The organism is Enterococcus sp. DIV0187, from assembly GCF_051713785.1.
Classification (GTDB): Bacteria; Bacillota; Bacilli; order Lactobacillales; family Enterococcaceae; genus Enterococcus_A; species Enterococcus_A avium.
Genome location: NZ_JBIOQO010000001.1, coordinates 922,444 through 980,114 on the forward strand (window position 1 = coordinate 922,444; position 57,671 = coordinate 980,114).

General features: G+C 38.1%; 50 protein-coding genes and 1 pseudogene (2 of these 51 only partly in view). 8 read left to right on the plus strand and 43 right to left on the minus strand.

What is annotated here, in order from left to right:
• The 22 genes from polA to pcrA all read right to left on the minus strand — a co-directional run.
• Window positions 1–1,217 carry the 5' portion of a DNA polymerase I gene (polA, locus tag IGI52_RS04525; protein WP_438780592.1) on the minus strand. The gene continues 1,423 nt to the left of window position 1, outside the view, so the window shows 1,217 of its 2,640 coding nt (coding positions 1–1,217); it begins with the start codon at window positions 1,215–1,217; its stop codon lies beyond the left edge, outside the window.
• Window positions 1,218–1,395: 178 nt separating this feature from the next.
• Window positions 1,396–2,079, minus strand: a complete 684-nt coding sequence (locus IGI52_RS04530; protein ID WP_438780593.1) for a Bax inhibitor-1/YccA family protein — start codon at window positions 2,077–2,079, stop codon at window positions 1,396–1,398.
• Window positions 2,072–2,551 carry a MaoC family dehydratase gene (locus IGI52_RS04535; protein ID WP_438780594.1) on the minus strand — a complete coding sequence of 160 codons (480 nt, stop codon included), beginning with the start codon at window positions 2,549–2,551 and terminating at the stop codon, window positions 2,072–2,074. The genes IGI52_RS04530 and IGI52_RS04535 overlap by 8 nt, the downstream gene beginning before the upstream one ends.
• A 165-nt stretch (window positions 2,552–2,716) precedes the next feature.
• Entirely contained in the window at window positions 2,717–4,051 is a 1,335-nt protein-coding gene (gene murC, locus IGI52_RS04540) for a UDP-N-acetylmuramate--L-alanine ligase (RefSeq protein ID WP_102871170.1), read from the minus strand.
• Window positions 4,052–4,153: 102 nt separating this feature from the next.
• A complete protein-coding gene (locus IGI52_RS04545; RefSeq protein WP_438780595.1) occupies window positions 4,154–4,603 on the minus strand; it encodes a SprT family protein in 450 nt (149 codons plus the stop codon).
• The gene (locus tag IGI52_RS04550) at window positions 4,596–6,776 is read right to left on the minus strand and encodes a Tex family protein (RefSeq protein WP_438780596.1); all 2,181 of its coding nucleotides are present in this window, start codon (window positions 6,774–6,776) and stop codon (window positions 4,596–4,598) included. The genes IGI52_RS04545 and IGI52_RS04550 overlap by 8 nt, the downstream gene beginning before the upstream one ends.
• Before the next feature lie 239 nt (window positions 6,777–7,015).
• Window positions 7,016–7,912, minus strand: a complete 897-nt coding sequence (locus tag IGI52_RS04555) for a DMT family transporter (RefSeq protein ID WP_438780597.1) — start codon at window positions 7,910–7,912, stop codon at window positions 7,016–7,018.
• Between the two features lie 321 nt (window positions 7,913–8,233).
• The gene (locus tag IGI52_RS04560) at window positions 8,234–8,962 is read right to left on the minus strand and encodes a metallophosphoesterase family protein (protein WP_161169433.1); all 729 of its coding nucleotides are present in this window, start codon (window positions 8,960–8,962) and stop codon (window positions 8,234–8,236) included.
• A 29-nt stretch (window positions 8,963–8,991) separates the two neighbouring features.
• The gene (locus tag IGI52_RS04565; RefSeq protein WP_438780598.1) at window positions 8,992–9,363 is read right to left on the minus strand and encodes a VOC family protein; all 372 of its coding nucleotides are present in this window, start codon (window positions 9,361–9,363) and stop codon (window positions 8,992–8,994) included.
• A gap of 199 nt (window positions 9,364–9,562) precedes the next feature.
• Window positions 9,563–10,954 (minus strand): L-cystine transporter, encoded by a 1,392-nt coding sequence (locus tag IGI52_RS04570; protein WP_438780599.1) that lies wholly within the window; start codon window positions 10,952–10,954, stop codon window positions 9,563–9,565.
• A 269-nt stretch (window positions 10,955–11,223) separates the two neighbouring features.
• Window positions 11,224–11,607: a DUF1149 family protein gene (locus tag IGI52_RS04575; protein ID WP_016179153.1), complete on the minus strand. Its 384-nt coding sequence runs from the start codon at window positions 11,605–11,607 to the stop codon at window positions 11,224–11,226.
• A 66-nt stretch (window positions 11,608–11,673) separates the two neighbouring features.
• Window positions 11,674–12,297 carry an HAD-IA family hydrolase gene (locus IGI52_RS04580; protein WP_127979014.1) on the minus strand — a complete coding sequence of 208 codons (624 nt, stop codon included), beginning with the start codon at window positions 12,295–12,297 and terminating at the stop codon, window positions 11,674–11,676.
• Between the two features lie 30 nt (window positions 12,298–12,327).
• Entirely contained in the window at window positions 12,328–12,996 is a 669-nt protein-coding gene (locus IGI52_RS04585; protein ID WP_016179155.1) for a 2,3-bisphosphoglycerate-dependent phosphoglycerate mutase, read from the minus strand.
• Window positions 12,997–13,046: 50 nt separating this feature from the next.
• A complete protein-coding gene (locus IGI52_RS04590) occupies window positions 13,047–13,460 on the minus strand; it encodes a hypothetical protein (protein ID WP_240128541.1) in 414 nt (137 codons plus the stop codon).
• 23 nt (window positions 13,461–13,483) lie between these two features.
• Window positions 13,484–13,612, minus strand: coding sequence for a hypothetical protein (locus tag IGI52_RS04595; RefSeq protein ID WP_016179157.1), 129 nt, complete (start codon window positions 13,610–13,612; stop codon window positions 13,484–13,486).
• A 3-nt stretch (window positions 13,613–13,615) separates the two neighbouring features.
• Window positions 13,616–14,980, minus strand: coding sequence for a 23S rRNA (uracil(1939)-C(5))-methyltransferase RlmD (gene rlmD, locus IGI52_RS04600; RefSeq protein ID WP_438780600.1), 1,365 nt, complete (start codon window positions 14,978–14,980; stop codon window positions 13,616–13,618).
• A gap of 160 nt (window positions 14,981–15,140) precedes the next feature.
• Window positions 15,141–16,151, minus strand: a complete 1,011-nt coding sequence (locus IGI52_RS04605) for a diacylglycerol kinase (RefSeq protein ID WP_102871160.1) — start codon at window positions 16,149–16,151, stop codon at window positions 15,141–15,143.
• Window positions 16,152–16,164: 13 nt separating this feature from the next.
• Window positions 16,165–17,595, minus strand: coding sequence for an Asp-tRNA(Asn)/Glu-tRNA(Gln) amidotransferase subunit GatB (gene gatB, locus IGI52_RS04610; protein ID WP_438780601.1), 1,431 nt, complete (start codon window positions 17,593–17,595; stop codon window positions 16,165–16,167).
• Window positions 17,595–19,064: an Asp-tRNA(Asn)/Glu-tRNA(Gln) amidotransferase subunit GatA gene (gene gatA / locus IGI52_RS04615; protein ID WP_172702145.1), complete on the minus strand. Its 1,470-nt coding sequence runs from the start codon at window positions 19,062–19,064 to the stop codon at window positions 17,595–17,597. The genes gatB and gatA overlap by 1 nt, the downstream gene beginning before the upstream one ends.
• Window positions 19,064–19,369 carry an Asp-tRNA(Asn)/Glu-tRNA(Gln) amidotransferase subunit GatC gene (gene gatC / locus IGI52_RS04620; RefSeq protein ID WP_010744987.1) on the minus strand — a complete coding sequence of 102 codons (306 nt, stop codon included), beginning with the start codon at window positions 19,367–19,369 and terminating at the stop codon, window positions 19,064–19,066. Before gatC ends, gatA begins: the two co-directional genes overlap by 1 nt.
• A gap of 195 nt (window positions 19,370–19,564) precedes the next feature.
• Window positions 19,565–21,583, minus strand: coding sequence for an NAD-dependent DNA ligase LigA (ligA, locus tag IGI52_RS04625; protein WP_438782226.1), 2,019 nt, complete (start codon window positions 21,581–21,583; stop codon window positions 19,565–19,567).
• 31 nt (window positions 21,584–21,614) lie between these two features.
• Entirely contained in the window at window positions 21,615–23,864 is a 2,250-nt protein-coding gene (gene pcrA / locus IGI52_RS04630; protein WP_438780602.1) for a DNA helicase PcrA, read from the minus strand.
• A gap of 152 nt (window positions 23,865–24,016) precedes the next feature.
• On the opposite strand from pcrA, the gene IGI52_RS04635 reads away from it, so the two are divergent.
• Window positions 24,017–25,591 carry a ClC family H(+)/Cl(-) exchange transporter gene (locus IGI52_RS04635; protein WP_438780603.1) on the plus strand — a complete coding sequence of 525 codons (1,575 nt, stop codon included), beginning with the start codon at window positions 24,017–24,019 and terminating at the stop codon, window positions 25,589–25,591.
• Between the two features lie 140 nt (window positions 25,592–25,731).
• Here IGI52_RS04635 and IGI52_RS04640 read toward each other — a convergent pair whose 3' ends face one another.
• Window positions 25,732–27,192, minus strand: a complete 1,461-nt coding sequence (locus tag IGI52_RS04640; protein WP_438780604.1) for an alpha-amylase — start codon at window positions 27,190–27,192, stop codon at window positions 25,732–25,734.
• A 158-nt stretch (window positions 27,193–27,350) separates the two neighbouring features.
• Between IGI52_RS04640 and IGI52_RS04645 the strand changes: the two genes are divergently transcribed.
• From IGI52_RS04645 to IGI52_RS04655, 3 genes are read left to right on the plus strand one after another with little or no spacing between them, the layout of a single operon-like run.
• Entirely contained in the window at window positions 27,351–28,103 is a 753-nt protein-coding gene (locus tag IGI52_RS04645; RefSeq protein WP_016179166.1) for a DeoR/GlpR family DNA-binding transcription regulator, read from the plus strand.
• Window positions 28,100–29,014: a 1-phosphofructokinase gene (pfkB, locus tag IGI52_RS04650; RefSeq protein WP_016179167.1), complete on the plus strand. Its 915-nt coding sequence runs from the start codon at window positions 28,100–28,102 to the stop codon at window positions 29,012–29,014. Before IGI52_RS04645 ends, pfkB begins: the two co-directional genes overlap by 4 nt.
• Before the next feature lie 53 nt (window positions 29,015–29,067).
• Window positions 29,068–30,993 carry a PTS fructose transporter subunit IIABC gene (locus IGI52_RS04655; RefSeq protein WP_172702150.1) on the plus strand — a complete coding sequence of 642 codons (1,926 nt, stop codon included), beginning with the start codon at window positions 29,068–29,070 and terminating at the stop codon, window positions 30,991–30,993.
• A gap of 42 nt (window positions 30,994–31,035) precedes the next feature.
• Here the strand turns inward: IGI52_RS04655 and IGI52_RS04660 are convergent, their stop codons facing one another.
• Window positions 31,036–31,221 carry a hypothetical protein gene (locus IGI52_RS04660; protein WP_016179169.1) on the minus strand — a complete coding sequence of 62 codons (186 nt, stop codon included), beginning with the start codon at window positions 31,219–31,221 and terminating at the stop codon, window positions 31,036–31,038.
• Window positions 31,222–31,309: 88 nt separating this feature from the next.
• Entirely contained in the window at window positions 31,310–32,638 is a 1,329-nt protein-coding gene (locus IGI52_RS04665; protein ID WP_016179170.1) for a hypothetical protein, read from the minus strand.
• A gap of 133 nt (window positions 32,639–32,771) precedes the next feature.
• Here IGI52_RS04665 and IGI52_RS04670 point away from each other — a divergent pair, with 133 nt between their 5' ends.
• Complete coding sequence (locus IGI52_RS04670; protein WP_016179171.1) at window positions 32,772–32,918, plus strand: SPJ_0845 family protein; 147 nt, start codon at window positions 32,772–32,774, stop codon at window positions 32,916–32,918.
• A gap of 11 nt (window positions 32,919–32,929) precedes the next feature.
• Here the strand turns inward: IGI52_RS04670 and yihA are convergent, their stop codons facing one another.
• Entirely contained in the window at window positions 32,930–33,520 is a 591-nt protein-coding gene (gene yihA, locus IGI52_RS04675) for a ribosome biogenesis GTP-binding protein YihA/YsxC (RefSeq protein WP_181236053.1), read from the minus strand.
• A gap of 187 nt (window positions 33,521–33,707) precedes the next feature.
• The gene (clpX, locus tag IGI52_RS04680; protein ID WP_016179173.1) at window positions 33,708–34,955 is read right to left on the minus strand and encodes an ATP-dependent Clp protease ATP-binding subunit ClpX; all 1,248 of its coding nucleotides are present in this window, start codon (window positions 34,953–34,955) and stop codon (window positions 33,708–33,710) included.
• Window positions 34,956–35,246: 291 nt separating this feature from the next.
• Between clpX and IGI52_RS04685 the strand changes: the two are divergent.
• Window positions 35,247–35,613, plus strand: a pseudogene (locus tag IGI52_RS04685) (ISL3 family transposase); the annotation flags it as partial.
• Window positions 35,614–35,741: 128 nt separating this feature from the next.
• On the opposite strand, the gene IGI52_RS04690 reads toward IGI52_RS04685, so the two are convergent.
• From IGI52_RS04690 to IGI52_RS04715, 6 genes are all read right to left on the minus strand, one after another.
• Window positions 35,742–37,115: a GH25 family lysozyme gene (locus IGI52_RS04690; RefSeq protein WP_438780605.1), complete on the minus strand. Its 1,374-nt coding sequence runs from the start codon at window positions 37,113–37,115 to the stop codon at window positions 35,742–35,744.
• Window positions 37,116–37,376: 261 nt separating this feature from the next.
• Window positions 37,377–38,660 (minus strand): trigger factor, encoded by a 1,284-nt coding sequence (gene tig / locus IGI52_RS04695; RefSeq protein WP_438780606.1) that lies wholly within the window; start codon window positions 38,658–38,660, stop codon window positions 37,377–37,379.
• A gap of 103 nt (window positions 38,661–38,763) precedes the next feature.
• A complete protein-coding gene (locus IGI52_RS04700; protein ID WP_438780607.1) occupies window positions 38,764–39,699 on the minus strand; it encodes a tetratricopeptide repeat protein in 936 nt (311 codons plus the stop codon).
• A complete protein-coding gene (locus IGI52_RS04705) occupies window positions 39,696–40,244 on the minus strand; it encodes an RDD family protein (protein WP_016179177.1) in 549 nt (182 codons plus the stop codon). The genes IGI52_RS04700 and IGI52_RS04705 overlap by 4 nt, the downstream gene beginning before the upstream one ends.
• A 2-nt stretch (window positions 40,245–40,246) precedes the next feature.
• Window positions 40,247–41,275 (minus strand): signal peptide peptidase SppA, encoded by a 1,029-nt coding sequence (sppA, locus tag IGI52_RS04710; RefSeq protein WP_181236057.1) that lies wholly within the window; start codon window positions 41,273–41,275, stop codon window positions 40,247–40,249.
• A 185-nt stretch (window positions 41,276–41,460) separates the two neighbouring features.
• Complete coding sequence (locus IGI52_RS04715; protein WP_016179179.1) at window positions 41,461–41,748, minus strand: hypothetical protein; 288 nt, start codon at window positions 41,746–41,748, stop codon at window positions 41,461–41,463.
• 481 nt (window positions 41,749–42,229) lie between these two features.
• On the opposite strand from IGI52_RS04715, the gene glmS reads away from it, so the two are divergent.
• A complete protein-coding gene (gene glmS / locus IGI52_RS04720; RefSeq protein ID WP_438780608.1) occupies window positions 42,230–44,038 on the plus strand; it encodes a glutamine--fructose-6-phosphate transaminase (isomerizing) in 1,809 nt (602 codons plus the stop codon).
• 88 nt (window positions 44,039–44,126) lie between these two features.
• Here glmS and glmM read toward each other — a convergent pair whose 3' ends face one another.
• The 4 genes from glmM to nifJ form a co-directional block, all read right to left on the minus strand.
• Window positions 44,127–45,482, minus strand: a complete 1,356-nt coding sequence (gene glmM / locus IGI52_RS04725) for a phosphoglucosamine mutase (protein ID WP_016179181.1) — start codon at window positions 45,480–45,482, stop codon at window positions 44,127–44,129.
• A gap of 23 nt (window positions 45,483–45,505) precedes the next feature.
• Window positions 45,506–46,612, minus strand: coding sequence for a CdaR family protein (locus tag IGI52_RS04730; protein ID WP_438780609.1), 1,107 nt, complete (start codon window positions 46,610–46,612; stop codon window positions 45,506–45,508).
• Window positions 46,609–47,493, minus strand: coding sequence for a diadenylate cyclase CdaA (cdaA, locus tag IGI52_RS04735; RefSeq protein WP_016179183.1), 885 nt, complete (start codon window positions 47,491–47,493; stop codon window positions 46,609–46,611). The genes IGI52_RS04730 and cdaA overlap by 4 nt, the downstream gene beginning before the upstream one ends.
• Window positions 47,494–47,601: 108 nt before the next feature.
• Window positions 47,602–51,273, minus strand: coding sequence for a pyruvate:ferredoxin (flavodoxin) oxidoreductase (gene nifJ / locus IGI52_RS04740; RefSeq protein WP_311855196.1), 3,672 nt, complete (start codon window positions 51,271–51,273; stop codon window positions 47,602–47,604).
• 253 nt (window positions 51,274–51,526) lie between these two features.
• Here nifJ and IGI52_RS04745 point away from each other — a divergent pair, with 253 nt between their 5' ends.
• On the plus strand, window positions 51,527–52,042 hold the full coding sequence (locus IGI52_RS04745) for a thioredoxin domain-containing protein (RefSeq protein WP_016179185.1): 516 nt from the start codon (window positions 51,527–51,529) through the stop codon (window positions 52,040–52,042).
• Window positions 52,043–52,122: 80 nt separating this feature from the next.
• Here IGI52_RS04745 and whiA read toward each other — a convergent pair whose 3' ends face one another.
• The 6 genes from whiA to uvrA form a co-directional block, all read right to left on the minus strand.
• Window positions 52,123–53,058 (minus strand): DNA-binding protein WhiA, encoded by a 936-nt coding sequence (whiA, locus tag IGI52_RS04750; RefSeq protein WP_438780610.1) that lies wholly within the window; start codon window positions 53,056–53,058, stop codon window positions 52,123–52,125.
• 28 nt (window positions 53,059–53,086) lie between these two features.
• Window positions 53,087–54,085 (minus strand): gluconeogenesis factor YvcK family protein, encoded by a 999-nt coding sequence (locus IGI52_RS04755; protein WP_016179187.1) that lies wholly within the window; start codon window positions 54,083–54,085, stop codon window positions 53,087–53,089.
• Complete coding sequence (gene rapZ / locus IGI52_RS04760) at window positions 54,082–54,969, minus strand: RNase adapter RapZ (RefSeq protein ID WP_016179188.1); 888 nt, start codon at window positions 54,967–54,969, stop codon at window positions 54,082–54,084. Before rapZ ends, IGI52_RS04755 begins: the two co-directional genes overlap by 4 nt.
• Window positions 54,970–55,190: 221 nt before the next feature.
• Window positions 55,191–55,904, minus strand: a complete 714-nt coding sequence (locus tag IGI52_RS04765) for an amino acid racemase (RefSeq protein ID WP_271819657.1) — start codon at window positions 55,902–55,904, stop codon at window positions 55,191–55,193.
• Between the two features lie 2 nt (window positions 55,905–55,906).
• On the minus strand, window positions 55,907–57,163 hold the full coding sequence (locus IGI52_RS04770) for a carboxylate--amine ligase (protein WP_438780611.1): 1,257 nt from the start codon (window positions 57,161–57,163) through the stop codon (window positions 55,907–55,909).
• Window positions 57,164–57,264: 101 nt separating this feature from the next.
• Window positions 57,265–57,671, minus strand: partial view of an excinuclease ABC subunit UvrA gene (gene uvrA / locus IGI52_RS04775; RefSeq protein WP_438780612.1) — the 3' portion only. 2,416 nt of this gene lie beyond the right edge of the window; 407 of the gene's 2,823 nt are visible here — the last part of the coding sequence; its start codon lies beyond the right edge, outside the window — the gene reads right to left on this strand; it ends in the stop codon at window positions 57,265–57,267.

A 57,671-nucleotide genomic window follows, 5' to 3' on the forward strand; every position in this document is an offset into this window, starting at 1 on the left:
GTATCTAATAAATACGCAGCTAATAAAACATCAAAGTTGATTCCCTCGGTTTTTGTAATATAGCGATTCAATGCCACATAAGTACGCTTAGCGTCATAAACCTTCTTACCATTTGCTGTTTCAAGCCATTTCTTAAATGCCTCATTTTCAAACAAAGCCAACTCATTTGTTACATAAATTCTATCTCCAGTGCCCCAAGCGACACCCACGATATCTGATAAATGATAATTGTCCTCTAGCATTTCAACATATAAGGCGGCATCGGCATCAAACATCTTTTCGTTAAACTCCGTGACAACTTCGAATTTGATGTCCTCTAACTCAACCTCCTCTTCCTCCACGTTCAATTTATTTAAAAAGCCTTTGAAATCCATCTCCTTAAAGAAAGGAATAAGCTTATCCAAATCTTTTCCGTTATAAACTAATTCATCAATGGAAATTTCAACTGGTGCATCTAACTTGATCGTAGCTAACTCCTTAGATAAAAATGCTTGATCCTTATCATTAATCAAATTTTCTTTCATTTTACTTTTCTTTAGTTCATCAATATTTTCGTAAACACCTTCAACACTGCCAAACTGCTTCAATAATTTGATTGCCGTTTTTTCTCCGATTTTTGTTACGCCTGGGTAATTATCCGAGGTATCTCCGGCAAGTCCCTTCATGTCGATGATTTGATTTGGCGTTAACCCGTCATATTTTTCGGCAACATGTTCCGGAGTGTAAGTTTCGATTTCACTAACACCTTTAACTGTAATATCCACTTTAATCTTATCTGTCGCTAATTGCGTTAAATCGCGGTCTCCAGATAAAACAACGACATCATAGCCTTCATCCGCTGCTTGATGGGCCAAAGTTCCAATAATGTCATCCGCTTCGTAATTGTCCAACTCATAATGTTTCACACCGAGACCAACTAATAATTCACGTAAGTAAGGCATTTGCTCGCGAAATTCACCAGGAGTCTTTGAACGACCACCCTTATATTCAGAATACATAGCTGTCCGAAATGTCGTGTTGCCGGCATCAAAAGCAACTAATACATGGGTAGGTTTTTCACGCTCCATCACGTTTTCAAACATATTGTTGAATGCATAGATCGCATTCGTATGTAGGCCATTTTTATTTTTAAAGCGCTCCAACGAATTATGCAAGGCAAAAAAAGCACGGAACGCTACACTGTTTCCGTCAACTAATAATAATTTCTTTTCACTCATCTCTTCGACTCCTATTTCCTATTCAGGGATTTTTTTAGAAATGTTCTATAAAAATTAATGAACGAGACTTTCAATCCTTCACGATTCATTTTAACAAAGTATTCGTTGAAAAGAAAAGAATGAAGCTAATTTGTTTTCAATATTCACTAGTCCAAAAAAAAGAGACGATTGCTCGCCTCTATTTACTACTTCCAAAAATTCGTAAGAATGAAATAAACAGATTAATGAAATCTAGATACAACTGCAAGGCCATAAAGACCGCAACGCCATTTCCAACTTCACCATTTGTTCCAAGATAGATTTTACGAATCATTTGATTATCATAAGCTGTAATCCCGGACATTATTACCACCATTAAAATAGAAATAAAGAAATCTACAGCACCGCTGTGTAAAACAAAAACATTTAACAGCATCGCAATGATAATCCCCAACAAGCAACTCAAAGCTGCTCGACCAATTCCTGATAAATCACGTTTAGTAAAAGAACCAACGAGTGACATTACTAGAAACGTCGCCGAGGCTGTAACAAATGCTTGTGTCACAGTCCCTAAATCATACATTGCTAAAGTGACAGCCAGTGTTAACCCATTCAACGCAGAGTATACAATAAATCCACCAATTGCTAATGTAGGATTTTTTTGTGCTTTAACTCCAAGAAAGACAACCAGTGCAATTTCAGCGATCCAGATTCCCCAAAAGCCCAGTGGGAAATTCTGAATAAAACTACCCATTTGATACGCCCACGGCCCTAAAGTCATATAGGAAATCACCGCACTGATTCCAATGCCCAATGCCAAGAATGCATAGATTTTTCCATAGAACCGATTTAAACCATAAACGCGTGCTTCTTGATTATTCATTTGTCTCATCTCCTAATTGTGCTTGTGGTGGTTTCACCATTACCACAGCATCTAAAATGCGTTTTTCTTCATTGTCCGTCGCTTCTACTGCTTCAACGGAAATAGTAACGACATCTTTCATTTTGTCTACTTTGATTACTTCAAACTCAAAGGTTAATGTTTCATAGTGAAAAACTGGATCAATAAAATTAATTGAAAAGTTCACTACGTGAGAACCCGGTCCTGGTAGATGTTTTGAAATCGCACTCGTAATGATTCCCATCAACATAATCGATGGTACAAGCGGCTGTTCATACTCAGTATCTTTTACATAGTCATGTTGGATGTACAAAGGATTTGCATCATTTGTCAATCCTAAATATAAAAGAATCTGATTATCTTCAATCGATTCCGTTAACGATAACGAGTCACCTTCCTCAATTTCGTCAATCGTTTTGCCTATTTTCCGAGCCTTCATATTATACAAATTCATTCCCTCCGTCATTTGTTCTATTCATTATTTTATCAGAAAGCAAGCAAAACACAAGTTTGTACATATTCAAGTATAAAGTTTTATGTAATAAATAAACCCGTGAATTTCGCCAGATTTGTTAAAAGAAGGGTTCTGACAAAAAACTGTCTGAACCCTTCTTTTATATTATAATACGTTGCGTGTTGTATTACTTAGTAAGTCTTCGTATGCACGTTCAAACTTTTGAACATCTCCAGCGCCCATAAAAATTACAACGGCATTTTCATGATCCAATAAAGGCGACATGTTTTCTTCTTTGATTACTTGTCCGCCCTTTTGAATCTTTTCACCTAAATCTTCTATTTTTACATCCCCTGCTGTTTCACGAGCAGATGAAAAAATATCGCATAGATAAACGCGATCGGCTTTGTCCAATGCTTCAGCAAACTCGTCCATCAAAGCAATTGTCCGAGTAAACGTATGTGGTTGGAAAACAGCAACCAATTCTTTTTCCGGATATTTTTGACGAGCAGCATCAATCGTTGCTTTGATCTCAGCTGGATGGTGCGCATAATCATCAACGATAATCATATCAGCAACCTTTTTCTCAGTAAAACGACGTTTAACGCCAGAAAAAGTCAGCATTTCTTCTTTAACTTTGTCCATATCTAAATCTTCAAAATAGGCAACCGCAATAACAGACAAGGCATTAAGAATATTGTGCTTACCAAATGATGGAACTGAAAAACGACCAATAAATTTTTCTTTATGGTAAACATCAAAGGCCGATCCATTTGTTGTCCGAACAATATTGCGTGCCTGAATATCATCGTTTTCAGATAATCCATAATAATAAATCGGTACATCTGCTTTTAGTTTACGTAAATATTCGTCGTCCCCATAAGCAAAAATTCCTTTTTTAACTTGAGAAGCCAAGGTTTGAAAGGCTTCAAAAACATCCTCGATACTCTTGAAATAATCTGGATGATCAAAGTCAATATTGGTCATGATTGAATAATCAGGCGCGTATGCTAAGAAATGACGTTGATATTCGCATGCTTCAAAGGCGAAGAAAGTCGCATCTGGAACACCATGTCCAGTACCATCACCAATTAAGTAACTCGTTGGCGCTAATCCGTTTAAGACATGCGCCAGCAAACCAGTCGTGCTTGTTTTACCATGCGAACCTGTTACTGCAATACTAGTATAGGGTTGAATAAATTCTCCGATAAAATCATGGTACCGAACAATTTCTAATCCTAATTCTTTCGCCCGAGCGATTTCTTCATGGGTATCTGGAAAGGCATTTCCTTGAATGATCTTCATGCCTTCCTTAATATTGTCTTTACTAAATGGCAAGATCGTAATGCCGGCTTTTTCTAGATCACGTTGCGTGAAAAAATATTTTTCAACGTCAGAGCCTTGTACATGGTAGCCCTTTTCATGCAGGACCAAAGCCAATGAACTCATGCCTGATCCTTTGATTCCAACAAAATGATAAAGTATCTCTTTATTATTCATTTAATCCTCTTCCTTATATGTACAAAATTGTTTGCGGTTCACATTATCATATAAATCCGTAAAAATAGCAATCTTTTATTCTTCAGATTACCTTGCCACTTCCTATGATTCAATTGTCTTCAAAAATTCTAGCTGTCCATGACAACTTCCACAAACGTATCGTTTTGTATCAATTTTTCGACGGCGCTTAATTTCTTGATGGCATTTTTGACACTGATATACTTGAAATGTGACTGCCACAAGTTTTGGAGCAAATCGTGATCCGCCAGTTTTTTCCAACAGCTGTTTAAACTCCAGGTCCTTGTGCTGATAACCTCTTCCTGCCAGATGAAGATGATAATGACAAAGCTCGTGCTTAATTACTTTGATTAGTTCCACTTCACCATATTTTTCAAAAAGAATCGGGTTAAAATCTAAATCATGGCTTTTCAAATGATAGCGTCCACCTGTTGTTTTAAGTCGCCGATTAAAGCGGGCATTATGACGGAAGGGTTGTCGAAAAGAATCATGAGAGATCTTTTCGACGAGAGCCTGTAATTCCTGATTAGACATTTTTATCACTTTGAACCATTGTCAAACTGATACGTCCTTTTTTGATATCGACCGCTTCGACCCAAACAGTCACCACGTCACCAACCGAAACTACGTCAGTTGGATGTTTTACATACTTTTTACTCAATTTAGAAATGTGGACCAATCCGTCCTGTTTCACTCCAATATCAACAAAGGCTCCGAAATCAATCACATTTCGAACAGTTCCTTGAAGCTCCATTCCCGCTTTTAAATCTTCCATCGTCAATACGTCTTGACGTAATAAAGGAGCGGGCATTTCATCACGCATATCTCGCCCTGGTTGGAGCAAGGCTTGCAAGATATCCTTAATCGTTTCCTTACCAATTTCAAGCTTTTGCTGCAATTGACTTAACTGTAATGCTTTGATTTTTTCTGTGGCTTCCACAGAACCTAATAATTTTAGGTCAACCTCAGCAAGATCCAAAATCTCTTTTGCACTATTGTAGCTTTCTGGGTGAATGGCAGTTGTATCTAACACATTCTTTGCTCCAGGAATTCGCAAAAAACCGATAGCTTGTTCGTAAGCTTTTGGTCCTAAGCGAGGAACTTTTTTCAATTGCGGACGCGAGGTAAATGCACCGTTTTCTTCACGATAATTAACAATATTTTGCGCTGTTGTTTTGTTTAAACCAGAAGCATACTGCAGTAACTGTGGACTAGCTGTATTGACGTTTACGCCTACTTGGTTAACCGCGGTCTCTACTACAAAATCTAAACGCTCAGAAAGACGTTTTTGAGAAACATCATGCTGATATTGACCAACACCAACAGCTTTTGGATCGATTTTTACTAATTCTGACAGCGGATCTTGCAATCGACGCGCGATGCTGACTGCACTTCGTTCTTCAACCTGCAGCTCAGGAAATTCTGTCCGGGCAATGTCACTGGCTGAGTAAACGGAAGCTCCCGCTTCATTAACGATCACATAAAAGACTTCTTGTTGAACTTGTTTTAGTTGTTCAGCTACGAATAATTCAGATTCACGACTTGCAGTACCATTGCCGATCGCAACCATCTCAACGTTATACTTTTTAATTAACGCTTGAAATGCAGGTCCAGCAGCTTGTCGTTTTGCCTGAGGAGCCGGCTTGTGAGGATAAATCACTTCAATCGCTAAAACTTTTCCGGTTTCATCTACCACAGCTAGTTTACAGCCAGTTCGATACGCTGGGTCAAATCCCAGCACGACTTTTCCTTTTAAAGGTGGTTGCAATAGTAAATTGCGTAAATTTTCACCGAAAATATTGATCGCTTGTTCATCTGCCTCTTCCGTCAATTCATTTCGAATCTCCCGTTCAATCGCAGGTCCGATGAATCGTTTATAGCTATCTTTGTAAGCTTCACGAACAAACTCCGCAGTGACAGCTCGAGTATTCTGCACTAATTGACGTTCAAGATAATCATAAATTTTTTCTTCTTCGACCACGATTGAAACTTTTAAAATCTCTTCTTTTTCACCACGATTGGAGGCTAACACACGATGAGAAACCATTTTGTTGATCGGTTCAGCAAAATCATAATACATTTCATAGACACCTTTTTCATCTTTATCGGCATCCTTGACCTTGCTCTGATACACACCTTTATTTTTCGTATACGAACGAATCCACGTGCGAAAATCAGGATTATCGCTAATTTGTTCGGCTACAATCTCATGTGCTCCTTGCAAAGCTTCCTCAGCATTGGCGATGTTTTCATTTATAAACTCGCCAGCTTTAGCATAGACATCACCAGATTGCGGAAAGCTCATCAAATAATTGGCTAAAGGCTCTAACCCGTTTTCTTTAGCGATTGTTGCTTTTGTTCGGCGTTTTTGCTTATATGGACGATATAAATCTTCAACCTTTTGAACTTTAACTGCTTGTTGAATTTTCTTAGCTAACTCGTCTGTTAATTTTCCTTGCTCGTCAATTAGTCGTAAAACTTCTTGTTTACGCTTTTCTAAGTTTTCCAAATAATTGTAACGTTCTTCGATTTCACGAATCTGTACCTCATCTAAACTGCCTGTCATTTCTTTACGATAACGAGCAATGAAAGGTACCGTATTTCCGTCTGTAAGTAATGTCAAAACGACATTGATCTGCTGCGGACGATAATCCGTTAATTCTTTATTCAGTAGTTGAATGATTTCCTGGTTTAAATTCTCTGCCATTTCAATTCCTCATTTCATCCAAAATCTTATCTATTTTATCATATTTCAAGAAAGATTGCTTATTGATCTCAAGCAAAAAATGGACGTCCCCATATGCGTTCAGCGTCAAGAAATATGAAGGGTTTTCTGAAAGTACTCCTCAAAATTCCGATTTATTTCTACAGACACTGCTTATACGTCGCCGTTTATTCGTAAATAGGAGCTGACCAAAATATCTAAAAAATTATGGATCAGCACTTTTAACTCTTTTTTTTTCTTTGCTGTATAAAATTGGGCAGCTCTGATAAAAGCAAACCTGTCAAAGTCAATAAAATTCCAATGAACGTTTTAAGCGTCAACCTCTCACCCAAAATCAAAACAGAAGCTATCGTAGTCAGCATTGGAATGGTGTAAATGTACACTGCTGCTCTTACTGCTCCAAGATTTTTGACCGAAAAATTCCAAGTTACAAAGCACAGAGCGGAAGCACCAATGCCTAAGAAAAGAAGATTACCCAAACTTTCCACTTGCAAAAAACGAGAAAAATCGAACTTATCCAGCGTAATAACTAGAACTGGCAGCATAAACAATAGACCATAGGAAAAAATCCGCTGTGTTGTAGCAATAGTTCCATAACCAAACTCGCTAATTTTTTTCACTATTAAAGAGTAGGAAGCCCAGCAAATTGTTGCCACCAAAGCCAAGCCATCACCAATCGGATTAACATTCAGTGTTCCTGAAAGACTGATCAATGAAATTCCAATCATTGAACAAATAAAGCCTAAAATAAAAACACGCGGGATCATTCCTTGCTTCAAAACAAAGCGGCTGATCAAGGCAGTCATAAAAGGACTAACCGAACCAATGATCCCGACATTCATTGCTAAAGTATAGGTCAGTGCGACGTTTTCTAAATAATAATATAAAAAAACACCAAATAAACCAGCAACTATGTAATACCGTTCCTCTCGCCAGCTCTTAAAGGGCAAAAATTTACGTGAGACTATTGTTAAAACAAGAAAACCAATAAGAAATCGCACGAAAAGAATTTCGATTGGTAAAAACAACTCAAGTAGCACCTTAGTAGAAATAAATGTCAACGCCCATATGACAACGGTAAAACTCGCGGATAAATGACCTTTTACAATATCTGACATAGTATAAAAGAATTTCCTTTCTCAATTTTTAACAATTATAAATAACAGAACCCTACAGCATAATCCTGCTTAGAACGATAGTAATCCTAAACTAATTAAGACTCTACTAAATCACTATGCCATTTTGTAAAGAATTGCGCAATGCAATTAACAAAAAAATGATACTGAGACCAGAAGGGGTTTTGAAATCAAAAAAAGCGAACGCTTCAAAACTTTTAAATTAGAAAGTTTTGAAGCGTTCAGCTTAAATAGTGAGATCTTCACTTTATTCTTCAATGATACAAAATAGTGACTTCAATAATTGTTGAATCTTTTTGAACGTTAAAAATCTGGTTGCCATGGTCCGTCCGTATTAGGGATTTCGTAATCATGAACAATGCCATTTTTATCAAAAACCACCCCGTGCAGAGTTCCGCCAAAGACTGCTCCACCATCAACTCCGATTTTTCCATCAGATTGCCAAAGGGCTGTCGTTTGCATATCTCCATATAGCATCGGTGTAATAGTATGACCAAATACAATTGTTTTTCCTGTATTGTTTTTACCTTCATGAAACGGTTCGCGAATCCACAAGAAATCTTGCAGGGAAGTTTCCTTCCAATCCTTTGTCAAGTCAACTCCAGCATGAACAAAGACATAATCGCCCCACTCATAATAGAATGGACGTTCCGCTAAAAAATTCAACATATCTTTGTACCGACTACGGATCATCATAGCAATCTCAGTCGGTGAATATTCATCTGTCGCGCCTTTATGTAACAAACTTTCAATCGTTTCTTTTCCACCATTATAAAGATAACTTGGAAACCAATCCTCTGGACTGTTCATAAACTCCAGAAAATATTGCTCATGGTTTCCCCTTAAATAGATTGCTTGGTATTTTTTTACAAGTTCCATTCCTAAAAGCCAACAGTCTTTACTTTTGGGACCTCGATCATTCAGATCTCCAATCAGGATCAACTGCTGTTCGTCCGGCTGAAAATTTTTTAAGATTGATCTGAACATATCGTATTCCCCGTGAACATCACCAATTACAAAAACCTGCTCCATCTTTGTTCGCCCCCTAACTGAAGAACGCTTTAATTACCTGATACTACAAAATAATTTCCATCCGCATCAACAAAATTGAATACAAACTCTTCGCCAATTTGGGCCAACTCTCCTAATTGAACATCCACCTTCTGCAATTTTTTGTACAATGCCATAACATCATCACTTCCAAAAATTAAAGCGGGAGATGGCTCAGCTGCTTCATCATCATTTTTTTCAATAAATTCTCGATCGTAGATTACCAGACGTGTCGTACTATTTTGACTCATCGCTACTTCTGCCACTTGAGAACCATCCAATTCTTCAAAACTAATCTCGACAAATCCTAAACTTTGCCAAAAATTACTAGCTTTACGTACATCATTTGCATATAAAATTACTTTTACCTGTTCGTTAAACAAAATATTCACTCCAAAAAATACGTATTCTAAATCTACATACACTCAATATATCAAAGAGTGGCCTCTAACGCTAATCCAATAAAAAAATATCTCTTGGTAGCCAATGTTCTGGTTTCATTGAAGCACTACGGTCATTTAGCTAGACTAACAAGTTGAGTGTAGCAAAAAAGACTTGGTCGCGCCAGCCAAGCCTTTCATATTAAGAATTTACTTCAATCGAAGCATTTTCATCATGTAGAATTTCACGGTCTAATTCATGGATGCGTTCACTAGTTACGACGCCAGCAACCATACTGCCACTAACATTAACCGCGGTACGAGCCATATCAATCATCGGCTCCACAGAGATTACTAAACCAACGATCGCCACTGGTAAGTTCATCGCACCTAAAACGATTAATGAAGCGAAAGTTGCTCCGCCTCCGACACCAGCTACGCCAAATGAACTAATAGTTACGATAGCAATTAGCATCACAATAAATTTCAAATCAAAAACATTTACACCAACTGTAGGTGCTACGATTGTCGCAAGCATTGCTGGATACACACCCGCACAGCCATTTTGACCAATCGAAATACCAAAGCTTCCAGCAAAATTAGCAGTAGCTTCATCTACACCTAATGCTTTGGTTTGTGTTTCAATATTCATCGGCAACGTTCCCGCACTTGAACGTGAAGTAAACGCGAAGCTCAATGCTGGGAAAGCCTTCTTAAAGAAGTTGATTGGGTTCACTTTTACACCTAACAGAATAATAGAATGAACCAATAAAACAACGATCAATGCACTATAAGAGGCTAAAATGAACTTACCTAAGTTAACAATTGCTTCAAAATCACTGGTTGCTAATACATTTGTCATCAAAGCAAAGACACCATATGGCGTTAAACGTAACACTAGCGTCACGATACGCATAACAACCTTATATAAGCTTTCAATCAAATTCGCAAAGAATTCCGCTTCTTTTGGTGCTTTTCGTCGAACACCTAAAAAGGCGATCCCTACAAAAGCCGCAAAAATTACCACACCAATTGTACTTGTTGGTCGTGTTCCCGCAAAATCAGCAAAGACATTGGTTGGGATGAAGGATAAAATCTGTTGCGGAATTGAAAAGTTTTGAACCATTGATTGACGATCCGCCAACTCTTTGATTCGAGCAGTTTCAGCCGCTCCCTTAGTAAACGTCGCACCATCTAAACCAAAGACCATGACAGCTAAAATCCCAATCAAAGCAGCGATTGCTGTCGTAGCTAACAATGTGACTAAAACATTGGCACTGATTTTTCCAAGCTTCTTGCTTGATTTCATTTTTGTAAAGGCACCAACGATTGAAATAAATACTAAAGGCATAACTAACATTTGTAATAATGAAATATAACCATTACCAACGATTCCAATCCATTCCATCGCTTGAGATATCACTTTGCTACCATTACCTAAAAGTAATTGCAAAACCCCGCCGAAAACAATTCCGGCACCTAATCCAGCAAAAACACGATTAGAAAATTTCACATGTCTTTTTTGCATTTGGTAGAAAGCCACAAGCAACGCAACGAATACTAGAATCACTAATACAGTGAACAGAGTTGTCATTGTATTCCTCCTTAAAATAACTTTCTATAATGACAAGTCTGTCAAAGGAAGTAAAGGTTCCCGGTATTTGTTCTTCAACAAAATACCCTAAAATATAGTTGCGCGATCCCTAAATTTTAGTGACCTTTAAATTATAACCCAGATAAAATAATCTGTCCTGAAATTTGCATAGTTTCAAAGAAATTTTCATAATCATATACAAAAGGAACTCTACCTTAAAAAATGACGACTAATTGGAAAATAAGTGTCAGTTTTAGGTAGGGTTCCTTTTAAATGGTATTAGATGAAAAATTAATTTTAACGCCTGGTTTATCTAACGCAATCTCAGTTATTTCATAAACCATACGTTCAATCAGTCTTAGTATTGGACGGATCATCTCATTGGCTTCCGCTTCAGTCAAATCATTTTGCTGTTTGACTTGACGACCAATCACGTGGATCACTTGAGAAAGAACTCCGCCAATGATAAATTCCTCAAATGGAAGAACAAATTCGATCCGCACCCCCATAATACTATTTTCAGGTGGATATCCAGGATCTGTTGCTTCCAGTGGACTGAAATTAATCAGCAATTTTTGTTTCACTACCTGATCTTTCGGAGGAAGTCCGTAGTTAAATGATTCTACGACCTCCTGATCGCGTTGTAACTTCATTTTACACCTCTCGCTCAAGTTGAAATAATGTTTTTAATAAACAGCTTACTCATTAATAGCCTTTTCCTAATTATAGCTTTCTACCCAGAAAATTTGTACCATTTCTTTTAAATTATTTATAGAATAAGTCGCCTTAACAACTTGGCTAAAATGATCCAAATCAAGAAAAACTGTTTGCACACCAGCATTATTTCCAGCTTCGATATCTAATTTGCGATCGCCAATCATCACAGTTTTTTCAGATTCTAATTGATAGTTATCAATAAAATAATAAATTGCACTTGGATCTGGTTTCCTTGGAAAATTCGAATCACTTCCAATGATATCAACGATAAGTGAATCTAACCCGTCTCTTTTTAGTAATTGCCAGGTTGAATCCACAGTGCGATGAGTCAAAATAAAATGTCTACCACCCATGTTTTGCAGTTTTTCCAACGTCTCCTTTGTCTCCTTAAAAGGAAAAGAGTTCCTATTTTTCTGAGCCTCATAACTATGATACTTTCGATCAAAATCTGGTACAGGTAAACGCCAATCCATAATCATTTGTCGGATTGATTCAGTTTTGATTTTCTGATAAACCTCTTTTTCATCTTTTTCGATCCCAAATTCTTTAAAAGTTTCCATCAATGCTTTTAACATGATTGGATACGTATCATATAATGTGCCATCAAAATCCCAAATATAATTCATGTCATGCCTTTCTAAGTTAATATCCTGTTTTTATAAAATTTCTTTTTGTATAATTTTCAATTGTGAGTTGAAAGTATAAATCATTGGCGTAGCATTAGGAATCTCAATTTGATCTACTTGATTAGTAGGAACATTTTCTAAAAACTGAACTAACGCACGCAAACTATTACCATGTCCGCAAACTAAAACAGTCTTCTCATCAAGTAAGTTCGGTGCAATCTGATCTTGCCACAAAGGAAGCACTCTCTGTGAAGTCATGTGTAGACTTTCTCCAGTCGGTATCAATCGTGGGTCCAAATGATTATATCGACGATCAAAATGATTGTCTTTGGCTAGTGGCGGGACTTCATCAAAGCCTCTTCGCCATTTTTTCACTTGTTGGGCACCGAAATGCTCCGCAATGATATCTTTATTTTTTCCCACTAATGCGCCATAGTGACGTTCGTTTAAGCGCCACGTCTTATATTCAGGAACAAAACTCGCTTCTGCTTCCTGCAAAATCATTTGAGCCGTTTTAATCGAACGTTTTAAAACTGATTCGAAAGCAACATCAATCAGTAATCCATGATTCTTAATCTTATTACCAGCTGTCTTGGCTTGCTCAATTCCTTTTTCAGTCAAATCTACATCCAGCCATCCAGTCCAATAGTTTTCAAAATTCGCTTCGCTTTCGCCATGTCGGACTAATACTAAATTCATCTTTTCACCTTCTCACTAAAAGAATAACAGAAAAAGCCTAGTTTTAAAAACTAGACCTTTTTTACAAACTGTGTATGACAATGCTTGCAGGTCACTTTGATTTTCCCACGACCTTTTGGTGCACGCATCTTTTGTTTACACTCTGGACATTTAAAATAACGATAAGTTCCATTTTTACCTTTGAGGAAATCTTTCATACGAGCAAGCCACTGAATAAATTTTTGATTTTCATTGCTTCGCGGATAAATCTTTTTCGAACAAAAACGATAAAGAACCAGCACGAAAGCAGCAATTGCAAGTATATTTCCAATGTAAAACGGAATCCAACGGTCAAAAATCATCATCACAGCCCATACAATGAGTAAGGCTTTATTGATTTGATCCAATCTACCATAACGTCCGCGCATTAAATACGCATATTTTTGATAAAATTTGGTCAATCGCTGCATCCAAATATTCCCCAATGATACTACCCCTTTCTATGATCCTACTTATTGAAAATTTTGGGTCCTTTACGCATATTTTTACGATCATTTTTAGGTGTTGCCATCTTTTTAGAACGACCGCCACCCTGTTTCTGTTTGATTAGCTCTAGCATTTTCTCTTTTTGATTCATTTTTTACACCGCCTTCACAAGGAGCGTTACTGATTCTACATGATATGTTTGTGGGAATAAATCTACTGGTTGAACTTTCACAGCATGGTAACCAAGGTCTTCATATCTTCTCAAATCTCTAGCTAACGTAGCTGGATTACAAGAAATATAAATAATTCTTTCAGGATTAACAGCAACGGATGCTTCAATAAATTTTTCATCCAACCCTTTTCGTGGTGGATCAACAAAAATCACAGAAGGCTCAATTCCTTCACGTGCCCAACGCGGCATAATCTTCTCAGCTTTACCAACTTCGTAATTAGCATTTTCAATCCCATTTTTCTTAGCATTTGCTTTCGCATCTTCGATAGCTCGTGGCACAATTTCTACACCATAAACATGCTTAACTTTTTCAGCTAAGGATAAACCGATTGTTCCGATTCCACAATAAGCATCAACTACAATGTCTTCAGCATTCAAATCAGCGAATTCAATCGCAGTTTGATATAACACCTCAGTTTGTTCTGTATTTACTTGATAGAATGATTGGGGAGAGATTTGATAAACCTTACCTAGCAAGGTGTCATTGATTGTCGATTTACCAAATAAGACCTTTTCCTCCCGACCCATGATCACATTAGTCTTTTCTGGATTGATATTCTGAATAACCGAAACAACTTCCGGTAATTCTGTTTTGATCACTTCAGCAATTTCGGTCCCCTTAAAGAAACGTTCCGTTCGAGTAACTAGTGTCACCATCATCTCATGGCTATAATGCCCTCGACGGATGACAATATGACGAATAAAACCTGTGTTTTCACGTTCATTATAAGCCTTTACGTTAAAACGTCTTAAGATATTTCGCACTGTAATAATCGCTTGGTCAATTTTGGGATCTTGGATGTAATAATCCTCAATCGGCAATAATACATGAGAATTTTTACGATAAAAACCCGTCATTAACTGATTATCGACTTTTTGTACCGGAATCTGTGCTTTATTTCGATAACCGATCGGGTTTTCCATTCCTAAAGTAGCGGCCACGCTCAGCTCTGGCAGTTTTGCGATTGTTTTTAGAACCTTTTCCACTTGTTGCTGTTTAAAACGTAATTGATAGCTATAAGTCATATGGCTTAAAGGTGCAATACCACTTCTTAATAAATCCTGATCCTTCACTTCTTGGCGTTCTGGATTTGCGTTAAATCGTTCGATCACTTTACCATACCCAAATTTTTTACCGACTTTAACCATTTTGACTGTCATTTCTTCCTCAGGTAAAGCATTTTCGATAAAAAGTGGATATCCGTCAATGTGAGCAACACCTAACCCTTCATGCGACAAGTCATCGATTGTAACGGTATATGTTTGATTTTTTTCTACTGTGGTCATGTTATTCTCCTTTAAGGCTGATTCACTTATTCTAATGAATTCTATTAGAAAAAGCAAGGTAACGCCTGCTATATCTCCCTTAAGACTTTTGTAAGAATGGAAGGATTTATTTACCGAAAAAAACAATCCCGCCAAACTGAAGCGAGATTGTTTTTTAAAATTATTCTTCTGTATCTTCGTCTTGAATCTTCTCGTATTCCTTAACGAGTTCGATCCCTGCTTCTCTTTTTTCATTATCAGGTCCTAAGATAGCCGCATCGTCAATCTCATCCGTGTTCGCATAAAACTCAATGTGCTGATGTAGATTTTCAAAGCGCATTGGTGCATCGCCACCGTATTCCCCATCCAAATTGATCATCATTTTTTTGTCAGTATCAATTAAGCTGGCATCTAGAAAACTGGTTTTCACGTACAAAACTTTTGAATCGTTCACGTGTTTACCACCATTCAATACTAACGTAATCAAGCGGACAATTTCAAAAAGATTTGCTGTTTTCACAACAATTAGTGAAAATTTCCCATCATCCAACTTTGCATCTGGCGCAATCGTTTCAAAACCGCCGATCGAATTCGTTAAGCCTAAGAAAAACATCGAAGCATTGCCTTCATATTCTCCGCCTTCATAAACCAGACGCATTTTAGTCGGTTTGATTCGCGGAAGCATTTCTGCACCTTTAGCCAAATACGCTAAATAACCAAAAATACTCTTCAATTCAGAAGGAACCTCATAGGTTAACTCGGTTAATGAACCGCCTGCTGCAATATTGATGAAGTAAGTATCCGCAGCTTTGCCGATATCCATTTTAACAGTTTGCTGCTTTTGAATAACCTCAGCAGCAGCCTTAACGTTGCTGCGAGGAATTTTTAGTGCTCGTGCATAGTCATTTGTTGTTCCAGCCGGGATAATTGCCATTTTAGGACGTTTTTTTAAGCCGGCAATCCCATTTACAACTTCATTAATGGTCCCGTCTCCTCCTGCTGCGACAACTAGCTCAAAACCAGCCTTTGCGGCACGGGTTGCTTCATTTTTAGCTGAATCAGGCTCGGGAGTCGTAGCAAAGGCACTTGCTTCATAACCTGCTTTTTCAATAGCATCTAAAATATCCGCCAAATTAGTGCGCATGATTTCTTTTCCAGATACTGGATTATAAATCAGTCGTGCTTTTCTCATGATCGAGCTCCCTCTAACGTTTCGCTAATTCCTCTTGAAGTAACTTGTTGACTACTCCTGGATTCGCTTTTCCTTTAGTTGCTTTCATAATTTGTCCAACTAAGAAACCAACGGCGCGATCTTTACCATTCTTAAAGTCTTCAACGGATTGTTCGTTATTATCAAGTACTTCATTGATCATTGGCAATAATTGTGCTGGATCAGAAAGCTGTACTAAACCTTTAGCTTCAACTACCTCTTTTGCATCTCCACCATTTTGGATTAATTCACGGAAAACTTTTTTGGCGATCTTAGAACTGATCGTACCATCTGCGATTAATGTAATCATACCAGCTAAATTATTCGGCGTTAATTTCGTATCCGCTAATTCTAGTTTTTCACTATTTAAGTATGCAGAAACCTCACCCATTAACCAGTTAGAGGCTTGTTTCGCATCCGCGCCTTCTTTCAAAGTATCTTCAAAGAAATCAGACATCTCACGACTCATAGTTAAGACCATTGAATCGTACTCTGGTAAATCTAGGTCATTTACATAGCGTTCACGACGAGCTGCTGGCATTTCAGGCAATGTTTCACGAACCTTTTCAATCCATGCGTCGTCGATTTCGAAACGCGGAATATCTGGTTCTGGGAAATAACGGTAGTCACTTGATCCTTCTTTCACACGCATCAAGATTGTCTTGTTCGTTCCTTCATCGTAACGTCGAGTTTCTTGCTGAATCGTTCCACCAGAAAGCAAAACTTTTGTTTGACGTTGTACTTCAAAGGTCAACCCTTTTTTGACAAAACTAATGGAGTTCAAGTTTTTCAATTCCGTTTTTGTACCAAATTCTTCTTGCCCATAAGGACGCAAAGAAATATTCGCATCGCAACGCATTGAACCTTCTTCCATCTTCACATCGCTGACGCCAGTAAATTGGATAATTGAGCGTAAGGCTTCCAAATAAGCATTGGCTTCTTCAGGCGAACGCATATCCGCTTCAGAAACAATCTCGATCAACGGTGTTCCTTGACGGTTTAAATCGACATAAGAGTAGCCGCCGATACCATGCATATTCTTACCAGCATCTTCTTCCAAGTGAACACGTTCAATGCGAATTTTTTTCTTTTTACCATTCACATCGATTTCGATCCAACCATCATGACCAATCGGCTCATCAAATTGCGAGATTTGATAAGCTTTTGGGTTGTCCGGATAGAAGTAGTTCTTTCTATCAAAATGCATATTCTTTGAGATTTCACAGTTTAAAGCCAATGCAGCTTTCATCCCAAATTCGATTGCTGCTTTATTCATGACTGGCAAAACACCAGGGTAACCCCAGTCAATAATATTGGTATTCGTATTTGCTTCTGCACCAAAGTGAGCGGGCGCAGGTGAAAAGATTTTAGAGTTTGTTTTTAATTCTACATGGACTTCTAGCCCAATGACTGTCTCTAAGTTCATTATTTGTCCCCCCCTAAAATCACTGGTTTTTGCTTATGGAAATCTGTTGCTTGTTCAAATGCATAAGCCGCTTTATACATAGTTGATTCGTCGAAATGTTTTCCGATGATTTGTAATCCAACCGGCAATCCTTCTGAGAAACCTGCAGGTACAGACATACCAGGTAGTCCAGCAAGGTTTACAGGAATTGTTAAGATATCATTTAGATACATTGTGATTGGATCATCGATATTTTCACCAATACCAAAGGCAACAGTTGGTGATGTTGGTCCAATGATTAAATCGTAATCAGCAAAGACTTTATCGAAGTCTTGTTTGATCAATGTCCGTACTTGCCCAGCCTTCTTAAAGTAAGCATCATAATAGCCCGCAGAAAGAGAGAATGTTCCTAACATGATCCGACGTTTTACTTCATCGCCGAAACCTTCCGTGCGAGTGTTTACGTACACATCCTCCAAGTTTTGGACATCTTCTGAACGGAACCCATAACGGATACCGTCAAAACGTTGCAGATTTGAGCTTGCTTCAGAGGAAGCGATGATATAGTACACTTCTACACCATATTTTGAATGTGGTAAGCTGACTTCTTCAACCGTTGCACCTAATGCTTTAAAGGTTTCGACCGCTTTCGTGATCGCCGCTTTAACGCCAGGTTCGATACCTTCAGCCATGAATTCTTTTGGTAAGGCAATCTTCATTCCCTTAACGTCACCTGTTAAGCCAGCAGCAAAATCAGGCACAGATACTCCAGCAGAAGTACCATCCTTTGGATCATAACCACTGATAGCATTCAGAGCCAAGGCATTGTCTTTAACCGTACGCGTAAATGGTCCGATTTGGTCTAACGAAGAAGCAAATGCGATTAATCCAAAACGAGATACGCGACCATAAGTCGGTTTCATACCAACGACACCATTGAATGCCGCCGGTTGGCGGATACTTCCGCCCGTATCGCTACCCAATGAAACAGGAACTTCGCCGGCAGCAACAGCTGCTGCAGAACCACCTGAAGATCCACCAGGAACCTTTGTTTGATCCCAAGCATTTTTTGTTTTCTTAAAGTAAGATGTTTCACTTGAGCTTCCCATAGCAAACTCGTCCATATTCAATTTTCCGACTGGAATCAAATCTGAACTGTAAACTTTTTCCATAACAGTTGCATCATAAATAGGATCAAAATTCGATAAAATTTTAGATGCGGCTGTTGTCAAAAGCCCTTTCGTTACAATGTTGTCTTTGATTCCGATTGGAATACCAGCCAATGCATTGTCATTGGTAATTCCTTTAATATCAATAGCTTTTGCCATTTCCATTGCTTTTTCTTCATTTAAAGTAATGAAAGCATCAATGTCCTTTTCTGTTTCTTTGATGCGAGCAAAGGTTTCACTTGTTAAATCAGTGGCTGTAATTTCTTTTGAAACTAACAGACTGTGTAATTCTTCAATTGATTTATCATATAATTTTTCCATTATGCACCAGCCTCTCCGTTGTCAATGATAGCCGGAACCTTGATGAATCCATCTTCGCTTTCCGGAACATTTTTCATTAACTCATCGCGTGACCAGCCTTCATCGGCTACGTCCTCACGCATAACATTGATTGTTTCTAATACATTGGAAGTAAATGGCACGCCTTCTGTATCAACTTCCCCAAGTTGTTCGACCATGTCGATTATTTTGCCTAATTGATCCGTAAAACCGGTCAATTCATCGTCTGAAAAAGAAAGCTTCGCAAGTTTCGCGACATGTTTTACTTGTTCTTCATTGATTGCCATAATATCCCTCTTTCATTTGTCAATTTTCAATCATTTTATCATATCTCTGTTAGAATTCACGGTTTTTTCTTGAAATTTTTTGAAAAATTGTTCAATTCAAAAAATTTGAAAATAGAGTCATTCTAATAGCTTTAACGTCTTTTTATAATACCTGTTCGTTAATCGAAACGTCAACAAGCTTCTAGACAAATTTGTCTAGTCTGTGTGACTTTCTTCGATTGCTTGAATCATTTGTTTTTCATTCCAAATTTCAATTCCTAAACTTTGTGCTTTGGTCAACTTGCTTCCGGCATCTTCACCAGCAACTACAATATCCGTTTTTTTAGAAACGCTGCCGGTAACCTTACCACCTAGATTTTGAATTTTTTCTTTTGCGTCTTCCCTTGTGTAATCGACAAGCTTGCCAGTCAGGACAATCGTTTTATCTTTAAAAGGCGATTCGATTTCTGCTAATTGACTCGCACGAATTCCTTTGTATTCAAGATTTACTCCTCTATCAGCTAATTCTTGCATTAATTCATGAACTTCTTCGTTTTCAAAGTAGGTCACCAGGCTGTCAGCAATCGTTTCGCCAATTGTATTCAGACTAACAATTTCCTCTTTGCTAGCCTTACTAATAGCTTCAAGATTGCCGAAATGCTCAGCTAATATTCCTGCTGCTTTCGCGCCAACATGACGAATCCCTAGTCCAAAGATCAAACGTTCAACAGAATTTTCCCGACTAGCATCAATCGCCTGCAAAATATTTTCAGCTGATTTATCCTTAATCTTGTCCAATGTCAGTAATTGCTCTTTTTCTAGCGAATAAAGATCCGCAACATCAGAAACCAACCCTTTATCGAACATTTGCGCTAATACACGTGGTCCCAGACCTTCAATATTCATAGCATTCCGGGAGACAAAATGACTCAAGCCTTCTTTAATTTGTGCTGGACATTTTGGATTGATACAGCGCAACGCAACCTCTTCATCTAAATGGACTAGTTCGCTTCCACAAATTGGACAATGTGTTGGTACTGGATAAGGTTCGCTGTTATTTGGACGTCTTTCTAAAATAACTTGCGCAACTTCTGGAATTATATCACCAGCTTTATAGACTAAAATTGTATCTTTCAAACGAATATCTTTTTTCTCAATGTAGTCACTATTATGCAAGCTTGCTCGTCCTACTGTTGTTCCAGCTAAACGCACTGGTTCCATGATTGCCGTTGGCGTCAATACACCCGTTCGTCCAATGGTCCAATCAATGTCTAATAGCGTTGTTTGCGCTTCTTCAGGCGGGAATTTATAGGCGGTTGCCCATCTTGGCGCCTTCACCGTAAAACCTAATTCATCTTGTAGAGTAAACTCATTCACCTTGATGACAATTCCATCAATTTCATATGATAATTGTTCTCTCATCTCATGAAATTTTTCAATATAATCCCAGACTTCGTCAATCGTTTCGCAGACCTGATGTTCAGGATTTGTTCGAAAGCCTAGCCGGGACATCTCATTTAGCGCATGATCCTGAGTAGTTGATTCTAACGGACCAAAATCTGCTAAAGTATATAAAAAAGTACTTAAATTTCGTTGGGCGGCGATACGAGTGTCTAGTTGGCGTAAGCTCCCTGCCGCTGCATTCCGAGGATTTGCAAAGACCTGTTTTCCATCTTCTTCTCGCTGCTGATTCAGTTTGATAAATGAAGCTTTCGGCATGTAACATTCTCCCCGAACTTCGATCGTCAACGGTTCCTTTAAGCGTAAGGGAATTGATTTGACCGTTTTCAGGTTTTCAGTAATATTCTCACCAACTGTTCCATCTCCGCGAGTTGCCCCTTGAACAAAGACTCCGTTCTCGTATTTTAATGAGATTGAAAGTCCATCAATTTTTAACTCCACACAATAGGAAACTGGATGTCCAATAGCTTTTTTGACTCGCTCGTCAAAGGCCATCAATTCTTCCTTACTAAAGACATCATTTAAACTATATAAAGGAATATCGTGAACGACTTTTTCAAAGCCTTCTAATACCTTTCCACCGACACGTTGAGTAGGCGACTCAGGTGTGATTAAATCAGGATATTCTGTTTCGAGCTCTACTAATTCTTGATATTTTTTATCGTAAACAAAATCCTCCACCGAAGGCTGATCTTTCACGTAGTATTCATACGCATATTGATTCAATTCGTCGCGAAGCTCTGCTGAACGCTTTTCCGCTGCTTGAAAAGTCATTGGTTCCAAGAAGATCCCTCCTAATTATTACTTATACTTTTTGAATTGGCGCAAAGGCTGCCAGTAGACGTTTGACACCTTGCTGTGGAAATGCAATATCTAACTCTACCTCTTTTGCGTTGCCGCTAACTTTTACAACTGTGCCAGTTCCCCATTTTTTATGTTGAACTTTATCCCCAGGATTCCAATTCTCATTTTCTCCGCCAGATGCTGTCTTATTTGTCATCGGTTGTCTTGTTGCATGCTGGTACTTAGGCTTCATGGCATTTGGATTTGAAGTAAATGGATTGTTGAATGTAGCTTTAGGTTGTGGCTGCATTCCCACTGAATTCAACAGGCTGTCATCAATTTCAGCAACAAAACGTGAAGGTTGATTGTATTGTGTTTTTCCATAAAGCGTCCGAGAAAAAGCATTTGTTAAATACAAGCTTTCTTCGGCGCGAGTAATTCCTACGTAAGCCAAGCGGCGTTCTTCTTCTAATTCGGACTCTTCCATCAATGAACGAGAGAGTGGAAATATTTTTTCTTCCATGCCAATTAGAAAGACGATTGGAAACTCTAACCCTTTGGCTGCATGTAATGTCATCAAGGTTACTTGTGCAGTCTCTTCTTGATAATCATCCAAATCTGAAACCAAAGCTAAATCGTTTAAGAAAACAGCAAGTTTTTCTTCTGGCGCATCCGCTTCTTCATCAGCCTGTACTTCATTTCGTTTATCAAATTCTTTTGTAACTGTTCGAAATTCTTCCAAATTCTCTAGACGGGATTCCGCTTCTAAAGTTCTCTGATTCTTCAATTCATCCAAGTATCCTGTCCGTTCTAAAACTTGATCAACTATATCTGTTACTGGTAAATAAGCGACCATTTCCTGGAATTGCGTAATCATTGTACCGAATTCGCCGATCATCCGCCCAGCCTTGCCGGAAATATTTGCTAAGTCGACATTTTGTGCCGCTTCAACCATCGACCAGTCATGCATCGCTGCAAAATTTCGTAACTTCTCAACTGAAGTAGCACCAATTCCCCGTTTTGGTGTATTGATCACTCGTTCAAAGCTGACACCATCTCTCGGGTTGTTAATGATATTTAAATAGGCGATGATATCTTTTATTTCTTTACGATCATAGAACTTATGACCACCAACCATTGTATAAGGCACATTAGACTTAACTAACGTATCTTCAATTACCCGTGATTGCGCATTTGTTCGATAAAGAACTGCAAAATCATTGTAACTGCGATTATTGGTTTGAATTTCTTCTTTGATTTTACTGATGATGAATTGCGCCTCGTCACGTTCACTATCCGCACGATAATAAGTAATTTGTTCTCCTGCCTGATTGTCCGTCCAAAGGTTTTTATCTCGGCGATTACTGTTATTTTTGATTACTTGATTGGCGGCATCTAAAATACTTTTAGTTGAACGGTAATTTTGTTCTAATAAAATAACGGTTGCATCATTATAATCTTTCTCAAAGTCTAAGATGTTTTGCATATCCGCACCACGCCAACCGTAGATACTTTGATCAGCATCACCGACTACACATAGATTACGGAAACGCGCAGCCAACATATTAACCAATGTATATTGGGCATGGTTAGTATCTTGATACTCATCTACGTGTAAATAATGAAATTTATTTTGATAATATGTTAAAACTTCATCGTTATCCTCAAATAATCGAATCGTATTCATGATCAAGTCGTCGAAATCCATACTCTGGTTATTTCGCAATGCCTTTTGATAGGCATCATAACAACGGGCAACGATTTCTTCAAAAAAAGAACCTTGACGTTCAGCATACGTTTCTGGTGTCAACAATTCATTTTTTGCATTGCTGATACTTCCTAAAATCGAACGTGGATCATATTTTTTAGGGTCGATATTTAGTTCTTTTAAAATTCGTTTCATCAATGTTAATTGATCTGAGCTATCTAAAATTGTAAAGTTCCGATCATAACCAATCGCATCGACATCACGACGTAAAATACGTACACACATGGAATGAAAAGTTGAAACCCAAACATCTTCTCCGCCTTTTCCTAAAATCCCACTTACCCTTTCCTTCATCTCTCGCGCTGCTTTATTGGTAAAGGTAATCGCTAATATGTTCCATGGATTCACGTTTTTTTCTTCTATTAAGTAAGCAATTCGATGTGTCAAAACTCGCGTCTTTCCACTCCCTGCTCCCGCCATAATCAATAACGGTCCTTCGGTATGAAGCACCGCTTCTTTTTGCTTAGGGTTTAGTCCTGCTAACAACTCCTGTTTGTTTGGCATGCAAAACGTCCTTTCTTTATTCAATCTTTTTTATTATAGCATCTCAGAAAGTTTCGCGACACTAGCAACATTTTAAAAAAGCGAATTCATTGATTCATCCTTGTATTTCTCAGAAAAGCGCGTTAAATTTAATAAGGATATGGGAGGAAATCATGAAAAACGAACATGAAATCAAACGTTTAGATAGTACAAAAGTAATTTTTATATTGAAAGGTATTCTGATTGGAGCAATCGCAGGAATCATTGTCAGTTTGTTTCGCTTACTGATAGAAGAAATGATGGAACACATTGTCACACTTTATCTTTGGCTTCGCGGAAATCCGGTTTGGATTATCCCTTGGGCTTTAATTATGTTGGCTTGCGCCTTTATTGTTGGCAGTTTGATTAAATCAGAACCCAATATTAAAGGAAGCGGAATTCCCCAGGTTGAAGGCACGCTTCAGGGGGAGATTAAGCTGAAGTGGTTTTCAGTTCTATGGAAAAAATTTGTTGGTGGCGTTCTTTCAGTAGGTTCAGGATTATTCTTAGGTCGCGAAGGTCCTTCAATCCAGTTAGGTGCGATGGTAGGTCAAGGTTTCAGTGAGTATACAAAGGCATCTACCTCTGAAAAAAAGATTTTTATTTCTAGTGGAGCTGCTGCAGGCTTAGGAGCTGCTTTTAATGCCCCGATTGCTGGACTGTTATTTGTGATTGAAGAGGTCCATCATCATTTTTCTCCTTTGATTTGGTTGACTTCTCTAACAGCAGCATTAACCGCAAATTTAATTTCCTTGAACTTTTTCGGCTTAAAGCCGGTTTTGTTTATTGCTAATGTTCCTTCGTTACCTTTGAAATACTATGGTTTATTAATTCTTTTGGGAATTATTTTAGGTATTCTGGGGTATGTGTATCAAGTTATGCTTTTATCTTTGCCACAACTTTATAAACGCAGCCATTTGCCAGAACATCTGTATGGCATTATCCCATTTTTATTGATTATTCCAATTGCACTTTTTTTCCCCCATTATTTGGGTGGTGGGAATCAAATTGTGTTATCAATTGGTGAACAAATTTTTCCGCTGATTGTTTTAATATCATTATTCGTTTTACGATTTATTTTTTCAATGGTTTCTTACGGCGCGAATCTTCCAGGCGGTATTTTTTTACCAATTCTGACGTTAGGTGCTTTGATTGGGGCAATTTATGGAACTGTCCTACATCGATGGTTCGGAATGGACCCGATGCTGATCAGAGATTTTGCAATTTTTGCGATGGCGGGATATTTTACCGCTATTGGCAAGGCGCCCTTAACGGCAATTATTCTTGTGACTGAAATGGTGGGAAATATTACTCACTTAATGCCACTAGCGGTTTGTTCTTTAACTGCATATGTCATCAACGATTTGTTAGGTGGTAATCCTATCTATGAATCATTGCTTGAACGTTTATTAAACGGGCATCTGCCAAGTATTACCGGAAATAAAACAATCATCGAATTCCCGGTGACTGCCGAAAGTACGTTAGATGGTACAATGGTTCGCGATTTTAATTGGCCAAAAGAAATGCTGTTGATTTCGATTAGACGTGGCTCTTCTGAGATACTCACTCATGGAGATACAGTCATGAAAGTCGGTGATTTACTAATGATCCTGACAGACGAGGGTTACACTAAAAAAATCAAAACACAGATTCGCGAACGTTCTGATGCAGCGATTGCAAAAATACAAGATAAAAAGATCAAAGACTAATCGTATTTTTTGAGAATACTAATAAAAAAAGCGAATTATCATAAAACTATCCCATATGGAAAAGAGTTATGATTGTTCGCTTTCTTTTTTATATGGCTACTTAAAAAACTCAACCATTGTAACACTTTCTTCTTAATTAATTATCCTCGTATTTTTTGAACCAGTTTCTCATTAACATAAACAGAAACTTGCCCATCATTTACTGGGAATACACCTTGTCCATTTTCATCCAAAACAACTTTTGCCTCGTTATTTCCCAGCAAATCAACAAATGTTTCTCCCTCATGAATAGCGCTAACGGTCATTTCTTTCTCGCCGCCTTTGGCATTCGTCATAATTATAGCAGCTCCAGAGTCACTATCATCAAAATCACCGGTTAGTGTCCAACCAATAACATCTGGATCGTCAAAATAATCCGCCTGATTTCCAAAGTTTAATTCTTCTCGCAATTTTATTAAGTTAGTCAGACCAGAGCCCACTGCTTCAGCATTTTCGGTACCATAAAGATCGCCCCAGAAGACAACCGGAGTTCCTTCATTTCTCAATAAAATCAATGAATAGGCATGTAGCTTGAACCAGCCCTCAATCCAAGACTCCAAACTTTGCCCAATTTGGGTATCATGATTGTCAACGAAGGTAACAGCCCAGTCAGGTCGAGTCTCAATCAAGGTTCCAGCAAATATTTGCCGCATATCAAATCCGCCCATCGTTGAAGCGGCTTGAAATAGATTGAAGTGCAATGGTACATCGAAAAGTGAAATCAAATTTCCTGATGAATCAAGATACTCCTGTAACTTATCCAGCTCATCAGACCAATATTCCCCCACAACAAATAGCTCTTCGCCTTTTTCCTCTCTACGATGCAACAACCAGTCAACAAAAAGATCAAAACGGATATGCTTTACCGCGTCCAAACGATAGCCATCAACATCCGTTAATTCTTGATACCATTTCCCCCACTTATCTAGTTGCTCTATCGTATCGGGATTCTCCATGTCCAGATTACATCCCATTAAATAGTCAAAGTTGCCATTCTCATCATCAACTTTCGGTTCCCAGCCCTTATCTGCAAAATTAAAAATCGCATGATCTTTTTCACGAGCATCATAATCAACACCAGAAAAATTTTTCCAATTCCATTGATAGTCGTTGTATTTACCTTGACGTCCTGGGAAAGTAAATTTCGTCCATGCTTCAATTTCTTCCTTGCCAGAGCTTGGTTGTGTTCGATCATCAAATTGATAAGAAACAGCTGAGACCACTTCCGTCTCATCAGCTCCCATAAAATGATCGAAAACAATGTCCGCATAAATTTTCAGTCCGGCTTTCTTCAATGCAGTAATACTGCTCAAATATTCTTCTTTTGTGCCATATTTTGTTCTAACACTGCCCTTTTGATCGAACTCACCAAGATCATAAAGATCGTAAGTTCCATAACCAACATCATTGGCGCCCTCTGATCCCTTATAAGCGGGTGGCATCCAAACAGCATTGATTCCAAAGCTACTTAATTCTTCTGCTTTTTCTGCTAATGTTTTCCAATGGTTGCCATCGTTAGGCAAATACCACTCAAATCCTTGTAAAATCGTTTGTTTTCCCATAACCTTCACCTCTTATATCTATCATACCGAAATTAATGAAAGCTTCAAAATAAGACGAACCATATTATTAAACTTAAACGTTTTTGAATGTTTTTGGTCGTTTTTGATTGTCTTTTGAAAATATTTATGTTACTATTTCAGATGAAGGAGGATTGAAAATGCTTACAGAAGAAAGACATAGAAAAATAATCGAGTGGTTGGAACGTGATGGATTAGTGAAATCTCAAGATTTGATTCAATGGTTAGACTCTTCCGAATCAACAATACGTCGAGACTTACAAGAATTAGAAAATTTGCAAATGCTAGAGCGCGTTCACGGCGGTGCCAAACGTCCACAGCATCTTGAACAAGAACTAGGCATGTTCGAAAAATCATCCAAAAACGTTCAGCAGAAAAAAATGATCGCTGAATATGCAGCTGAAAGTATTACTGAGGGTGATGTCATTTATTTAGATGCTGGAACGACAACCTCTGAAATGATTCCATTCCTTAAAAATCGAACAATTACAGTTGTTACAAACTCAGTTGGCCTTGCCGCTCGGCTAGTTGAAGCACAAATCGCAACAATTGTACTAGGCGGACGCATCAAACTGACAACTGACGCAGTCGTTGGATCACAGGCCTTAGAACAATTGAAACAGTATCGTTTTAACAAAGCGTTCATGGGAATGAACGGAGTCCACTTAGATAGCGGCTATTCCACTCCTGACCCTGAAGAAGCAATTCTAAAAAGAACAGCTATTCAACAATCTGAAGAAGCATTTGTTTTAGTTGATCACAGCAAATTCAATCAAACAAGTTTTGTCAGTGTCGCTTCATTGTCAGCAGCTTCGATCCTCACCGACACCTGTCCTTTGGTTATCCATGATCAAATCACAGAACAAACTACCTTGAAGGAGGTTTCTGTATGATTTATACAGTGACACTAAACCCATCAATTGACTACATCGTCCATGTCGATCAACTAACTATCGGCGATGTTAATCGGATGAAAAGCGATTTGAAACTGCCAGGAGGAAAAGGCATCAATGTTTCACGTATTTTAAAACGTATTGATAACGATTCTACCGCCTTAGGCTTTGTTGGTGGATTTACTGGACATTTTATTGAGAAATGGCTAAAAAAAGAAAGCATTCAAACAAACTTCACACCAGTTTCCGACGATACACGAATCAATATCAAATTGAAAGCAAATGAAGAAACCGAAATTAACGGACTAGGTCCAATCGTTTCAACTGAAGAAATGCTTGAGCTGAAAAAAGTTTTAGGAAGCTTAAATGCAAACGATATAGTGGTTTTATCAGGAAGTAAGCCTGCTAGTGTTCCAACAGGTTTTTATCAAGATTTAATTGAAATCATTAAAGCACAAGGAGCCTCATTTGTTATTGATACCACTGGTGCAGATTTGATGGATGCCTTAGAAAAGAAGCCTTTATTAGTCAAACCAAACAATCATGAATTGGCTGATCTATATCAAACGACTTTTACGTCTGTTGAAGACATTTTTCCATTTGGTCAACGTTTACTAGATGAAGGTGCGCAGCATGCACTCGTTTCAATGGCTGGTGATGGCGCATTATTATTTACTAGCGAAGGAGTCTATCAGTCAAATGTACTAAAGCGGGCAGTGAAAAATTCAGTTGGCGCTGGAGATTCAATGATTGCGGGGTTTGTTGGAAGCTTCACTAAAACTCAAGATCCTGTCGAAGCCTTTAAATGGGGAGTGGCCTGTGGTAGTGCTACCACTTTTTCAGATGATTTAGCCACTGCAGATTTTATTCAAGAATTACTACCAGAAGTTGAGATCACCAAAGTAAAATAATTCAGATCTCCCCTTCTGTTTGAACACATTTTATAACAATTGGAGGAACTATAATGGATATTAAGGACTTATTGATCAAAGATGCCATGATTATGGATTTGCAGGCGACGACTAAAAAAGCCGCTATCGATGAAATGGTTCAAAAAATGTATGATGCTGGGCGAATTTCTGATGTTGATGTCTATAAAGAAGGTATTTTAAATCGTGAGGCCCAAACTTCAACTGGCTTAGGTGATGGCATCGCAATGCCTCATGCAAAAAACAGTGCCGTCAAAGAAGCTACCGTTCTATTTGCAAAAAGTAAAAATGGTGTGGACTATGAATCCCTAGATGGGCAACCTACCTACTTATTTTTCATGATTGCTGCTCCAGAAGGTGCTAATGATACGCATCTGCAAGCTTTGGCTGCCTTGTCTAGACTGTTGATCAATCCTGACTTCGTCGCTAAATTGAAAGCTGCCGAAACACCTGAACAGGTTCAAGCAACTTTTGATGCAGCAGAAAAAGCGAAGGAAGCTGAAGAAAAAGCAGAAGCTCAGTCGGAGGCTGAAGAAAAAATCAAAGATACTAACCGTCGATATATTGTAGCGGTTACAGCGTGCCCTACCGGAATTGCTCATACTTATATGGCCGAAGATGCTTTAAAGAAAAAAGCAAAGGAAATGGGTGTTGATATCAAGGTTGAGACCAACGGATCTGAAGGAATCAAACATCTCCTGAGTGATGAAGATATTGCTCGAGCAGATGGTGTCATTATTGCTGCTGATAAAAAGGTGGAAATGAATCGTTTTAATGGCAAAGAATTAGTCAACCGTCCAGTTAGTGATGGTATTCGGAAGCCAGAGGAACTAATCAACTTAGCATTAAGTGGAAATGCCCCTGTCTACCATGGTAATGCTGAAGAATCTTCAGCTACGGAAGAGAAAAGTGATAACGGAACTTTAGGGCAACGTATCTACAAGGATTTAATGAACGGTGTTTCCCATATGCTGCCATTTGTAATCGGTGGCGGAATCATGATCGCTTTATCATTCATGATTGACCAATTTATGGGAGTTCCTCAATCGGAATTGGCAAACCTTGGTAATTACAACCAAATCGCTAGTTGGTTTAACCAAATCGGTGGCGCCGCATTTGGATTCATGCTTCCTGTACTTGCTGGTTTTATCGCATCAAGTATTGCTGATCGTCCTGGCTTAATCGCTGGATTCGCCGCTGGAGCGTTAGCAAATACTGGGGGTGCTGGATTTTTAGGAGCATTAATTGGTGGATTCTTAGCTGGTTATGTCATCATTTTCTTGAAAAAAATCTTTAAAAACTTGCCGAAATCACTTGAAGGTATTAAAGCAATTCTTTTCTATCCGTTCTTTGGTTTGATGATTACTGGGTTCTTAATGCTCTTAGTCAATGTTCCAATGAAGGCAATCAATGATGGGTTAAATGGCTTTCTAACTGGGTTAAGCGGATCAAATGCAATTTTACTTGGTGCTTTGCTTGGCGGAATGATGGCTGTCGATTTAGGTGGTCCTATTAATAAAGCAGCTTATGTATTTGGTACAGCAACACTTGCGACAAGTGTCGCTCAAGGTGGATCAATCGTAATGGCAGCTGTTATGGCTGGTGGAATGGTTCCTCCTTTAGCAATCTTCGTTGCCACTCGTTTATTCAAAAACAAGTTTGAAAAAAGTCAAGTAGACGCAGGATTAACGAACATTGTAATGGGGCTCTCATTCGTAACAGAAGGAGCGATACCCTTTGCAGCTGCCGATCCAATTCGTGTAATTCCAAGTTTCGTAGTTGGTTCAGCTTTAGCTGGTGGTTTAGTTGGTGCTGTTGGTATTAAGTTACTCGCTCCTCATGGTGGTATCTTTGTTGTTCTTTTATTAAGCCACCCACTACTTTATCTTTTGTTTATTATCATTGGAGCGATTGTTTCAGGTGTTATCTACGGTTTAGTAAAAAAACCTATTACTAAATAAAAAGAAATCCACTCTCACAAAAAAATGAGAGTGGATTTTTTTTTACATCCAGCGATCTTTTCTACGCGCTCTGACTGGCTGAGGTTTTGGTTTGATAGAAAAAAGAATCATCCCAATAAAGAGGACAATAATTGACAAAGGAATTTCTAGTGACGGAAGCGGCAACGCAAAAATTACTCCTACAATCAGTAAGCAACTACCCATAATCTTAATATACCTGTGATCCATAGATAACCTCTCCTTTTCGTATTCGTATGAATGAAATAATTTTTTAAGTTACATACCAACCATTACTTACTAGGAAATTCAAGTTCCTCTATATTTCAAGTATGTCTAATTGATTTTTTGCGGACACTTTCTTTTGATCAATAAAGGAAACAATCAGATGTTTGGCTTCTTTTTCTAATGAGAATGTCAACGAATCATTTTTACGACTAACTTGATGAATCGTCATATCTTTTAGTGCGGATTTCAACTCTTCTAAAGGAAAATCCAAAAAAGCTTTTTTCGGAATAAACAATTGTAAAACAGCAGTATAGTCTTTATAACGCATATCCTGAATTTCAAATTCGATTGAATCACGGATATAATATTCAAAAGCGGCTAGACCCTTATCCAAGGTTAGCTCAGGATATAAAATATGATAATTCATCATTCGTTCACTTTCATCATCAATCCAAGGAAAATAGGCTAGAGCATTTAGACCACCTTTCATTCGATTCACGCGATATTGGTTCGTTAAAAAATTGTAAGTGCGTGTCACAAAATAAGATGCCTCACTCTTCTCAGTTGGTTGAAATTGTTCATTTTGATATTGAACAGTTTGAATCACAGTATCTTCAAAAGCAAATTCAATATAGGGCTGTTTTAATAACCCAACTCCATTGGTATAGGATAATTGTGAAATTCCAAGTTGATCTCGGAATAATTGTTGAAATTTCAAGTTTGCCTTTTCTTGCCATTGAAAAGGGTCTTTGTACAATTCGAAGAAAACACCAGATCCTAATTCAGCTACTCGTTCCACTTGTTGAATCTCTAGCAATAGTTGCTTAGCGAACAATTTTTTATAAGGTGCTCCTAAAAATAGCCACCAGCAAGCAGTTAAACACACTCCCTTATAAAACACATCGTAGCCGGGAAATACGTTACAATCGACGACTATATCTCCATTAAGGCCTTTCATCTTTGGTAGCACATTTGTTTCTTTAGCTGTTTCAAAAGAACGACGTTCAGATAAATCACTTGTATTATGATAAAGATATTCATCATAGGAACGAATGTAGGCAAAAAAACCATGGTCAATCAAACGGTTCTTCAGGTAATCCAGATACACCCTTTCCCAATAATAAAAATTCTTTTCCTTGATGATATACTTTTCAAATAACGTATCACTTAAAAGATGTAGAGTTGTTTCCTCTTCAGAATTCTTCAACTGCAACCAGAAATCTTCCTTCATGCCAAAGCTCGAAATCACCCGCTTCAATTGATTCTGATCAAATAACTGCTCTTTTCCGTTAATCAACATTTTGTCTGGTTCCAGCAATAGGCGACTCATGACTAACCAATCATTTATCTTTGATTGGATGTCGGCTTGCTTCAAATCGTAAAGCTGGCTGACACTATAAATCTTTTGATTTTTTTCCATTGCTTTCCCCTTTCTCATCACTCTATTATAATTATATCGTAAAGATTTAAAAAACCCTATGAAATTGATTACTAAGTTTTAAAAAATTGTATACTATAGTAGAATATGATAAAACTAAAATGGAGGTGTTCAGATGGGCCTGAAATTTGAAAAAACCGATGATTTAGATAAATTATTTGAATCTTTTGCGGTAGATCCAGACAAAAAAGTTCAAAAAGACGAAGATATCCAAAAATTTCTAAAACCAAAAAATGAACAAACTGATAAAAAAAAGGATTAGGCTTCTTAGGCCTAGTCCTTTTCTATTGCTGCTTCAATTGCTGCCCATGCTTCTTCTTTTCCTTTTTTTGTCTCAGATGAGAAAAGGATGAATGTATCATCAGGATCAAAATCTAATTTTTTCTTGATTGCACTAGTATGTTTGTTCCATTTACCACGTGGAATCTTATCTGCTTTTGTCGCAACCACAATCACAGGAATATTGTAGTATTTCAAAAATTCATACATTTGAATATCTTCCTTACTTGGATCATGGCGTATATCAACTAAAGAAACTACCGCACGTAACTGTTTGCGGCTGGTAATATAGGTTTCAATCATCTCACCCCACTTCGCTCTTTCTGTTTTCGATACCTTCGCATAGCCATATCCAGGTACATCAACAAAATGTAGCGCATTTTCGATGAGATAAAAGTTTAAAGTTTGAGTTTTCCCTGGTTTCCCTGAAGTCCTCGCTAAATTTTTTCGATCAATCAACGTATTGATAAAAGAAGATTTCCCAACATTTGATCGTCCTGCTAACGCAATCTCAGGTAAATCAGTTTCAGGATACTGTTTTGGCGAGACCGCACTAATAACGATCTCTGCATTGTGCACTTTCATTCCTTCACGCCTTTCAAAAAGAGGTTGTGACAGAAGTGGTCAGCTTCAAGAAATAAGAAGGAATTTCCGAAAATTGTTTCTCAAATTTTTGTGAAATTTCGGTTTATTTCCGAAGAAGCTACTTCTGGAACAACGTTTATTCGGAAAAAGAAGCTATGACAAGACTTTTGTCACAGCTCCTGCTTTACTAACCAGCTTTTTTCTTATTGTTATGGTATTCAATAATCGGTTTACCCGAGCCCTCAACAGAATCCTTCGTAACTATTACTTTTTCGATTGATTCATCAGAAGGAATATCAAACATCACATCCATCATAACATCCTCAATGATAGAACGCAGACCACGAGCACCTGTATTACGTGCAATCGCTTTGTCCGCAATTGCATTCAACGCATCCGCATCGAAAGATAAATCTGTATCATCATAGGAAAGCAATTTTTGATATTGCTTCACTAAAGCATTTTTCGGTTCCGTTAAAATTCGAACCAGATCCTCTGTTGTAAGTTTTTCTAACGCAGTTGTAACTGGCAAGCGTCCGATAAATTCTGGAATCAGACCAAATTTCAATAGATCTTCTGGAATAATCTGCTGCATGATACTTGCATCTTCATCAATTTTTTTATTATTTTTACCAAAACCAATAGTTTTTTCACCTAAACGATTTTTAACAATCGTTTCGATTCCATCAAAGGCTCCACCAACAATAAACAAAATATTGGTCGTATCAATTTGAATAAACTCTTGATGTGGGTGTTTACGTCCCCCTTGAGGCGGAACACTAGCAACCGTTCCTTCAAGAATTTTAAGTAACGCTTGTTGAACACCTTCGCCGGAAACATCACGAGTGATTGAAACATTTTCGCTCTTACGCGTAATCTTATCAATTTCATCAATATAGATGATTCCTTTTTCAGCACGCTCAACATTGTAATCGGCCGCCTGTAACAGCTTCAACAATATATTTTCAACGTCTTCACCAACATAACCTGCTTCAGTTAAACTTGTTGCATCTGCAATGGCGAATGGAACATTTAAGGTTCTTGCCAAAGTTTGTGCCAAAAATGTCTTACCTGAACCTGTTGGTCCAATCAAACAGATATTACTCTTTTGTAATTCAACTTCATCTAGTCCATCGTTTTCAGTATTCACTCGTTTATAATGATTGTACACCGCAACCGACAAGGCCTTTTTTGCCCGATCTTGACCGATAACATATTGGTTTAGAACATCTAATAATTCTTTTGGTTTTGGTACATCAATAAATTCACGAATAGCTTCTTCATGGAATTCTTCATCTATAATCTCTTTACAAAGGTCGATACACTCATTACAAATGTAAACTCCCGGACCCGCAACAACTTTTTTTACTTCTTCTTGGGTCTTTCCACAAAATGAACAGCGGACTGTTTCACCTGCGCCTGTGCTCTCATACATGGCTTTCACCTCTTGCTTCTTTCTCTACAAGTGTTTCCACGATTGCAGTCTTTATCTATAATAACACAAAGCATTAAAAAGACAAAGAATCCAAGTGGAATTAAAAAGGATTTCTAAAGAAAAAAGTATGCGATAAAAATTACCGCATACTTAAAATACTTATATAAAAGGTTCTATAATATTTGGTGTTGTTACTCTTTCTGAGTGAGAACACCAAGTATTTTTTATACAAAAAGACATTTGGTTGTCCTATAATTAAATCGCTGAACCCAATCATAGGAGGCGAACCAAATGTCCAGTATTAAGAATATCAAATATAAAGATGATTGCCTAGACAAAACCATCAAACAAATCCTAAATATTCACGATTCCAACATTACTTTTCCTAAAGACGCCGTCTCAAAAGAAAAAGTTCATGGGCGAGTGTCCATTATCTTCACTGGTCGGTTAAGCTACCTGGTGTTAGACTCTTTTTTTTTGAAGAACTAAGACTTAAGCCCAATTACTTACCCAAACATCTATTGATTGATGAGTTCAAAGGAACTAAGACTGTCAGGGCGCCATGTATTTCATTCTCAGTGACGCAGGTACGGGTGAAGATCGTAGGAGCTTCATGCTAATCGCCAATTTCATGCGCTTTACTTATCACGCAAAGAAAAAAAGAAAACGCCGAAGCATTTCCTTTCAGTGATTTAATGAAAACAACACTAATTGACTTAGACCCGTGAATGAGTTTACGAATTCATAGGGACTTAGAGCCGATGTTGGTAACTAAAAAACTTTTCTTTATTTTGCATACCATCCTATCCCCTCATAGCGCCAGCCTCTTTTTTTCAGTACGTTCACCTCATTTTGATCCTTAGTATAATGATGAGATCCACTTATTAGACCAGGATGAAATAATCTATGAATCTTAGTTGATTTAGCTTTTTCAGAATACCAAGCAACTCCTTCGTATTTCCATTTATGTTTCGTTGTTAGTACTTTTACTTCGTTCCAATCTAACGTATAATGATGATCTCGTAATGTGGAATTGTACAATCTATAAACAGGATCGCCTTCTTTAGGAGCATGCCAGGCAATGCCTTCATATTTACCCCAACCTCTTTTCACTAATTCATTTTTTTCATTCAAACTCGCGGTATAAAAGTGTTCATGGTTGTTCGGATTATAAAGTCTGTACATCTGAATTGAATTTGCAGGTGGTGTCGTTTCAGGATTACTGAATGTTTTCGTATAATCTGCATTAATATCAAAATTTCCGCTGATACCTGGGAATGATAGTTGTGAAGACCATTGCCATGCTCCATATTGTGTATAGAAATTTGTTGTAGAAAGATTATATGGATACGCAGCGACCCATATATTTTTATTCCCAATTACAGAAGCATTGATTCGTCCTGTTGTTAACCAGTTCAAGCCAATATAGTGACGAACATTTCCATAGCCTAAGCTTTTCAATTGATTCTCAAAAGCTCTAGAATTATTGGTATGATTCCCTTTACCAAGAATTTGAGGTTCTTCAATATCATTAACCATGACAGTACCGCTACTCAAACCAAATTTCTTAGCCGCAGCCGCAAAATAGTTTGCTTCTGCCTTAGCCTGTGCATCAGTAGTAAACCAACTATAATGATAGGCGGAAACTTTCATTCCAGCAGCCATAGCGTTATTAATCTGTGATTGCGCATAAGGATTCGTATAACTGGTTGCTTCCGTTAATTTGACAACCACGCCTGTGACACCGTAACCTTTCATTTTTTGAAAGTTTGCAACAGAAATATTTCCATTATGCGAAGAAATATCTATAAAGCTTTTGCTTGGTGTATTCGTATTTGAAGCTGATACAGAGGGTAATGCAGCAAATAGTTGAATCGTAGGATACAGATCAGAACGCCCCTTTGGCAAAGACATCGTCCCTTCAGCCGTTTCAATCTGTGTCTCAGGTACTGTTACCTTTTCTTCAGTGCTCTCTATAGTTTGTTCAGAATCACTTGTCTCAGTTGTTTCGGAACTAATGCTTTCATCTGTACTATTAATTGAGGTCGTCTCACTGATTTCAGTACTATTTACTACTTGACTCTCCTCGGCGAAAACTGTTGTTGATAGATTTAAACATAATACTGATAAAAAACATAGTCCAAGAATCTTTTTCTTCATATTCTCCTCCTCAAGGTTCATAATCCCTTTAACGCTCTTTTTAAAAAACTTCAAAAATAAAAAAACAAGATATAGTATCAATTCATTAATAATTCAATATTACCAAATTTAAGTGTTTTTTTGAAGTTATTCATTATATTTATCGATCAGAAAGTGAAAAACTAAGTTATTGAAAAAAAAGTATGCAACACAAAATTGTGTTACATACCAATTTACTGCTATTTTTATCCCTTTTGCTAAGCAACAATGAAAATTAAAAAACTATTTTTCTACAGCTGTTCCTGTCACTAATTCAACTGCTTTTTTCATTTTGATGTCATGTTCTAGCATATCTTCTGTTAAAACACGCTTGATTTGTTCTTCTGGCATTTGATACATTTCTGCTAAATCTTTGATTTCTTTAGCGATATCTTCTTCAGATGCTTCAATTTTTTCTGCTTCAACGATAGCTTCCATTACCAAGTTTGTTTTTACTCGTCCTTCTGCTTCGCCTTCAAATTGTGTATGAAGATCTTCTTCAGTAGAACCAGTTAATTGGTAATACATTTCTGGAGAGATTCCTTGACGTTGCATGTTGTTTAAAAATTCGTCCATTGAACGATGTACTTCATCATGAACCATCACGTGAGGAAGGTCAACGATTTCAGCATTTTCAACGGCTTGTTTAATAGCCGCTTCGTCTTTCGCTTCTTTCGCAGCTTCTTCTTTTTGTTTTGTTAATTCATCACGATATTTTGCTTTTAGTTCATCTAAAGAATTCACTTCTTCATCAACATCTTTAGCAAAATCATCGTCTAATTCAGGTAATTCCTTTGCCTTTACTTCGTGAATCGTTACTTTGAAGATCGCTTCTTTCCCAGCAAGATCCTCTGCTTGATAATCTTCAGGGAAAGTAACGGTTACATCCAAACTTTCGCCTGCTTTGTGTCCAACTAATTGTTCTTCAAAGCCAGGAATGAATGAGCCAGAGCCTAATTCAAGTGAATAATTTTCACCTTTTCCACCTTCAAATGCTTCTTCGCCAACAAAGCCTTCGAAATCGATAACAGTTGTGTCACCATTTTCAGCAGCTTCATCTTCTTTGATAACTAATTCAGCTTGAGATTCTTGTTCTGATTTCAAACGTGCATCTACGTCAGCATCTGAAACTTCAACATCTTGCTTAGGAACTTCAAGTTCTTTGTAATCGCCTAATTTCACTTCAGGTTTTACTGTAACTTCAGCTTTGATTACCCAAGCTTCGCCCTTTTCCATGCTATCCACATCGATTTTTGGTTGAGAAACTGGATCAATACCTGCTTCTTTTACAGCAGTTTCATAAGCTACTGGTAAAACGTCGTTCAATGCATCTTCGTATAGCGCTTCTTCACCGTACATACGATTAAATACTTGGCGAGATACTTTTCCCTTACGGAAGCCAGGTACGTTAAGATTTTTTTTCACTTTGTTGAATGCATTTGTTAATCCTTTTTGAATCTCGGTTTGTTCAATTGAGAAAGTTAACACACCAACATTGGTGCCTGTTTTCTTAAAATTTGCAGTCAAATTTGTTCCCTCCGAATACTAATATACTTGCATTTTGCATACCATTAAATACTACACTACTGATTGTGAAATGTAAATATAAAGCTTTTACTCTAGGCATTTTTTAATGATAAGCGAACATCAGTTGTTTTATCTTTTTTCGAATCGTTTCAATCCTCTCATCAAGCAACTCTGAGCTATCTCGATACCCTGACCAATACTCTGATAAGTAGCTAGCCACCCAAGCTTCAGGTTCCATAAATGATCTTTGCAATGGATACAAGAAAGCCATTTCCAATTTTACTTGCTCCAATATATTTGATAGAAGTATTGGATCTTCGTCGCTTAAGTGCTCATCCAAACGGATTGAGATTTCATTTTGGAGAGTTTCATCTACTCCTGTAATAGCTGGTGACAACTCTGCTATCTCATCTAAGAACGTCAAATAGTGAACCTTATCAGAAACTCCTATTCGCGCTAAACTTTCAAATAAATAGCTGCGTACTATAGGCGTTACTTTGGGTTCCAGCATAAATTTTTTAGCCCATACTTGCAGACGTTCCTCAGGTAATTGCTTGATCGCTCTAACTGAAACCAGTTGTTCCATTGGCGACAATAACGGTAACTGTTCAATCTCTGATTCAAGCTGCTCCATGATAGCCTGTTGCTGTTTTTGATAAAAAAATTCTTGATCCTCAATGCGCATCAACCAAAGATTTCTCTGTTCTTCTGTTAGCTGTTTCATCTTTTGAGCCCGCCATAAAAATTCACGAGCTGCAAAAAATCTGTGTGAGTACAATTGAATTTGCAAATAAAGATCTATTGTCTCTGGTGCTTTGAGGTAACTGTCTGGTTCCTCTTCGGAAAACGCTAAAGCCTCTTCAAAGTCCCCTTGTTCTAGGGAAAGATTGGCAATTAGATGGTTTAGTTTAGTCGAAGGATTCTCTTGATAGGCAAGTTTGTAGTTTTCCAACGCTTGTAAATAGTTCCCTGCTGAAAAGGCCTCTTCAGCAAGAGTTAAATAGTAACGATCGTTATTAGGAAATTCTATTGGATTCATCCCTGTGTAAAATCCTCTCTAGCTGCAAGTAAATTTAATGTAACAACACTAGTATCTGAGAAATAATCACCGATATGTTGCTTGTTTGGTGTAAAAATTGTTACAAGATAACCTAACATAAAAACCGAGCCTCGCAAAATAAAACGACAAGCACACTCACGCACTAAAACAGTTTGCCAGCTCAATTCTTCTTCTGTAAAGCAGACGACTCGAATCCCAAAAATCATCTTTCCAATCGTTTGCCCATTGTTTAATTTTGTCAGCAACACAAAATAAGCTAAATAAATAGCAAGTGTTAATAACCCGTAAATACTGAACAATTCATCATTCTTTGTTAATCCAAACAAATTTGCAGGTAATCCTAATAAAATTCCATTAATGGCTGAAATACACGCTAAATCTACAAGGTATGCAAAAAATCGAATCCAAAAACCCGCATAAAAATAATCTGGATAATGATGAAATTGCGGCTTACGCTCTTTTTTCTGTTCAAGTAATCGTGTTACCGGCCCGACAGCAGGTCTTTGGTCAGTTTCTTCAATCATTTTTACTCACCCCCATAGAGGTACATTGCCTTTGGAGCTTGTGGAGTACCAACGCTTTCGACAATGTTTCTAACTAATTCTTCTTGTGATGGTTTAATCCCCTGCAACTCCGCCAGACTATTGCCAAGCCAAGTATCCAAGAAATTTGTTGATCCGCTTGTATAAGAAACAACCTTCGCATCGTTCAACCCATTATCTTTCCGCAAGGCTTTCAACGCTTGATCTGGATAACCGATATCATCTACCAAGCCATTTTCAAGAGCTTGAGCTCCATCGTAAATTCTTCCATCCGCTAATTTCCGAACATCTGCTTCATTCATTTTACGACCATCTGCTACAACTTTGACGAATCGGCCATACATACTATCCACAAAAGCTTGCAATACCTCTTTGTCTTCTTTTGTCTGTGGTCTTGATCCAGACCCGATATCTTTTAAAGCACCACTCTTAATCGTAGCATCAGCAATCCCAAGCTTCTCCATCAGACCAGAATAATTCATACTGGACATAATCACTCCAATAGAACCAGTCATAGTATCTTCAGTTGCAAATATTCGATCCGAATTTGCTGCAATATAGTAGCCGCCACTGGCAGCTTGACTTTCCATTGAAGCATAAATCGGAATTTTCTTCTCATTTTGCAATTCCTTCAATGCGCGAGTAATTTCGGCTGTCTCGTAAACTGAACCTCCTGGTGAGTTGATCTCTAACAAAATCCCTTTCACTGAAGAATCCTTTTTAATTGTAGCTAATTGCTTCATAAAGGATTCATGATTGTATCCTCCAGTTGAAAACAATCCACTAGTGCCATCATCAATGATCGTCCCTTCCACAACAAGTTTGACAATCTTTTTGCTGCTAGATCCAGCTTCTTCCACTTTTTCTTGGGGTTCACCGGTTCCATACAGTAGTTCATTAACTTGACTAAGCTCTTTTTTACTTTCATTTTTTCGGCTGATTGTTGTCGAGATTCCTGAGAAAATCAGTAATACTACTGCAATACCAACCGCCACCCAACGTCTTTTATTCATCTATCTTCCTCCTTGTTCATTTTTAAAGTGATAATTTTCCAAGAAAAATTAGTTTGATTCGAATGTCAATATCTTTAACTAAACGTCTAGATAAATTAGCTATTTGATTAACTATCTTATGTTGAAATATGTTGCAAAAAAGTCGAACTGACATTCTTAATTTTACTCAGAATAAAGCTACCACATTAATATAAATTACGGATAATCATTACTTTTTCTGTTGGACCTTCTGCTTTCATTTTTTCAGCTTTTTCCACTAAAGAATATCCGCCAAAAAATTCATGCGTTAAAGGATCTTCAATTTTGAAGGCTTGGGCTTCCTCAATGCTTAACGCATCTGGATTGATTTCTTGAATACTATCCCAGCCGGTATCTAAGAAAATCTTCGTTTCATCGTTAATCTCTGGATTATCAACAAGTTGCGCTAAATATTTACGTAACTCGCCGACTGTTAGATTTTCTGGTTGGTTCATTCTATTTTCCTCCTTATATATTTTCTGCGAAAAGAGTCTTCACAGAAATATCTTTTTTACAAACGAATAGTCGCTACAAGTAACAAAAAGATTTGCGCTAAAACTATTCGATAAATGATACTTCTCTATTCTACCTTATTCTTCTTACAGATGAAACGTAGAAGATTCTTTGTTATCCCTCTCTTTTTTTCACTAATTTCATATATACCAATTACTAAAAAATAAAAAAATGTTTGACTATACTGAAAGTTTGTATTATATTATTCATTGTTTCCGAGAGTAAAACAAAAAAATCTTAAATGTACCAATAAGATAGCGCCAGGCCTCTTCTAGAGGTGACGAGGAAGAAGCTAATCGAATGATTCGGCGGGTGGCTTCAGGGTTGCTGTGCTCTACAGATCATTACAAAAACTTTATAAAAGAACAAAAAAATGATCGGACAGCTCGGGAACATATAATGACAGGAAAGTAGGAAGACATTATGTGTGGAATCGTAGGAATTGTAGGAAATGATCAAGCAACAAGTATTTTAGTGAATGGTTTAGAGAAATTAGAATATCGCGGGTACGACTCAGCAGGCATCTTTGTAGCAGATCAAAATGATGATTTTTTAGTAAAGTCTCAAGGTCGAATTAAAGAACTGGCAGACAAAATTGGTAAAGACGTACACGGCACAATCGGAATTGGTCATACACGTTGGGCTACCCATGGCGAACCAAGTGAAGAAAATGCTCATCCACATACTTCACAAAGTAAACGCTTTGTGTTGGTTCATAACGGTGTAATCGAAAATTATGATGAGCTAAAAGAAAAATATTTAGCAGATGACATTTTTTATGGGGAAACGGACACTGAAATTGCTGTTCATTTGGTCGAATACTTTTCGGAACAAGGTCTTTCAACAAAAGAAGCATTTCGTAATGCACTAAAAGAGATTCATGGATCATATGCTTTCGGTTTAATCGACAAAAAAGATCGTGAAACAATTTATGTTGGCAAAAACAAGAGCCCACTTTTGATTGGTTTAGGAGATGGTTTCAATGTAGTCTGCAGCGATGCGATGGCAATGTTAGAACAAACGAATCAATTTGTTGAAATCAATGATGGGGAAATGGTCATCGTTACAAAAAATCGTATTGAAATTGAAGACGAGTCTGGAAATGAAATCCAACGTGCTCCCTATGAAGCAAAAATTGATCTTTCTGATATGGAAAAAGGTACCTATCCTTACTATATGTTGAAAGAAATCGATGAACAGCCTGCAACGATGCGTCGGATCATCAGTGAGTACACAGATGAAACAGGAACCGTCGTTATCGAAAATGAGTTGTTGCAAAGTTTATTAAACAGTGATCGTATTTATATTGTTGCTTGTGGTACAAGTAATAATGCTGGTTGGGCAAGCAAGCAGATTATCGAAGGCTTGGCCAATATTCCAGTTGAAATCCATTTATCAAGTGAATTTGGTTACAATATGCCTTTACTTTCAGAGAAACCGTTCTTTATTTACTTGACACAAAGTGGTGAAACTGCGGACAGTCGTCAAGTGTTAGTAAAAACTAATGAACTTGGATACCCTTCCTTAACTGTGACCAATGTTGCCGGATCAACCTTATCTAGAGAAGCAAGCTACACAATGCTACTACATGCAGGACCAGAAATTGCTGTTGCTTCAACTAAGGCCTATACCGCTCAAATAGCAGCATTAACCGTTTTAGCAAAGGCTGTTGGCGAAGCAAAAGAAATTACTGCTGCAAAAGAATTTGATTTAACAAAAGAACTTGGAATCGCAGCGAACGCAATGGATGTGATGATTGCTGAAAAAACGATGATCGAGGAAATTGCAGCTGAATATTTGGCAACGACTCGAAACGCTTTCTACATCGGACGTTCTGAAGATTATTATGTTTCAATGGAAGTCGCACTAAAACTAAAAGAAATTTCTTATATTCAAGCAGAAGGCTTCGCAGCTGGTGAATTGAAGCACGGTACGATAGCTTTAGTCGAAGAGGGTACGCCGGTTATTGGAATCATTACTGAGGCTGTAACCGCTCCTCACACGCGCGGAAATCTAAGAGAAGTGGAAAGTCGTGGAGCTCACACTTTAGTAATTGTATCTGAAGAATTAAGCAAAGATGGTGACCAAATTATTTTACCGACCGTTCATCAATTTTTACGTCCGCTTGTCTCTGTAATTCCAGGACAATTAATTGCCTATTATGCAACTTTATTGCGTGGATACGATGTTGATAAACCTCGTAACTTAGCTAAGTCTGTGACAGTTGAATAAACAAACTAGAGGGAGTGACAAAAGTAATAGTCACTCCCTCTTTTACATGTATAACGTCCGAACTTAAGAGATCAGGCGTTTTTGTTCTCTAATCTAATCCAATTTCTTCACGAACAACTGCTGCGATTTTATCGACATAGTAGTCGACCTTTTCATCTGTAGGTGCTTCAGCCATAACTCGTAATAACGGTTCTGTTCCTGAAGGACGAACTAAGATGCGTCCGTCTCCATTCATTTCTGCTTCTGCTTCTTCAATTGCTTGTTTGATGGCTGGTACGTCCATGGCACCGTACTTGTCGCTGACACGAATGTTTACTAATTTTTGAGGGTAGATTGTTACCTCGCTAGCAAGTTCTGAGAGCTTTTTACCGGTTTGTTTCATAATGTTTAATAATTGAACCCCCGTCAGCATACCATCACCTGTTGTATTGTAGTCTAAGAACAATACATGACCTGATTGCTCACCGCCAAGATTATAATCATTCTTACGCATTTCTTCAACCACATAACGGTCCCCGACCTGTGTGATGACATCATCCAAACCAATATCCTCAATAGCCTTATGAAAACCTAAATTACTCATAACGGTTGTGACAACCGTATCTTTTTTTAGCCGTTTTCGTTCGGCTAAATATTTCGCACAGATAAACATAATGCGATCCCCATCCACGATATTTCCAAGCTCATCTACTGCAATCACTCGATCGCCATCACCATCAAAAGCCAAGCCAGCATCTGCGCCCTTTTCAACGACCATTTTCGCTAAAGCTTCTGGATGAGTGGAACCAACACCCGCATTGATATTTAGTCCGTTCGGAGAAGTTCCCATTGTGTAAAAATCAGTCTCTAAATCGGCAAATAAGCGATTAACACTTGTTGAAGTTGCACCATTAGCTGCATCTACACAAACTGTTAACCCTGATAAATCGCCTGAAATTGTCTGCACTAAGAACTGAGAATATTTTAATAACCCTTCATGGAATTCGTCTAATGTTCCTAATCCTTCAGCAGATGGACGCGGCAATGTATCCTCCTCAGCATCAATCAACGCTTCGATCTCAGCCTCTTGTTCATCAACTAATTTAAAGCCGTCTCCACCGAAAAATTTAATTCCGTTATCTTCTGCTGGATTGTGTGACGCAGAAATCATAACACCTGCAGAGGCTTTTTGTAATCTCGTTAAGTAGGCCACCCCTGGGGTTGAGATAACACCAAGCTGGAAAACTTCGATACCAACAGATAATAACCCTGAAATCAAAGCTGTTTCTAATAGTTCGCCTGAGATACGTGTATCACGTCCTACTAAAACACGTGGACGTCCTTCACTCTCATGATGTTGACTTAAAACATAACCACCGCAACGGCCCAATTTAAATGCTAGCTCAGGTGTTAGCTCCTTATTCGCGATTCCGCGTACTCCATCTGTTCCAAAATATTTACCCATTAAATTATATTTCCCTTCTTCATCTAGTTAGCTGATTGATTTGTCGACTCTTCTTGACTGCTAGTCGCATGAGTATCAGTGCTCATTTCCGAAGATCTTGAACTGTCACTTGAGTTCCCTGCGGCTCCTGTTGTCGACGAACTAGAATGATTTGTACTACTTGTTTCTGAGTCTTGTGATTTTTTAAATACTGGTGTTACTTGTGCACTTACTGTTTTCGGAATAACCTGATAATTTCCAGAGATTGGGACATCGATAAATTTTTTTACCGTCCCTTGAATTTGACTTACGTCAACCGGAATACCAATACTGTCTATTTGATCAATTACTGACTGCACGCCAGTAATTGTTGCCTTTGTTCGATTCAGATCGATTTTGACACTTTCAACCGACGAAGGCAAATCTCCTTCTTGAATCGGATAAAGCGAAACTTCTTTACTTGGTGTTTGAATTTCAAAATTGACAGTTACATTTTGCGGATCTGATTGGATCGGCAATACTTCGCCGCTGGCATTTAAAGCCTGTACAGGCGCTTGGATACTTTCCTGATCCGAAGAAAGTTTACTACTATCTACTGAAGCGACAACACGATCGATTTCTTTCATTGTGGTTTCTCCAGTTGTGATTTCAACCTTCTCTGGTTGAGTTGAGAGTTCTCCGACTTTCAATCCATTGTTACTGGTCGTACTGCTTAAAATTGGAGACACATCAAATTTCTTTTTGACCTTTTTTTCAATCGTAACTGAAATTGTTTCTGGTTCAATCGTTGCAAAAAGTGAACTAGATAAATTTTTCGTTTTCAATCTAACTTCATGCGTTCCAGATCCAAGCTTAGATAAATCAGCAACTACACTAAAATTGCGAGTATCTGGATCGATTTCTCTATTCAATTGAATCCTATTAGCACCGCTCAATTTGACTGTTACATTTGATGAAAACCCATGAACAAAATAATCATCAGAATCGTAAACAACATTAATCGGCACATTCTGTATAGATTCTTCATAGTTCGTATCAGATGAAATTAATCTGCTGAAATTTGAACTATTTACATTAAAAAATAAGATTAAACTAAATAGCAGGGAGATCAACATATAAGGTACGTTGTCTTTTTTGAACTTAATTCTCATTTTTTGCCTCCTTTAGTCAAACCTTCCAAAAAGGTTTGCAAGAGACTCTTTCTCCCTACAATTTTCTCATCCGGTAGTAATTCTCGTCGCATTACAGCCAAGTATTCTTCTTGTGTCAAGTCGTGCAGGAAGTCATTGCTTAACGTAATGCTTACACCACCTGTCTCTTCTGAGACGATGAAAGTCAGAGCATCGCTGACTTCACTAATACCAACTGCCGCTCGATGTCTGGTTCCGAATTCTTTTGGAATTAGCATACTATCCGAAAGAGGTAAATAAGCAGAGGCAACTGCGATTTTTCCATCTTTGACGATAACAGCACCATCGTGCAGAGGTGTATTAGGAATAAAAATATTGATCAATAACTCGCCGGTAATATCCGCATCTAGATCAATTCCGGTTTCAATATACTCGTCTAAGCCTGTTGAACGTTGAATTGTGACTAGAGCCCCGATTTTTCGTTTTGACATGTATTGAATGGCTTTATCGAAGGCCAAAATCATCCGTTCATCATCCAGCTCTTCTTTCTTCGATGTTTTAAAGAAAGCACTGCGTCCTAGATGCTCTAGACCACGTCGAACTTCCGGCTGAAAGATAATAATTGCCGCAATCACGCCATAAGTGATGACCTGATTCATCAGCCACGATAACGTATGCAGACCAATTAACTCGGCAACAATCCGGATACCGATAAAGATTGCGACACCTTTAAGCAATTGAACAGCCTTTGTTCCGCGAACAAGTTCAAACAAACGATAAATCAGAAACCAAACAACAAATATATCTAAAAGGTTGACGATAATATCCCAGGTTGAAAGATTCTCAGAAAAAAAGCTAAGCCAATAATCTGGTTTGAATAATTCAATTAAACGATTAGGCATGAATAACCTCTCTTTCTATCCAAAATTCTCTACAATTATACCACAATGGTACAGCTCTAGCATAAAATTTAAGAGAGAGCCTTAGCAAGCTAAGACTCTCGAAAATAACTATTTTTTACGTTTCTCAGCTCGTGCTGCTCGGCGTGCAGCGCGTCTAGCTTCTGCTTCTGGATCAACTTTACGCTCACGTTTTAGTTTAACATGGACTGCTTCATCAGTATTTTCCAAATTAGTTCCAGCTAATTTCGCACGAATCTTTTCTTCTTGTCCGGCTAACCGGGCGTAATTATAGAAACGAGTCTGTGCATCATTTACTGTCTTTTGGTATAGACGCTGTGCATCGTCAGGTTGAATTCTTTCCAACGCAGAAAAACGTGTTTGTTGTTTCATGAATCCGATCATTTCATCAAAATTTGGTTTCTTATAGTCCAATGTCATCGGATTTTTACCTTTTTCACGTTGTAAAGGATTGTAACGATACAGTGACCAATAGCCTGAATTAACAGCATCTTTTGCTTCTTGCAGCGTTTTGCTCATTCCACCGCGTAACCCGTGATTAATACATGGTGTATAAGCAATTACAAGCGAAGGTCCAGGGAATTTTTCTGCTTCTTCTAAAGCTTTGATGGTTTGCATTTGGTTTGCTCCAGAGGCAATTTGAGCCACATAGACATTGCCATAGGTCATCGCCATCATACCTAAGTCTTTTTTAGACTGATATTTTCCACCCGCAGAAAATTTCGCAATAGCAGAAGCTGGGGTCGCTTTAGACGTTTGACCGCCTGTATTAGAATAAACTTCATTATCCATTACCAAAATATTTACGTCAGCACCGCTGGCTAAAATATGATCTATCCCGCCAAAGCCGATATCATAAGCCCAGCCATCACCACCAAACATCCACTGACTGGTTTTCACAAACAAATCACGATTATCATAAATATCAGCAAGCTTTGGATCAGATAAATCCGCCACTTCTAAGGCCGCCGCTAGTTTTGTGGCTCTTTGTTGCGTCCCTTCTGATTCGAACATATGATCCATCCAGTCTTCCATCAACTCTCGTAAATCATCTGAAACGTAATCTAGTACATCATTGATTTTGTCAGCTAGCTCTTTACGACGTGTTTGGTTCGCTAAAAACATACCGTATCCATACTCCGCATTATCTTCAAACAACGAATTCGACCAAGCGGGACCTTGTCCTTTTTCATTCGTTGTATATGGACTGACTGGAGCCGCCGCACCCCAAATAGATGAACAACCAGTTGCATTAGCGATCATCATACGATCACCAAACATTTGTGTCATTAATTTGACATAAGGTGTTTCTCCACAGCCAGCACAAGCGCCTGAGAATTCAAGCAATGGTTGATTAAATTGAGAGCCTAAAACAGAATTTGTTTTTGCAGGATTTGCCTTTTGCTTTAAAGTCATTGAGAATGCCCAGTTGATTGCTTGTTCTTTTTCCTCTTCGTAAGGCTTCATGACCAAAGCTTTACCTTTCGCCGGACAAGCCTCCACACACAAGCCGCAACCTGTACAATCTTCAACGGAAACCTGAATACGGTATTTCTGTCCATCAGCACCACGCATCTCTCTTACAATGTATCCTTCAGGTGCTGCCTCCATTTCTTCCTCATCGGCTAAGAATGGTCGAATTGCAGCGTGAGGACAAACAAATGAACATTCATTACACATCGTGCAGCGGTCACTAATCCAGTGCGGAACTTCTAAAGCTACACCACGTTTCTCAAACTTCGCTGTACCTGTTGGTATAGTTCCATCTGTCATCCCATTTATAACTAAATCATTCACTGTCAAGCTATTTCCTTGTTGCGAATTTATCGGTTCGACGATTTGTTCCACATATTGAGTAACCGGTGTTTGCCGGATTTTTTTTGGAATCTCTACTTTAGCCCAAGTTTCAGGTACTTGAACTTGATGTAAAAGTTCAACTGTTTGATTAATCGCAGCTATATTTTTTTCGACGATCTCTAATGATTTCCGTCGATAGCTCTTATCTGCTTCCGCTTTTAAAATATCTAATACTTCATCAAAAGGAATGATCCCAGTTAAACGGAAAAACGCCGTTTGCATAACTGTATTGATTCGTGAACCTAAACCAACATCCATTGCTAATTTCGCGGCATTGATGGTATAAAATTTAATATCATTTTCCGCAATATAACGCTTCATCTTAGCTGGCAGTAATCGATCAATCTGCGCATCATTCCACATAGTATTCATTAAGAAGACTCCGCCTGGCTTTAGACCTTTTAATAGATCATAAGTGTGAATATAAGCTGGTGTATGACAAGCGATGAAATCTGCACTCTCAACAAGATACGTCGAACGGATCGGCGTATCACCAAATCGTAAATGAGAAACAGTTAATCCGCCTGATTTTTTTGAATCATAACTGAAATATCCCTGTGCGTATTTATCTGTATGGTCTCCAATAATCTTGATAGCCGACTTATTCGCACCAACGGTTCCATCTGACCCAAATCCCCAGAATTTTGCTTGAAATGTTTTAGGATTTGTCAGGTCAAGAATACCCTTTGTTTCTAATGACATATTTGTTACATCATCAACGATTCCAATCGTAAAACGTTTTTTTGCTTCTTTTTTATTCTTGGTCAATTCATCGTAAACAGCAATAATTTGATCTGGAGTCACATCCTTAGAGCCTAAACCAAAACGACCGCCAATGATTTTAGGACGAACATCCGCTTCATACATTACTCCTTGAACGTCTAATAAAAGTGGTTCCCCATCTGCCCCCGGCTCTTTTGAACGATCCAATACAGCAATTGATTTAACAGTATCCGGCAGTTTGTCCAAAAAATTTTCAGTCGGAAACGGACGATACAAATGAATGTTTAGAAATCCAACCTTACGTCCGTTTGCATTTAAATAGTCCACCGTCTGCTCAATAGTTTGGGCTACGGAACCCATCGCTACAATAACCTCTTCAGCATCTTCAGCACCATAATAGGTTACTAAGTCGTAGTTTGTTCCACGTAATTTATTAATTTCAAACATATATTTTTGGACAATTGCTGGCAGTTCATCATAATAGCGATTGACTGTTTCCCTTTGTTGAAAATGTACATCTGGATTTTGATTGGTTCCGCTGATGGTAGGATGATTGGGATTCATACTACGTTTACGGAAAGCTCTTAATTTTTCTTGGTTAATTAACGGCGCCAGCTCCTGATAATCAAGTACCTCGACCTTTTGAATCTCATGGCTCGTCCGGAAACCATCGAAAAAATTCATGAAAGGCAAACTACCTTCAATCGCGGCCAAATGTGCGACAGCAGATAAATCCATTACTTCTTGCACACTACTTTCTTGCAGCATAGCGAAGCCTGTTTGACGAGCTGCCATTACATCTCCGTGATCACCAAAAATATTCAATGCATTTGTCGTAACGGCACGACTAGCAACATGAAAAACGCCTGGTAACAATTCACCGGCGATCTTATACATGTTAGGAATCATCAAGAGCAATCCCTGAGAGGCAGTATAAGTCGTAGTTAATGCGCCGGTTTTCAGCGCACCATGTACGACACCAGCGGCACCGGCCTCTGATTGCATTTCCGTAATTGATACGGGTTGACCAAATATATTTTTCTTTCCTTGTGAAGCCCACTGGTCTACAAGTTCGGCCATTGTTGAGCTAGGAGTGATCGGGTAAATTGCGGCTAATTCTGTAAATGCGTATGAAATATAAGCAGCAGCTGTATTTCCATCCATCGTTTTTTTATTACGCATGTGTCTCCTCCTTTTTCAATTAATTGTTGTCATTTCTAATGTAGAAAAACAACCTATATTTCTGTAATATCTCTACAAGATACTTGAATTCTTGAGATACCAATTTTAGAATTTTTATAACAACGGATTTATTATAAACTAACATGCCTTAATTTCAATATGTCTTGTTGGCTTTTTAACTTAATTTATATGAAAAGAGTTTGTATTCTTATAAATATTCTGTACACTAATAGATGAAAGGATGTGTTTTCGCATGGATATTTCAGTTATTAAAGGAAAGCTAGTCAATGATTTTAATGGGATTAAAATTGGATCTGATACAGCACCAAAACGCTTGATTGAATTTATCAACCTCCGTTGCCCTTACTGTAAACAGTGGTTCGAAGAATCTTATGACACGTTAAATCAAGCTGTCACAGAAGGGAAAATTCAACGCGTCATCAAATTACTAGACAAGGATAAAATTAGTTTACAACGCGGCAATGTTATGCATGAATACATTGATACTGACCCTGAAAAGGCATTAACACAAATTCAACAGGCGTTCGAAACCCAAACAATTTGGCAAGATTTCGAACTCGAAGCTGTCGCTGAGTACGCCGAAAAAACACTGCGTTTCAACCAGCAAGCAAACCAAATATTGCAAAGCGAGATACGCAACGAAGCCGAACAAGCCAATATCAAATTTGTACCAACAATTGTTTTAGGCGAACATATTTTTGACGAATCTATTGATGAAGCCACATTAAAATCATATATTGCTGAATAGATAAAAAACCGTTTGGAATTGAACTGACCTCCGAATGTTAGATCAAGAATCTAACATTTGGAGGTCGCTTCACTTCAAAATCAAACGGTTTTTTTGCGTAAATTATCTGCAAAGTCATTGATCTTACGAATTCGATGATTGATTCCCGATTTGGAGATTGCACCTGATGGAATCATTTCTCCTAATTCTTTTAAACTAATTTCTGGATTTTGTATTCTTAATTCTGCGATTTCCTGCAACTTCTCAGGTAAAGACTGCAAACCGACAGTAGCTTCAATAAAATGAATGTTTTCAATCTGCTTTGAAGCAGCATCAATTGTTTTATTCATATTCGCTGTCTCACAATTAACCAAACGATTGACCGAATTGCGCATGTCACGCACGATTCGAACATCTTCAAATTTTAACATCGAATTCGTCGCGCCAATCAACGTTAAAAAGTCGGCAATTTTCTCGGCCCCTTTTAGATACGTGATGTACCCATTTCTGCGCTCCAGGGTACGTGCATTTAAGTCGAACTGGTTGAGTAAATCACAAATATCTTGATTATGCTCCTCATAGATCGACGAAATCTCTAAATGATAGCGACTAGTTTCTGGATTATTAACTGAACCAGAAGCCAAAAAAGCCCCTCTTAAATATGCGCGAGTTTTTTTCTCTGATTGTTTGATCTCATTAGAAATATGCGATTGAAACATCGCACCGTCCATGATATCCAAATCTAGTAATATTTTCTGAGTTTCCTGTTTCAGCCGTACAATATAAACATTATTTTTCTTCAATTTCATTTTACGCCGTACCAGCAATTCGCTGCGAACACCGTAATGCTCTTTCAACAGCGTAAAAAATCGACGAGCAATTGCGGCATTTTCCGTTTGAACGTTCAAAACAAATTGATGATTGTTCAAACTAAGCGAACCGTTCATTCGTATCAAAGCAGCTAATTCAGCTTGCGCGAGATTCTTTTGGACCGCCAGACCCGTTAATTCCTTTTTTACCTCTGCTGCAAAAGACATGGCGAGCCCTCCTTATTTCTAGTTAATATTAAATTTTTGCCCCAAAAACAATTCGGAACAATTCATCAACCACCTTATCACCATCGTGGAAAACACCGCCATCACGTAATTTCAAGAAATCAGTGGAAACAACTCGACAACCTTGTTCTCGTAAGCCGTTGAAATCGTGAGTCACTTGCACTAAATATTCATCATAGATTTCAGGATCCATGTATCCCTCTGGTACGTGCTCGGTATTAACTAAGACCGTATCAATAAAATTACTTTTAAGATGCTTATGTAAAACACGAATATGATCTGCATCACTGAAATGCTCGGTTTCACCTTTTTGAGTCATGATATTACAAATATAGACAACTTCCGCGTTTGTCGTGCGAACGGCTTCACCTAATTCTTCGATCATCAGATTAGGTAAAATGCTCGTAAATAACGACCCTGGACCTAGTACGACCATATCTGCTTCATTGATCGCATTAACAACTTTACGAGCCGCGTGGACAGCCTTTTCTCCGCTTTTATCAGTAACGTAAACCTTTTCGATATTCTTGCGATCAATAGCAATTTTGGACTCTCCTACTGCACTGGTTCCATCATCAAAATCAGCGTGCAACACTAGCGGCATCTCTGACGATGGATAAATATGTCCATCAACATGCATCATCATAGAAAGTAATTGAATCGCTTCATAAGTACTATTGCGCATTTCAGACAATGCAGCAATCAATAGATTGCCAATCGTATGATTTGCTAAAAACTTATCGCTTTCATGAAAACGATACTGAAATAAATCTTCATAGAGTTTTGGCATATCAGATAACGCTGCTAATACATTTCGCAAGTCCCCGGGTGGTGCCATGTCAATTGAATCACGTAATTCACCGCTGCTTCCACCATCGTCGGCAACCGTGACGACAGCAGTGATATCCGCACTTTGGTTGCGCAAGCTTTTCAAAATGACCGGCAGACCAGTTCCGCCGCCTATTACGACAATCTTAGGTTTGCGGATACGATATGTTTTCATTTTCATGAACGATTCACCGTCTCTTTCCGCTTATCCTTATCACGATGCGTAATATTGACTTTATAATCTGCATCTTTAATCGCCTTGCCTACCCGTTCAGTCAATGCAACCGAACGATGTTGACCACCTGTGCAGCCGATCGCAATTGTTAAAGAGCTTTTCCCTTCTTTGATGTAGCCTGGCAGAATATCCATGATCATTCGTACAAAATTCGTATAAAAGCTTTCTGTTTCAGGAAATGACATAACATAATCGTAAACAGGCTTATCTAATCCCGTTTGTGGTCGTAATTCTGGGATATAGTGTGGATTTGGTAAGAAGCGAACATCCATCACGATATCCGCATCAATCGGCAAACCATACTTGAAGCCAAATGAAACAACCTCCACATGGAAGCCTAAATCATCCTGCTGTTTAAATGATTGATTAATTTTTTCGCGCAATTGACGCGGAGTTAAATCAGTCGTGTCAATCATTAATGTTGCACGATTTTTTAAATCTTCCAAAATTGCCCGTTCCTTGCGGATTCCCTCGGTGATCATGCCCTCCATTGCAAGGGGATGTGCACGGCGAGTCTCTTTGTAACGAGAAACTAACTCCTCATCAGAGCAATCTAAAAATAGAATACTCGTATCAATAAAACCTGTATTTTCAATTTCTACCAACATATTTTGAATATCTTCGAAAAATGACCGTGAACGCAAATCAACCACTAGGGCGATTTTTGTTACCTTTCCTGATTCACGGATTAATTCCCAGAATTTCGGAATTAAACCTGGAGGCATGTTATCCACGCAAAAATACCCCATATCTTCAAAGCTTTGAATCGCCACGGTTTTCCCCGCACCACTCATACCAGTAATGACAACTAAATGTAAACTCTCAGTCATTTGTGTCTCTCCTCTCTTTTTTAAGGAAATTATTTCAAAATAATCTATCAGACTATCTAAGTGACTAAATCTTCATATGAATACTCTTTTTATATGTGCGCTAAAAAAAGGCAAAAACTCCTTTGCCTTCTAAAAAAATTATAACATTCCTGGCGTGTCTTTGCTACTTTTTTATAATTCTTTAAATTTTCGTAATAACACGACCAAAAAAACAAACCTTCCTACTTGGAAGATCTGTTTTTTAGCGCTTGTTCAATTGTCCGATCTGCTAAAATTGATTGGGCATCAATCACAGAATATGGTACATCTTTCGTCAATTCCTGGACTAAAGACAGCTCTGTACAGCCTAAAATAGCGTTTTGACATCCATGCTTTTCAAAAACGTCTGAAAGAATTTCTAAATACAGCTCACTATTTATAAAGTCATTTTCCTTCACATCATGATAAATCAGATGATTGACCTTGTCTTGCAACTCTTTTTCAGGGACCAGAACTTCATATCCCTTTATTTCCAGTTCGCTTTGATAAACTTTAGCGGACATAGTTCCAGCAGTAGCCAGAACAGCAATTTTATCCCCTTTTTGATGATTCTTCGTTACTTCATTAACAGCTTCTCGCGGCATATGCAATAGGGGAATCTTCGTTGCACCTTGCAATTGCTCGAAAAAATAATGAGCCGTGTTACAAGTCAAGACGATAAAATCTGGCTTTAATAAGTTTTGTTTCTCGATATCATCTAGCAGAAAAGGTAGGGGATTCGCTGCCTTATTATCTAAAATGTAAGCAGTTCGATCGGGAACTGTCGCATGATTGAACATGACGTAGTTTAGATATTCTTGATCGTTATGAGCCTGAGTCCGTTGATTAAGAATTCGAATGAAACTCTCCGTTGCCATCGTCCCCATACCGCCAAGTATACTAAAGAAATTTTCCATGTTTATCCTTCTTTCTCTTTAAAGAATAAATCAAAACGGCCTTTATATTGGCTAAACATATATTTCATTAATACCCATCGCATCAAGGACATATCTTTCTTGTAAAAGACAGTTGTCCCCCATTGATCCTTTTTAATCATTTCTAGGGCTTTATCTTTATCCGCATTGTTACGAGCATATTTTTCAAAAACAGTCTTAGGAACTCCCATCCATAATTTTGAATTAGCTGGTTCAGCTTTGCCGTAAATTGTTTCGTCAAAAGATTCCTCAAAAACACGATCCTCTGTTACATATTGGGCCAAGTTGAAGCCGTTTAATGTCACAAAGAAACTGCTACGCCCTTGACGTAAGTTGATTTCGAATAATTTATACTCACCATCTCGTGGATCATATTTCATATCAAAGTTAGCAAAGCCAGTATAATCGATTTTTTCTAAAAAGCTCTTGATGGTTTGATAGATTTTTTCATTGTATTCAGGCATGATCGCAACGTAATTTCCGATTGCTTCAGGAGAAGGATCTTCTAACAATGGATGTCCCAAACACATCATGCGAACTTGATGATTTTGATCCACATAAGCGTTTAGTACGCGCATATTGCTGTCATCACCCGGGATAAAATCTTGGGCAATCATCTCACTTGTATAGCCGGCTTGATAAATTCGTTCAATGATCGTATCGAATTCGTCACGTGTATCTAAGATAAAGGCCTTTTTGCGTCCTTCAAAATCAATTGATAACCACTCGACACTATTAGCGGGTTTCAAGGCTACTGGAAAGTCAAAGGGCAAATCTTGTTTTAATTTTCCTGCTTCAAGCATATCCTCTGTAATAATGAAGGTTTTTGGATAAGGTAAATCATACTTTTCACAAATTTCATAAAAGCTGACTTTACTGATCAAACGTTGCAACAAGTCAAAATCAATATAAGGGCAAATAAACCATTCAGAAAGCTCTTCCTTGTGTTGTGAAACCAATTCCGCATACCCATCTCCGCAGGCAATCAGCAAATATTTTGTTTCGGGATCATTATAGGTTGTCTTTCCTAATTCGCGCATTTTATCCATGAACACAGGATCTTTATCGAATCCTGGTACAACATGGACATTCACGATTTTACTGTATTTTGTCGGCGCCAACTGTAAACCAGCATAAGCTTCAGAAACGATTCCATATGCTTCATGGAAAGAACGAGACATTCCATATACATTGATGTCGCTTCCTAACAGGATCGGTACAAATTTTTGTTTTTCATTCATATTCTCTTACACCTTCTCATTCTAAATCAACGATAATCATACCATAAAGAAAAATGCAAGCAAAGGAGAATCCTTTACCTGCATTAAGCTTTATCAGTTACTTATTTTTTAAGAACGCGTTTTAAATAATGTCCGGTGTAACTCTCCGGTACTTCAGCAATTTCTTCAGGTGTACCTGTCGCTAAAACAGTACCGCCGCCATCGCCGCCTTCTGGTCCCAAATCAATCACATAGTCAGCTGACTTAATCACATCTAAATTATGTTCAATTACCAGAACTGTGTTACCAGCGTCAACGAAGCGTTCAAGCACCTTCAATAAACGTGCAATGTCATCTGTATGCAACCCAGTAGTTGGTTCATCCAGGATATAAAAATTCTTACCATTCGAATTCTTGTGCAGTTCGCTGGCAAGCTTCATCCGTTGCGCTTCACCACCAGATAGCGTCGTTGCTGGTTGCCCCATAGTAACATAACCTAAACCAACATCAACAATCGTTTGCAATTTTC

What these genes read in the sequence shown, in the direction of transcription:
- IGI52_RS04530 (WP_438780593.1), bottom strand. Translation starts at nt 2,079, where the DNA reads ATGAATAATCAAGAAGCACGCGTTTATGGTTTAAATCGGTTCTATGGA.
- IGI52_RS04535 (WP_438780594.1), bottom strand. Translation starts at nt 2,551, where the DNA reads ATGAATTTGTATAATATGAAGGCTCGGAAAATAGGCAAAACGATTGAC.
- murC (WP_102871170.1), bottom strand. Translation starts at nt 4,051, where the DNA reads ATGAATAATAAAGAGATACTTTATCATTTTGTTGGAATCAAAGGATCA.
- IGI52_RS04545 (WP_438780595.1), bottom strand. Translation starts at nt 4,603, where the DNA reads ATGTCTAATCAGGAATTACAGGCTCTCGTCGAAAAGATCTCTCATGAT.
- IGI52_RS04550 (WP_438780596.1), bottom strand. Translation starts at nt 6,776, where the DNA reads ATGGCAGAGAATTTAAACCAGGAAATCATTCAACTACTGAATAAAGAA.
- IGI52_RS04555 (WP_438780597.1), bottom strand. Translation starts at nt 7,912, where the DNA reads ATGTCAGATATTGTAAAAGGTCATTTATCCGCGAGTTTTACCGTTGTC.
- IGI52_RS04560 (WP_161169433.1), bottom strand. Translation starts at nt 8,962, where the DNA reads ATGGAGCAGGTTTTTGTAATTGGTGATGTTCACGGGGAATACGATATG.
- IGI52_RS04570 (WP_438780599.1), bottom strand. Translation starts at nt 10,954, where the DNA reads ATGACAACTCTGTTCACTGTATTAGTGATTCTAGTATTCGTTGCGTTG.
- IGI52_RS04575 (WP_016179153.1), bottom strand. Translation starts at nt 11,607, where the DNA reads ATGAAGTTACAACGCGATCAGGAGGTCGTAGAATCATTTAACTACGGA.
- IGI52_RS04580 (WP_127979014.1), bottom strand. Translation starts at nt 12,297, where the DNA reads ATGAATTATATTTGGGATTTTGATGGCACATTATATGATACGTATCCA.
- IGI52_RS04585 (WP_016179155.1), bottom strand. Translation starts at nt 12,996, where the DNA reads ATGAATTTAGTATTAGTCCGACATGGCGAAAGCGAAGCGAATTTTGAA.
- IGI52_RS04595 (WP_016179157.1), bottom strand. Translation starts at nt 13,612, where the DNA reads ATGAATCAAAAAGAGAAAATGCTAGAGCTAATCAAACAGAAACAGGGT.
- rlmD (WP_438780600.1), bottom strand. Translation starts at nt 14,980, where the DNA reads ATGACCACAGTAGAAAAAAATCAAACATATACCGTTACAATCGATGAC.
- IGI52_RS04605 (WP_102871160.1), bottom strand. Translation starts at nt 16,151, where the DNA reads ATGAGAAAAGCACGACTGATTTATAATCCAGTATCTGGAAAAGAAATC.
- gatB (WP_438780601.1), bottom strand. Translation starts at nt 17,595, where the DNA reads ATGAACTTAGAGACAGTCATTGGGCTAGAAGTCCATGTAGAATTAAAA.
- gatA (WP_172702145.1), bottom strand. Translation starts at nt 19,064, where the DNA reads ATGGAAAAATTATATGATAAATCAATTGAAGAATTACACAGTCTGTTA.
- gatC (WP_010744987.1), bottom strand. Translation starts at nt 19,369, where the DNA reads ATGGCAATCAATGAAGAACAAGTAAAACATGTCGCGAAACTTGCGAAG.
- ligA (WP_438782226.1), bottom strand. Translation starts at nt 21,583, where the DNA reads ATGACTTTTCAAGCAGCGGAAAAGCGTTCAGCAGAGCTTCGCGACGAA.
- pcrA (WP_438780602.1), bottom strand. Translation starts at nt 23,864, where the DNA reads ATGCCAAACAAACAGGAGTTGTTAGCAGGACTAAACCCTAAGCAAAAA.
- IGI52_RS04635 (WP_438780603.1), top strand. Translation starts at nt 24,017, where the DNA reads ATGAAAAACGAACATGAAATCAAACGTTTAGATAGTACAAAAGTAATT.
- IGI52_RS04640 (WP_438780604.1), bottom strand. Translation starts at nt 27,192, where the DNA reads ATGGGAAAACAAACGATTTTACAAGGATTTGAGTGGTATTTGCCTAAC.
- IGI52_RS04645 (WP_016179166.1), top strand. Translation starts at nt 27,351, where the DNA reads ATGCTTACAGAAGAAAGACATAGAAAAATAATCGAGTGGTTGGAACGT.
- pfkB (WP_016179167.1), top strand. Translation starts at nt 28,100, where the DNA reads ATGATTTATACAGTGACACTAAACCCATCAATTGACTACATCGTCCAT.
- IGI52_RS04655 (WP_172702150.1), top strand. Translation starts at nt 29,068, where the DNA reads ATGGATATTAAGGACTTATTGATCAAAGATGCCATGATTATGGATTTG.
- IGI52_RS04660 (WP_016179169.1), bottom strand. Translation starts at nt 31,221, where the DNA reads ATGGATCACAGGTATATTAAGATTATGGGTAGTTGCTTACTGATTGTA.
- IGI52_RS04665 (WP_016179170.1), bottom strand. Translation starts at nt 32,638, where the DNA reads ATGGAAAAAAATCAAAAGATTTATAGTGTCAGCCAGCTTTACGATTTG.
- IGI52_RS04670 (WP_016179171.1), top strand. Translation starts at nt 32,772, where the DNA reads ATGGGCCTGAAATTTGAAAAAACCGATGATTTAGATAAATTATTTGAA.
- yihA (WP_181236053.1), bottom strand. Translation starts at nt 33,520, where the DNA reads ATGAAAGTGCACAATGCAGAGATCGTTATTAGTGCGGTCTCGCCAAAA.
- clpX (WP_016179173.1), bottom strand. Translation starts at nt 34,955, where the DNA reads ATGTATGAGAGCACAGGCGCAGGTGAAACAGTCCGCTGTTCATTTTGT.
- IGI52_RS04690 (WP_438780605.1), bottom strand. Translation starts at nt 37,115, where the DNA reads ATGAAGAAAAAGATTCTTGGACTATGTTTTTTATCAGTATTATGTTTA.
- IGI52_RS04700 (WP_438780607.1), bottom strand. Translation starts at nt 39,699, where the DNA reads ATGAATCCAATAGAATTTCCTAATAACGATCGTTACTATTTAACTCTT.
- IGI52_RS04705 (WP_016179177.1), bottom strand. Translation starts at nt 40,244, where the DNA reads ATGATTGAAGAAACTGACCAAAGACCTGCTGTCGGGCCGGTAACACGA.
- sppA (WP_181236057.1), bottom strand. Translation starts at nt 41,275, where the DNA reads ATGAATAAAAGACGTTGGGTGGCGGTTGGTATTGCAGTAGTATTACTG.
- IGI52_RS04715 (WP_016179179.1), bottom strand. Translation starts at nt 41,748, where the DNA reads ATGAACCAACCAGAAAATCTAACAGTCGGCGAGTTACGTAAATATTTA.
- glmS (WP_438780608.1), top strand. Translation starts at nt 42,230, where the DNA reads ATGTGTGGAATCGTAGGAATTGTAGGAAATGATCAAGCAACAAGTATT.
- glmM (WP_016179181.1), bottom strand. Translation starts at nt 45,482, where the DNA reads ATGGGTAAATATTTTGGAACAGATGGAGTACGCGGAATCGCGAATAAG.
- IGI52_RS04730 (WP_438780609.1), bottom strand. Translation starts at nt 46,612, where the DNA reads ATGAGAATTAAGTTCAAAAAAGACAACGTACCTTATATGTTGATCTCC.
- cdaA (WP_016179183.1), bottom strand. Translation starts at nt 47,493, where the DNA reads ATGCCTAATCGTTTAATTGAATTATTCAAACCAGATTATTGGCTTAGC.
- nifJ (WP_311855196.1), bottom strand. Translation starts at nt 51,273, where the DNA reads ATGCGTAATAAAAAAACGATGGATGGAAATACAGCTGCTGCTTATATT.
- IGI52_RS04745 (WP_016179185.1), top strand. Translation starts at nt 51,527, where the DNA reads ATGGATATTTCAGTTATTAAAGGAAAGCTAGTCAATGATTTTAATGGG.
- whiA (WP_438780610.1), bottom strand. Translation starts at nt 53,058, where the DNA reads ATGTCTTTTGCAGCAGAGGTAAAAAAGGAATTAACGGGTCTGGCGGTC.
- IGI52_RS04755 (WP_016179187.1), bottom strand. Translation starts at nt 54,085, where the DNA reads ATGAAAATGAAAACATATCGTATCCGCAAACCTAAGATTGTCGTAATA.
- rapZ (WP_016179188.1), bottom strand. Translation starts at nt 54,969, where the DNA reads ATGACTGAGAGTTTACATTTAGTTGTCATTACTGGTATGAGTGGTGCG.
- IGI52_RS04765 (WP_271819657.1), bottom strand. Translation starts at nt 55,904, where the DNA reads ATGGAAAATTTCTTTAGTATACTTGGCGGTATGGGGACGATGGCAACG.
- IGI52_RS04770 (WP_438780611.1), bottom strand. Translation starts at nt 57,163, where the DNA reads ATGAATGAAAAACAAAAATTTGTACCGATCCTGTTAGGAAGCGACATC.